Annotated in this window: 36 protein-coding genes (1 of these 36 running past the window's edge); 11 read left to right on the top strand and 25 right to left on the bottom strand. The window is 36.8% G+C overall.

The features are described 5' to 3' along the window. Positions 1-1,507, top strand: the 3' portion of a protein-coding gene (locus LQV47_RS15420; RefSeq protein ID WP_230038376.1) for a hypothetical protein. 230 nt of this gene lie to the left of the window's left edge; the window shows 1,507 of its 1,737 coding nt (coding positions 231-1,737); its start codon lies off the left edge, out of view; its stop codon occupies positions 1,505-1,507. A 117-nt stretch (positions 1,508-1,624) separates the two neighbouring features. On the opposite strand, the gene LQV47_RS15415 is transcribed toward LQV47_RS15420, so the two are convergent. The 3 genes from LQV47_RS15415 to LQV47_RS15405 all read right to left on the bottom strand — a co-directional run bounded on the left by LQV47_RS15415 (position 1,625) and on the right by LQV47_RS15405 (position 2,874). Continuing rightward, on the bottom strand, positions 1,625-2,119 hold the full coding sequence (locus LQV47_RS15415; RefSeq protein WP_230038374.1) for a hypothetical protein: 495 nt from the start codon (positions 2,117-2,119) through the stop codon (positions 1,625-1,627). An 88-nt stretch (positions 2,120-2,207) separates the two neighbouring features. Further along, on the bottom strand, positions 2,208-2,459 hold the full coding sequence (locus tag LQV47_RS15410) for an FUSC family protein (protein ID WP_230038372.1): 252 nt from the start codon (positions 2,457-2,459) through the stop codon (positions 2,208-2,210). Between the two features lie 148 nt (positions 2,460-2,607). After that, positions 2,608-2,874, bottom strand: coding sequence for a LytTR family DNA-binding domain-containing protein (locus tag LQV47_RS15405; protein WP_230038371.1), 267 nt, complete (start codon positions 2,872-2,874; stop codon positions 2,608-2,610). A gap of 192 nt (positions 2,875-3,066) precedes the next feature. Here LQV47_RS15405 and LQV47_RS15400 point away from each other — a divergent pair, with 192 nt between their 5' ends. The 6 genes from LQV47_RS15400 to LQV47_RS15375 all read left to right on the top strand — a co-directional run bounded on the left by LQV47_RS15400 (position 3,067) and on the right by LQV47_RS15375 (position 13,455). Continuing rightward, positions 3,067-4,467: a glycoside hydrolase family 28 protein gene (locus tag LQV47_RS15400; protein WP_230038369.1), complete on the top strand. Its 1,401-nt coding sequence runs from the start codon at positions 3,067-3,069 to the stop codon at positions 4,465-4,467. Positions 4,468-4,471: 4 nt separating this feature from the next. Continuing rightward, on the top strand, positions 4,472-8,074 hold the full coding sequence (locus tag LQV47_RS15395; protein WP_230038368.1) for a DUF4450 domain-containing protein: 3,603 nt from the start codon (positions 4,472-4,474) through the stop codon (positions 8,072-8,074). Between the two features lie 106 nt (positions 8,075-8,180). Beyond that, the gene (locus LQV47_RS15390; RefSeq protein WP_230038366.1) at positions 8,181-10,316 is read left to right on the top strand and encodes a hypothetical protein; all 2,136 of its coding nucleotides are present in this window, start codon (positions 8,181-8,183) and stop codon (positions 10,314-10,316) included. Between the two features lie 178 nt (positions 10,317-10,494). Next, positions 10,495-11,583, top strand: coding sequence for a glycoside hydrolase family protein (locus tag LQV47_RS15385; RefSeq protein WP_230038364.1), 1,089 nt, complete (start codon positions 10,495-10,497; stop codon positions 11,581-11,583). 300 nt (positions 11,584-11,883) lie between these two features. After that, a complete protein-coding gene (locus tag LQV47_RS15380) occupies positions 11,884-12,930 on the top strand; it encodes a GntR family transcriptional regulator (RefSeq protein ID WP_230038362.1) in 1,047 nt (348 codons plus the stop codon). 81 nt (positions 12,931-13,011) lie between these two features. Continuing rightward, positions 13,012-13,455, top strand: coding sequence for a nuclear transport factor 2 family protein (locus LQV47_RS15375; RefSeq protein WP_230038360.1), 444 nt, complete (start codon positions 13,012-13,014; stop codon positions 13,453-13,455). 390 nt (positions 13,456-13,845) lie between these two features. On the opposite strand, the gene LQV47_RS15370 is transcribed toward LQV47_RS15375, so the two are convergent. The 14 genes from LQV47_RS15370 to LQV47_RS15305 all read right to left on the bottom strand — a co-directional run bounded on the left by LQV47_RS15370 (position 13,846) and on the right by LQV47_RS15305 (position 40,460). Beyond that, on the bottom strand, positions 13,846-14,997 hold the full coding sequence (locus tag LQV47_RS15370) for an alpha-hydroxy acid oxidase (RefSeq protein WP_230038358.1): 1,152 nt from the start codon (positions 14,995-14,997) through the stop codon (positions 13,846-13,848). A 3-nt stretch (positions 14,998-15,000) separates the two neighbouring features. Beyond that, a complete protein-coding gene (locus tag LQV47_RS15365; RefSeq protein WP_230038356.1) occupies positions 15,001-16,413 on the bottom strand; it encodes an FGGY family carbohydrate kinase in 1,413 nt (470 codons plus the stop codon). Positions 16,414-16,785: 372 nt separating this feature from the next. Next, positions 16,786-18,066, bottom strand: a complete 1,281-nt coding sequence (locus tag LQV47_RS15360; RefSeq protein ID WP_230038354.1) for a sugar isomerase — start codon at positions 18,064-18,066, stop codon at positions 16,786-16,788. Between the two features lie 211 nt (positions 18,067-18,277). After that, positions 18,278-20,380 carry a bifunctional aldolase/short-chain dehydrogenase gene (locus tag LQV47_RS15355; RefSeq protein WP_230038352.1) on the bottom strand — a complete coding sequence of 701 codons (2,103 nt, stop codon included), beginning with the start codon at positions 20,378-20,380 and terminating at the stop codon, positions 18,278-18,280. Between the two features lie 309 nt (positions 20,381-20,689). Further along, positions 20,690-22,768, bottom strand: a complete 2,079-nt coding sequence (locus LQV47_RS15350) for a RagB/SusD family nutrient uptake outer membrane protein (protein WP_230038351.1) — start codon at positions 22,766-22,768, stop codon at positions 20,690-20,692. Positions 22,769-22,781: 13 nt separating this feature from the next. Next, on the bottom strand, positions 22,782-25,820 hold the full coding sequence (locus LQV47_RS15345) for a TonB-dependent receptor (RefSeq protein WP_230038349.1): 3,039 nt from the start codon (positions 25,818-25,820) through the stop codon (positions 22,782-22,784). A 339-nt stretch (positions 25,821-26,159) separates the two neighbouring features. Continuing rightward, complete coding sequence (rhaT, locus tag LQV47_RS15340; protein WP_230038347.1) at positions 26,160-27,248, bottom strand: L-rhamnose/proton symporter RhaT; 1,089 nt, start codon at positions 27,246-27,248, stop codon at positions 26,160-26,162. Positions 27,249-27,681: 433 nt separating this feature from the next. Then, positions 27,682-28,845, bottom strand: a complete 1,164-nt coding sequence (locus LQV47_RS15335) for a glycoside hydrolase family 88 protein (RefSeq protein WP_230038345.1) — start codon at positions 28,843-28,845, stop codon at positions 27,682-27,684. Positions 28,846-29,063: 218 nt separating this feature from the next. Next, complete coding sequence (locus tag LQV47_RS15330; protein WP_230038343.1) at positions 29,064-30,938, bottom strand: rhamnogalacturonan lyase; 1,875 nt, start codon at positions 30,936-30,938, stop codon at positions 29,064-29,066. Between the two features lie 256 nt (positions 30,939-31,194). Beyond that, positions 31,195-31,998, bottom strand: a complete 804-nt coding sequence (locus tag LQV47_RS15325) for a hypothetical protein (RefSeq protein ID WP_230038341.1) — start codon at positions 31,996-31,998, stop codon at positions 31,195-31,197. A gap of 11 nt (positions 31,999-32,009) precedes the next feature. Further along, positions 32,010-34,793, bottom strand: coding sequence for a glycosyl hydrolase (locus tag LQV47_RS15320; RefSeq protein ID WP_230038339.1), 2,784 nt, complete (start codon positions 34,791-34,793; stop codon positions 32,010-32,012). Between the two features lie 110 nt (positions 34,794-34,903). Beyond that, complete coding sequence (locus LQV47_RS15315; RefSeq protein ID WP_230038337.1) at positions 34,904-36,226, bottom strand: rhamnogalacturonan acetylesterase; 1,323 nt, start codon at positions 36,224-36,226, stop codon at positions 34,904-34,906. Positions 36,227-36,228: 2 nt separating this feature from the next. Continuing rightward, on the bottom strand, positions 36,229-39,084 hold the full coding sequence (locus tag LQV47_RS15310) for a glycoside hydrolase family 2 TIM barrel-domain containing protein (protein ID WP_230038335.1): 2,856 nt from the start codon (positions 39,082-39,084) through the stop codon (positions 36,229-36,231). After that, a complete protein-coding gene (locus LQV47_RS15305) occupies positions 39,081-40,460 on the bottom strand; it encodes a glycosyl hydrolase family 28 protein (protein WP_230038333.1) in 1,380 nt (459 codons plus the stop codon). The genes LQV47_RS15310 and LQV47_RS15305 overlap by 4 nt, the downstream gene beginning before the upstream one ends. A 504-nt stretch (positions 40,461-40,964) precedes the next feature. Here LQV47_RS15305 and LQV47_RS15300 point away from each other — a divergent pair. The 4 genes from LQV47_RS15300 to LQV47_RS15285 all read left to right on the top strand — a co-directional run bounded on the left by LQV47_RS15300 (position 40,965) and on the right by LQV47_RS15285 (position 46,808). After that, positions 40,965-42,452, top strand: a complete 1,488-nt coding sequence (locus tag LQV47_RS15300) for an FGGY family carbohydrate kinase (protein ID WP_230038331.1) — start codon at positions 40,965-40,967, stop codon at positions 42,450-42,452. A 66-nt stretch (positions 42,453-42,518) separates the two neighbouring features. After that, the gene (gene xylA, locus LQV47_RS15295; protein ID WP_230038330.1) at positions 42,519-43,847 is read left to right on the top strand and encodes a xylose isomerase; all 1,329 of its coding nucleotides are present in this window, start codon (positions 42,519-42,521) and stop codon (positions 43,845-43,847) included. A gap of 188 nt (positions 43,848-44,035) precedes the next feature. Then, entirely contained in the window at positions 44,036-45,457 is a 1,422-nt protein-coding gene (xylE, locus tag LQV47_RS15290; RefSeq protein ID WP_230038328.1) for a D-xylose transporter XylE, read from the top strand. Between the two features lie 322 nt (positions 45,458-45,779). Continuing rightward, positions 45,780-46,808: a LacI family DNA-binding transcriptional regulator gene (locus tag LQV47_RS15285; RefSeq protein WP_230038326.1), complete on the top strand. Its 1,029-nt coding sequence runs from the start codon at positions 45,780-45,782 to the stop codon at positions 46,806-46,808. 318 nt (positions 46,809-47,126) lie between these two features. Here LQV47_RS15285 and LQV47_RS15280 read toward each other — a convergent pair whose 3' ends face one another. The 8 genes from LQV47_RS15280 to kduI form a co-directional block, all read right to left on the bottom strand. After that, positions 47,127-48,740 carry an altronate dehydratase family protein gene (locus LQV47_RS15280; protein WP_230038578.1) on the bottom strand — a complete coding sequence of 538 codons (1,614 nt, stop codon included), beginning with the start codon at positions 48,738-48,740 and terminating at the stop codon, positions 47,127-47,129. Between the two features lie 5 nt (positions 48,741-48,745). Continuing rightward, positions 48,746-50,209 carry a tagaturonate reductase gene (locus tag LQV47_RS15275; protein ID WP_230038324.1) on the bottom strand — a complete coding sequence of 488 codons (1,464 nt, stop codon included), beginning with the start codon at positions 50,207-50,209 and terminating at the stop codon, positions 48,746-48,748. Between the two features lie 227 nt (positions 50,210-50,436). Then, a complete protein-coding gene (locus LQV47_RS15270) occupies positions 50,437-51,966 on the bottom strand; it encodes an MFS transporter (RefSeq protein WP_230038322.1) in 1,530 nt (509 codons plus the stop codon). A gap of 161 nt (positions 51,967-52,127) precedes the next feature. Then, positions 52,128-52,820, bottom strand: a complete 693-nt coding sequence (locus tag LQV47_RS15265; protein WP_230038320.1) for a bifunctional 4-hydroxy-2-oxoglutarate aldolase/2-dehydro-3-deoxy-phosphogluconate aldolase — start codon at positions 52,818-52,820, stop codon at positions 52,128-52,130. A 274-nt stretch (positions 52,821-53,094) separates the two neighbouring features. Continuing rightward, complete coding sequence (locus tag LQV47_RS15260) at positions 53,095-54,102, bottom strand: sugar kinase (RefSeq protein ID WP_230038318.1); 1,008 nt, start codon at positions 54,100-54,102, stop codon at positions 53,095-53,097. A 179-nt stretch (positions 54,103-54,281) separates the two neighbouring features. Next, positions 54,282-55,679, bottom strand: a complete 1,398-nt coding sequence (gene uxaC / locus LQV47_RS15255; protein ID WP_230038316.1) for a glucuronate isomerase — start codon at positions 55,677-55,679, stop codon at positions 54,282-54,284. An 18-nt stretch (positions 55,680-55,697) separates the two neighbouring features. Next, positions 55,698-56,480, bottom strand: coding sequence for a gluconate 5-dehydrogenase (locus LQV47_RS15250; RefSeq protein ID WP_230038314.1), 783 nt, complete (start codon positions 56,478-56,480; stop codon positions 55,698-55,700). Between the two features lie 8 nt (positions 56,481-56,488). Further along, positions 56,489-57,325, bottom strand: coding sequence for a 5-dehydro-4-deoxy-D-glucuronate isomerase (gene kduI, locus LQV47_RS15245; RefSeq protein ID WP_230038312.1), 837 nt, complete (start codon positions 57,323-57,325; stop codon positions 56,489-56,491). Positions 57,326-57,671 lie beyond the last annotated feature (346 nt).

Here is a 57,671-nt window from a genome sequence, read left to right as displayed (position 1 = left end):
TAAAATATTTGATCAGAATACCTATGTAAAAACATCATTTACAGTCAACAACACTATATTTTTAGACGAAATGGATGATGTATATGACAGTTTTAATGAAAAAGATGATGCTGCAAAGTTTGAAAAAGCTATAGATACTCTTAAAACACTCAAAGGAGGAACCCTCAGGTTTTCAAAACCTTTATCATTTAATAAAAAAGTTGAAGTTTCCGATTTAATAGGGATTACCATTGAGGGAGTTCAATCTCCATATTCTTTACAGGGTGTTAATTTTAATTGTGGATACATAGAGTTTACAAAGCCCGATGATATTGGTCTTGTTATTAATGGCTTTAGAGATTTAACCCTAAAAAACATCAATTTTGTATGCAGAGAAGCTACAGGTTCAACAGATTATTTATTGGAAATATTTAAAGGATATGATTTTGAAATAAACAATCTGAAATTTAGAAATAAAGTTTTAGGGGGAAATTGTTTGAAATTGGGGCGGGATACAGGAATATTATGTGCTTTTCAGGGAGATATATCAAGAGTAACCACTGTACAAAATGGCGGAACAGGAATATATACAGGGCAAACCAATACTTCTCTTAATTTCAGAAGCTGCTATGTAGGAGGAGGAAGATGGCACATCAAAGGGACGGTATATTCTGCTTTTATCTCCTGTGCCTGTGATGGGTCAAATGATAATGGCTATGTCATTGAAGGTGGCGATCAGTCAAGAGCCCATACTTTAACGTTTATATCATGTGGAGCAGAAGCTGCCAATAGAAGTGGTTTCTGGGTAGGATCGTATGTTTATAATATTACTTTTATTGCCCCTCATTCAGGAGAGAATAACCAAGGGCTTCATCCGGGTATCGGAGAGTTATTAATGCTTGAGAATAATGGAATCGGCGAACAAGAAGCAATAAGAGTAAGCAATCCGGCATCTTTGAATAAATCTGGAAATGCTGACATCTATGGCACCAGTTCAAGGTGTGCTTTTTTAATATTAGATTCAGTTTATAAAGCATCGTTAGGTAAAGGAATTGATGGAGACAGTGACTGGCGGTATAATAAAGTACTCCAGATAACGGATGAGTCTTTATTTCCAAAAATCGCATCCAATACCATTAATCAGTATGGCAGAATTTCATCCTATACCAGAAAATCAGCAAATATAACAGGAAACCTTAGCGGAACTGAAACCTGGTTTTATTTACAATCAGAAGGAGCATATATTGGAAAAGACACAAAATTGCTTGGCCTTACCATCCAGGTCAATAAAACAATTACTTCTTCTACAGGATCATCTGGAATATTAACTTTTGGTGACGGAATGAATACAAACAGTGATGTTATTTCTAATATAGGATTAGCAGCCGGAAGCAAAATTTTCCACACCTTTAAAAACAATGAATTTGTAGACTTTAATCATCTTGGTATAAGATTTCATATGAATGATAATTCCGTAATAAATGATGGAAACATTAGCCTTGAACTGTTCTATGAAAAGTTATATTAACAGGAACAGCACCACTGAATTTAATAGTGAGAAACAAAAGAACCTTCAGAATTAATCTGAAGGTTTTGCTTTTATCTACCTGGAAAACCGAGTATTATTTTGAAACAGGAATACCTGTTAACCGGCAGCCGGATCAACAAGTTCTGTGGTAAGACCTATAAATTTCAGAAGATTCTTATCGTCAAAAAACAATGTTGTATAGTATTTCCCTTTTTTGAAAATCAGTTTTGAGCCGCCCGAGAATGAGCTGTCTTCTCCAAGCTTTTGAACCTTAGCATCATATTTACTGAATTTGATTTTGCTTTCCTGTAATGTCGTTTTGTTCATAGCAAGACCAAAAGGCAGGCCTTCTACAATGATCACTTTATCATCCGGAATATCAAAAAACATTTCGTTGATTACATCATTTTGTCCGAGGCTGCAATATAGTTCCAATCCTGATTGAGTAAGCCACTTAGCATATTTTTCATCATTGGCATCTCCATAGAAAACCGTTTCTGCGTGAAGTGCTTTAGAAACTTTGTCGGTGGTTTGCGGGAAAATAAATTCAGAATTTTTATCCAATAAAGAATGTAAGCCTTCAGCTTTCTGTGAAAATGCAGTTAAGCTCATGAATTGAAAAAGTAGAGTTAAAATGAGGGTGAATGGTTTTATATGCATAGGATTATTTTTTAATGGTAATGTTTGGATATTAAAATTATTACTTGGTCAGATTTCTTGATTTAAATTCTTCTTCTAATGCTTTCTTATCTTTCCTCCATTTGTTGGCTGCAAAAACAGCAAAAAGTAAAGGAAGAAAAGTAAAAAGTACTAAACCATGCTTTACAGTGCTATAGGCGGCAATACCAATCAGAAATCCCAGGATGACCGCATTAGTAATATCGTTAGACTTTTTCTTTTTTATTTTTTCTAATAGTTCCTGATCGGTTAACTCTGATATTTCTTTTTCCATGGTTTGATACAATCTTTGGGTTATTTTTTAGTTTTTTTTATCCTGAAAAACATCTTATACTCATTCATTGATCAGTGAAAATCATCCGTTTCCCGGGCGTCTGCTAAAATACAAAAAAGTACAAATAAACCACTTACTCTATCAAAAATCAGATCATCTTATTCTTGAGTTCTTTATACTTGGAGCGGCCTACAGGCAATACTTCACCCGTTTTAAGCAGTACACTGTAACGGGTACCTATATTGACAAGCACCTTATCCACCTGCAGGAAGTTAACTAAATAGGATTTATGGATTCGTTCAAACTGATCAGGAAGAAGCTGGTGCAATAGCTCAAGGGATTTGTCGTGGTTATTATCTTTTGTCATCACTACAACACTATTCCCGTCTTTAAGGCTTCTCTCATAATGGCACACAAAAACCTTTCAAACTCTTTTTTCAATTAGAAATATGATGTCACCTTCTATTATAAAATATTCCCGGAAGCAATTAAAAAATTTAACACCGACAGTGCAGGATAATTTTTAACCATAATTATTTTAGATTGCGATAAAGAAAGAGATTCTTACTATTGATGCGCTTTCTTAAATTAATATTTCTCTAACATTATGAAAAAATATGCTTTAATACTTTTCGCATTCATTATATCAATTCCCGCTTCGGCGCAATACAAACCGTGGACTTCCTCAGAACAGCCTTTAAAGGAAATTGAGGCACTTAAAAAACAAATGGTAAAGCCAAATTTCAGAAATAAGGATTATCTTATTACAGATTTTGGAGCCATTGGTGATGGAAAAACAAAAAATACGGAAGCATTTAGAAAAGCCATTGAAAAGTGTAATGCAGAAGGCGGCGGAAGAGTTGTCGTTCCAAACGGAATATTTTTAACCGGTGCTATTTATTTAAAAAGCAATGTTAATCTTCATTTAAGCGACGGATCTACTATTTTATTCAGCCAGGACAGCAATGACTACCCTATCGTTTTCACAAGATGGGAAGGCATGGAGTGTATGAATTATTCATCTTTAATCTACGCTTACGAAGAAGAAAATATTGCCGTAACAGGAAAAGGAACATTAGATGGGAATTCTGATAACGACCATTGGTGGTTTTGGTGCGGTGCAACAAAATATGGATATAACGAATCCCGTCCGGGAAGACAAAATCCTGCCCGCGCAAAACTTCACGAGTATATGGCTCAGAGAAAACCTGCCCGAGAAAGAATTTTTGGAGACGGATATTATTTAAGACCCAATTTTGTTCAGCCTTATAAAAGTAAAAATTTCTATATGGCGGATGTTTTGGTTAAAAATTCTCCCATGTGGAATTTGAATCCTGTGCTGTGTGAAAATGTTTTGATTGAAAGAGTAAAAGTAATCAGCCACGGTCCTAATAATGATGGTTTCGATCCCGAAGCATGTAAAAATGTGTGGATCAAAGATTCATATTTTGATACGGGAGATGATTGTATCGCCATTAAATCCGGAAGAGATGAAGACGGCAGAGATATCGGAAGACCGGCAGAGAACCACATCATCGAAAACTGTGAAATGAAAGACGGACACGGCGGTGTGGTAATCGGAAGTGAAATCGCAGGCGGAGCAAAAAATATTTATGCCATAGGAAATGTGATGGACAGTAAAAACCTTGACAGAGCCTTAAGGATTAAAACAAGCTCAAGTCGCGGCGGAATCATTGAAAATGTATTCTTCTACAACACAAAAGTCGGCGCTTATAAAGAAGCTGCGGTACGCTTCAATATGCATTATGAAAAACCTGGAAATTATATTCCGATCATCAGAAATATCTGGGTAGAAAATTTAACCGTAGAAAAAGGCGGGAAATATGCCGTTCTTTCTGATGCTTACGAAACTTCTCCGGTAACGGATTTCACGATGATTAACACAAAAATGAATGGAGTTGAAATTCCTTATAAAGTAGATTTCTTAAAAAATGTGACATTGAAAAACGTAACCGTAAACGGAAAACCTTTAACTGAACTTAAATAATAAAATGCGAAGAAGAATCATATTCGCCGGACTGATTGTTTTATCATCCTATTCTTTTTCCCAGTCTAAACATTGGCAGGAAAACGAAAGAGAACTGCATTATAAAGAAGACAAAGGCGATTTTTTGTTGGTCAACGGAAAATACAGATTCAACCGTGCTTTGTATGGAGACAATCGTGCTTCGCGGGTGGAAGCAGGAGATTTACCGGAATTTGCGTTATATCTTCCCGGAATGGGAGGAAATCTTCAGTTCGTTATTCAGAAAGGAAATTACATTAAAAAATTAATTCAGGCTAATACAATTGAAACGCGCTATCGTCCCGGATCGATGCTTTATACTATTGAAGATCCGATTCTTGGAAATGGAAGCTTAAAATTAACCGTTTTAGCTCAATCAAAAGAAGAAGGTTTGGTTTTAAAAATGGAAATGGAAAATGTTGATCCTTCATCAAAAATTTATGCCGTTTATGGCGGTGCAAGCGGAACGACATTCAGCAGAAATGGAGACATCGGTGCCGATCCGGAATCAGGATTTTATCTGCTTCCGGAATATTGTGAAGGCAACGAGTTTCAAATCAATAAAAACCAGTTTGAGCTTACTTATTTAAACAAGAAAAAAGAAAATCAGCTTATCAACGGAAGTTTTTCAAATGCTAATTCATTACAATTGACAGATGCGAAAACGTTGGAAAATCTCGCTAAGTTTACTCAAAATAAAAACGAAGAATCTCCGATTATTTACGCAGCTTATTCTGCACAGAAAAATCCTGTTTATATTCAAATTAAAAAAGGAAAATCAGAGAAAAACTTTTCAGACGAGCAACTTGCAACAATTTTTAAAGAAGCCGAGCAATCCCGATTAAATTTAATCAATAGAATTCAGCTAAAAACTCCCGATGCAGATTTAAATAATTTCGGAGAAACATTAGCCGTTGCCGCAGACGGAATCTGGGAAAGCCCGACCTTTATGCACGGCGCTGTTGCCTGGAGGATGAGATTAAATGCGTGGCGTGGAGCTTATGCAGCTGATGTTCTCAGTTGGCACGACCGCGCAAAAGAACATTTTGAAAGCTATGCAAATTCTCAGGTTTTGAAGCCGGATTCTGCGCCCGTTGAAATGGATACACTGTTGCATTTGGCAAGACACAAAGAGAAAATGGGAACTTCGGTGTTTTCCAGCGGATATATTTCAAGAAATCCGAATGATAATTCAAAACCGCATCATTATAATATGAATCTGGTGTTTTTTGACCAGATGTTTTCGCATTTCAATTACACCGGAGATAAAGAATTTCTGAAGAAAATGTGGCCAACAATGGTTCGTCACATGAATTGGGAAAAAAGAAATTTCAAACGTGGAGATTTGTACGATGCATATGCTGCAATTTGGGCAAGTGATGCGCTTCAATATTCAGGTGGAAAAGTGACACATACTTCGGCTTATAATTACAGAGCCAATCGTGAAATGGCAAAACTGGCGAAATTGATTGGCGAAGATTCTACTCCTTACGAAAAAGAAGCTGAATCTATTTTAAATGCCATGAAAAGTCAGCTTTGGATTAAAAAGAACGGTTATTTTGCGGAATTTAAAGATGCTTTGGGCAATCAAATTCTTCATGACAAGCCAGGAATCTGGTCAATTTATCATGTTTCGGACGCTTATATTTTGAACGAATTTGAAGATTATCAAAACACGCAGTACATCAGCAATCATATTCCGAAGATTCCCATAACGGTAAAAGGTGAAAAAAATAAAAATTATTATACCCTTTCCACCACCAACTGGCAGCCTTATGATTGGTCGATCAACAATGTAGCTTTGGCAGAAAACCTACAGACGGCTTTAGCCTATTGGCAATCAGGGAGAAGCGAAGATGCCTACCTGCTTTGGAAAGGGAATCTTGCCGAAAGTATGTATTATGGAATCAGTCCGGGAAATTTCGAACAGTTATCGCATTATGATGCTTTTCGTGGCGAATTGTACCGGGATTTTGCTGATCCAATTGGAGTCGCTGCAAGAACTTTAACGGAAGGACTTTTTGGAGTTTACCCAAAATTATTAGAAAATAAAATTAACATAAAACCGGGATTTCCCAGAGACTGGAATTTTGCAGAACTGAAACTTCCGGATTGGGAATTTAAATTTAAAAGAAATTCTAAAAAAACGAATTATTGGTTTAAATCAAACTTTATAAATCCTGTTTCACTTGATTTGTTAATTCCGATAAATTATACTCAGATAAAATCCGTAAAAGTAAATGGTAAAAAAATAAATTGGACAATTCAACCGAATTCTATTTTGCAACCTTTTGTAAAACTGGAAACAGAAAAAGGGAAAGAATTTACCATTGAAATTATCTATTCCGGGGAAGAATTAACCACTGAAAAGACAGATTATCTAAGTTACATTTCTGAAAATATTCAATGGAATTTAGATCCAAAAAAGAAAATCACTCAAATCTACGATCCACAAGAACTGATCAAAAATTCCCCTCCTCTGGAGGGGTGGATTCGACCGAAGGGAGAAGACGGGGTGGTTAACCACAAGTTTGAATTAAATCAACAGGAAAGAAAGGGAACTTTTTTCGTTCAGTTGGAACAAAACGGAACGAAATGGTGGCAGCCTGTAAATGTTGATATTCAATATCCTTTACAAATTAAATGGGTGAATAAAAAGTTACAAATTCAATCCAAATCATTAAATAACATCAATGGAAAATTGAGTATTAATGGTTTAAATAAAACTTTTACAACTCAGAAAAATCAATCTACATCAATTGAAATTCCGACAAATGTTTTAAGCAAAGGAACTAATTCTGTTGAACTTGAATATAATGGAATCAAGCAAAATGTAGAAATAACAGACTGGGAAATTGAAACTCAAGGTGAATTTAATCCTGTTTCGTTACAGTCAAAATATAACGAAAAAGTAACCCAAATTTTTAATCAAAAATATCTTTCACCAAGGCTCAGCGTCCCTACTCTACAGCTTCCATGGCAGGGAATCGGGAATTGGTGTTATCCATTAATCACTGCTCAGATTGACGACAGTGGATTGATGAATAATAGAAAAAACGGTAAAGTTGATTTTCTCGGAATTCCTTTTTTAATTGATAATGCAGATAAAAATATTGTCTTTACCAGCCAGTGGGATAATTTCCCGAAATCGGTTGAAATTCCATTGACAGGAAAAGGAAAAAAAATCTACTTCCTGATGGCAGGTTCTACCAATCCGATGCAGTCGCAGATTATAAATGGGACAATTACGGTTCAATATTCTGATGGTACCCACACAGAATTAGAACTGAAAAACCCTATAAACTGGTGGCCGATTGAACAGGATTTATTTGATGATAATTTTGCTTTTGAAATTCCTGATGATAAAATTCCATACCGGGTAAAATTGAAAACCGGAGAATTATACAAAGGAGGAAGCTTAACCAAATATTCAGGCATCAAAGGATTTACAGACCGTGCTGTAGAAGGTGGTGCTGCAACTGTTCTTGATTTGCCGATTGATCCGAATAAAGAATTAAAATCAATACAATTAACAGCAGTAAGCAACGATGTCGTCATCGGATTGATGAGTGCCACTGTCCTTAAATAAATATAAAATATCAATAGAGACGTTATACATAACAAAAATATCAAGGCTTTAGCCGAAACTTATTTCAAGTTCGACAACGCCTGATTCAATAAAATAAATTAAAAAAATGAAGAAATTAGTCATATATCTAAGTCTTTTTTGCATTGGATTTTCTTCTCTCAATGCTCAAAAAATTGACCGTAAAAAAGTCGTTCAGCGTCATAATATCGTCAACACAAAAGCTGATACTTTATCTTCTTTAACGGTTGGTAACGGAAAATTTGCGTATACGGTCGACATTACCGGAATGCAGTCGTTTCCTGAATATTACAAGAAAGGTGTTTCTCTCGGAACTCAGTCTGAATGGGGTTGGAACAGCTTTCCAAATACTAAAGATTATAAATTTGAGGAAACATTAAAAGCGTACGATTTCAACAATGAAAGACGTAAAGCATTGTACAGTGTTCAATTAAAAGAACCTGAACGAAATAAAGGCGCTGTAGAATATTTTCGTGTGAACCAACACCGTCTGCAACTGGGAAATATTGGTCTGGAATTACTTAAAAAAGACGGCCAGAAAGCAAAAATATCAGATCTTACCAACATTAATCAAAAAATTGATCTTTGGACAGGAATTATCACAAGTGAATTTTCACTAGACGGAATACCTGTAAAAGTCTGGACTGCCTCTTTTCAAAATTCCGATAAAATTGGAGTTAAAATTGAGTCGGATTTGATTTCTCAAAACAGATTAAAGGTTTTTGCACGCTACCCTTCTCCAACAGGACAGTTTCTGGATGATGCTGCTTTTTACGGAAATGAAAATGATCATACAACGAAAATTATTTCATCAAATCAAACTCAGGGATTGATTGAACACCAATTGCAGAGTTCTGATTATTATACTCAATTTTATTTCACAGACGGAAAGCTGCGGGAAGCCGGAAAACATTATTTCCTGTACGAACCTTCTTCTAAAAACAAAACAATTGAATTAAGTGTAGAATTCTCCGATAAAAATACAAAAAGCAGTAAAACATTATTTGCTGATGCCGAAAAAGAAAGCAATGCGGGATGGGAATCTTTCTGGAAAAGTGGTGCTGCTGTAGATTTTGAAGGCAGTACGGATCCAAGAGCAAATGAACTGGAACGCAGAGTTGTGCTGTCAGAATATTTAACAAAAGTTCAGTGTGGAGGAAGCAATCCGCCACAGGAAACAGGTTTAACTTTCAACAGCTGGTACGGAAAACCGCACACAGAAATGCATTGGTGGCATGGCGTTCATTACGCTTTATGGGGAAGACCTGAAATTTTGGAAAAACAACTAGATTATTATTTCAGATCGTTTGACAAAGCAAAAAAACTAGCCGAAAGACAAGGTTACAAAGGCGTTAGATGGATTAAAATGTCTGATAATGATGGAAATGAAAGCCCTTCTTCTGTCGCTGCATTTTTGATCTGGGAACAACCGCATCTTATTTATATGACCGAACTTTTGTACCGTGACAAGCAGGATAAGAAAGTTTTGGAAAAATATAAGGACCTGATTTTTGCAACAGCAGATTTTATGGCAGATTTTGCTACTTATGACAAAGAAAAAAACCGTTATAATCTAGGTAAAGGAGTAATTCCTGCACAGGAAGTTTTCCCTGCAAAAGATACGTATAACCCGACTTATGAAGTGGCCTATTGGGATTGGGCACTGAAAACAGCGCAACAATGGAAAGAAAGATTGGGACAGCCGAGAGATAAGAAATGGGATGACGTGATTTCAAAACTGGCTCCGCTCCCGGTTCAGGATGGTGTTTATCTGTCTACCGAATCGGCAAAAGACTCTTTTACATTTCCAAAATGGATGACCGATCACCCTGCAGTTTTAGGAGCATTAGGAATGGTTCCTGAATCTCCGAAACTGGATAAAAAAATTATGAAAAACACGTTGGACATCGTTTGGGAAAGATGGAATTGGGAGCATACCTGGGGTTGGGATTTTCCGATGACAGCAATGAACGCTGCAAGACTTGGACTTCCAAATAAAGCTCTGGATGCGCTTTTTATGAACATTCAGACGAATACATATCTGAAAAACGGGCATAATTTTCAGGATGGTCGCTTGAGAATTTACCTTCCGGGAAATGGCGGCGTTTTAACAACCGTTGCCATGATGCTCAAAGGTTGGGACAATTCTAAAGGTGAATTTCCGGGTTTCCCTAAAGACGGTTCATGGAAAATAAAAGCGGAAGGTTTCAAGAAAATGCCTTAAAAAATTTCACATTCATATAGTTGAAGTCTGCTGAAAGGCAGACTTTTTTATGCCCTGACTTTAAATTTTTCAAAATCAAACCAAATAAAGACAGATACGTTCAGGTTTAAACAATCACCGAAAGTACAGGACAGTCTACTTATATGTTTATGCTAAATTAGCAGTAAATCGAGATAAAATGGACAAGCCAAGACACTTTACACGCAGAGATTTTTTACAGACTTCAGCCTTTGGGATCACAGCTGCGGTTCTGGGATTGTCATTTGCAGGTTCATCTTCCGACAAACCTTATTTCAGCTTAAAACCAATCGGACGGACCTTTTCATTGGAAAATTATTACATCTGGTGTAATTCTCCAATTTGGGGCGAAGATGGTAAGGTTCATCTTTTCTATTCCAGATGGAAAAAAGAAAAAGGGATGGGCGGCTGGCTCAATGGTTCTGAAATATGCCATGCAGAAGCCGAGTCCCCTTATGGAGAATTCAAGCATAAACAAGTTATTCTCGCTCCCAGAGGTGGCGAATTTTGGGATGCCACCACTTGTCATAATCCTTTAATTACCAAAGTAGAAGACGAATATTATCTTTTTTATATGGGCAACCAAAACGGAAAAACAAATACCAAAAGGATAGGCCTTGCCACTTCAAAAAGTCTTGACGGAGATTGGCAAAGGCCTGAAGTACCTCTGCTTCTTCCCGGGGAAAAAGGCTCATGGGACGACCATTGTACTACCAACCCTGCTTTTATAAAAGGAAATGATGGTAAATTCTGGCTTTTTTATAAATCCTGGAACACTGAAGAATATGAAAATCAAAAAGGTCCGGTGAGAGGAAACCGAAAATATGGACTGGCAAAGGCTGATCACCCTGCAGGTCCTTATGAGAAAATAAAGGAAAATCCTGTCATTGATTTTTCATTGCAGCCGAACAATGCCCAGCTGGAAGATGCCTTTATCTGGAAACAAAACGGAAAATTCCATATAGTGGCCCGTGATATGGGATTTTTTAATCATGAATACGGTTTACATCTAACTTCCAGGAACGGTCTTCAATGGTCCCAACCGAAAATCGCTTATCTTAATATGAAGACTTATATTAAGGAGCCTGTACCACCTAATCATTTAAAACGATTCGGGAGATTAGAACGCCCCATGATTTTAATGGACAAAGACGGTAAGACCCCTAAATTTCTATTCGGAGCCACGCAGGGAGGAAAGTTCGAAACGTCTACCTCTTTTGTCTTTGAAATTATAAACACTAAAATTTAATTCCAAAATCCATTTTTGTGTTTTTTTGCTTTACAGGAAATAAACTTCAGATTAAGTATAATCAAACGGCTTTATTATAGTAAGCTATACTTAAGTTTTTACACCTTTATATACTAAAATTGTATTTTCCCGTTATAATATATACCGGGATAGTCACAATTATAATAAATATGTAAACATTTACAATCATTAAAAGCATATTAAAAAAAGTTATTATAAAATTTTTGTAACTTGCCTTACACCGTTCGTAACCTTTGAATTATTTTTTAAACTGAAATAAATATCTCCTATCTTAATATCATGTCAGAAACATTTGAAATAATAATCAATGAGCATTCCCGAGTTCCTAAATACAAACAGATTGTAGATTCTATCCTTAATGGAATTGACAGTGGGGAGATCAAAATTGGGGAAAAGATTCCTTCTATAAATGAACTCAGCGAATCCTGCTTTCTTTCAAGAGATACTGTAGAAAAAGCTTATAAAGAGCTCCGAAAAAGGCAAATTATAGAATCTGTAAAGGGAAAAGGTTATTATATCTCCCGTATTAATAAAAATGATGTTATCAATATTTTCTTTCTAATCAATAAACCGAGCACTTATAAAATGATGATCTATAATTATTTCGTCAATGCAATCGGTACCAAAGGCAATGTTGAGATGTATATTTATCATTGTGACGAAACACTTTTCATCAATTCCTTAAAAAAGAACCTGGGCGGATTCGATTATTATGTGATCATGCCCCATTTTAGGGATGAACAATCTAAACACACCAGCTCCACACAGCAGGTGTTGGATATGATTGAACAAATCCCAAAAAATAAATTGCTATTGCTGGATAATACCAAGCCTAATATTTCCGGGGAATACGGCTCTATTTTTCAGGATTTCGAACATGATATCTACAACGCTTTAAAAGAAGGTTTAGATAAAATAAAGAAATACGAAAAGATAATTTTAGTGTATCCCGATAAATCCATTCACCCCTATCCTTTCCGTATTGTGCGTGGTTTTGAGAAGTTTTGTAAGGATTTTAAGCTTGATTATGAAATTCTTGACGAAATTTATCCCGACATGGAACTGCAGGATAAGGATATTTTCATCACCATTCGGGAACGTGATCTGGTGAATTTAGTTAAACAAATCAGGCAGAAAAATCTGAAATTGGGTGAAGACATCGGCATTATTTCCTACAACGAAACTCCGCTTAAAGAATTGCTTGGAATTACTGTGATTACTACAGATTTTAAAGCCATGGGAGAATCCGCAGCCTATATGATTTTAAAAAATAAAAAGGAATCTGTAAATAATGTTTTTAAATTTATTCAAAGGGATTCTTTGTAGATTTTTTTTTAAAATTAAAAGCGCAATCGATTGCATTTTAATACCTACAATATAAGCTTACTACTTAAATATTGCTTAATTATGATTAAAAAATTAATTTTTGCCACGGCTTTTTTAATGGCACTTTCTGTATTCGGACAGAAAAAGAATGATAAAGATGCGGTTTCTGATGCTGCTGAAAAATTAAGATCAGCAATGATAAGTGGCGAAAAATCAGCCTTAGAATCTTTGATTTTACCGGAATTAACGTATGGACATTCAGGAGGTCACATAGATGACGCAGCAGAATTTGTCGATAAATTAGTCAGTAAAAAATCAGATTTTGTAACCATTGATATTACCAATCAAACGATCAATATTGTTGACAATACAGCGATTGTTCGCCACCATTTTTATGCAACGACTGCTGATTCTGGAAAAGCTCCAGGTGATGTAACATTAGATGTATTGTTGGTTTGGGCAAAAGTGAAAAACGACTGGAAATTGTTGGCAAGACAGGCTGTAAAATCTGAGAAGAAGAAATAAACTTCTACATTGTAATAAACAAAATTCGCAAGGTTGTCTTTGCGAATTTTTATTTTGCCCTGCTTAGTTTTTTAACGCAAAGTTTTATTTAAGATCCTGAATATTTTAAGTTAGCAAAGAATGGAATCAATAAATTGATTCTTACGAAGCTAGCTTCATCAGCAACTTTGTCGCCTTACTTTGCCTCTTAAAATAATTAATTTTTAAATTAAATCTTTGCATTTAAATATTTGAAACCAGCAACAGAATGATAAGTTTTGGCTAAAGCCAATCAGAATTTTTTACAATGAAAAACGGGCTAAAGCACATTTCTATTGATAAATTTATTCTATAAACTTTAAACTTCGACTTCCATCTTCCATCTTCCATCTTCCATCTTCATATCAAAAATTACTTCACTCTGAAGTTTTGTAAATCCTCCGGTTTTTCGCAGCAAACCTGTTCCATCACCTGTCTGAACTGCATTTTAAGCATTTCAATAATATGATCACCTCCTTTATCGCCTAAGGCACCAACTGCATACATAAATGTTCTTCCCATAAAGGTAAATTCGGCACCGCAGCTCAAAGCGCGGGCAACATCCGGACCAGTTCTTACCCCGCTGTCCATCATTATTTTGATCTGGTTTTTATATTTTTCGCTGATGTCTTTTACTACGGCAATAGTAGATTCGCCGACATCAAGCTGTCTTCCGCCGTGGTTTGAAATAATCATTCCATCAAATCCTAAACGAACTGCTTCTGCAGCATCTTCATCTGATGCAACGCCTTTAATGACTAATTTCCCTTTCCATTTATCACGGATAGCTTTTATCCTGTCTGAATTTAATCTACCGGAAAAAGTGGAATTCATGAACTGTCCCAATTGCTTCACCCCCATATTTTTATCCATGTATTTTTCCATGGTCTTAAAACTTGGAACTCCATGTTTCAGTATTTCCAGACACCATTCCGGTTTTGCCAACGCCTGGGAAACGTTTCTGAAATTCAATTGAGGTGGCATTGCCAAACCATTTCTGATTTCCTTTGCTCTGTATCCGAAAGTCGGAACATCAGATAGCACGCACAACACGTCATATCCTGAAGCTTCGCAACGGTCGAGAATATCATCACGCAGCCATTCTTCTCTCGGATGGTACAATTGATACCAGGCTTTTCCTTCCGTTAATTCAGAAATCCGCTCAAGACTGCTTGTCGTAACTGTACTTAATATAAAAGGAATATTATGTTTGAAGGCTGCTTTTGCTAAAATTTCGGGTGCATTGGGCCACATCAAACCTTGCAAACCAACCGGAGAAATTCCAAAAGGTGCGGAATATTTAACTCCAAACAATTCGGTTTCCATATTGGCTTCCGCATAATTATTATTCAGGTATCGCGGACGAAGCAAAACTTCCCGTAATTCGCTTGTATTCCTGTCCCGGTTGATGTTTTCATTACAACCTCCGTCCAGATATTCAAATGCAAAACGGGGCATTCTTTTTTTTGCCTTTTCAATCAACAATTCAAGCGAAGCATAACGGGTATCAAATGGAAATGACATGATTTATAAATTAAAGATTAACGGTTGAAGCACTTTCATCTGATAATGCTGCTGTAAAAAAGTTTCGTCTATTTTCTTGTTCGAAATCACCATGGAAGCTCCCAATGCAGAACCCAGCGGAGAATGTGTAGACATCACATTATAATGCTGAAAATGGTGAGACATCAGTTTCATAAATACGTCATTATCGGTGAATCCCCCATCGATGTAAATATTTGTAATTTCTGAATTTCCAATGGCATTTGTGATCGTATGAATCTGCAGATCCATCAGTTCGATCATCAATTGATGATAGGCTTCCTCAAAAGTAGCGAAAGATTTTAAATCTGTTTCACTGATCATTTTCCGTTTTAAAATAATTCCTTCAAAGCGAAAATAGATATTTTTATTTTTCATTAAACGCAGATACAAATCCTGATCAAACTGCACTTCCCTGTGGAAACCATATTCTTTTCCGTAATAAGCACATAATTTTTCAACCTGAATTTTATATTCATTTCCCATGAAAAAACGGGATGCTTTTACGCGTTTTCCATCGATGCGCATATAATTCAGGCAATTGTTTTCTATATCTTCATCGGTAAGACTTTCATCATTAAATGGATTTAACGAAATACTCCAGGTTCCTGTTGAAACTAATAAAAAAGGTTCTTTTTTGCTTAAAATATAAGGTAATAACGCTGAAGAACTGTCGTGAATTCCAACACCGATTTTAATTTTTTTATTTCGGTAAGAAGTATTGATGCTCGCAGAAGTCGGTACAATTGGCGGCAATAAAGCATCTATTTCTTCCTCATACACCCAGTCGTGGTAATCTGCTTTGTCGTAATCCCACAAATTCGTGTGGCAGCCTATTGAAGTAAATTCTGACACACAAATCCCGGTAAACAAATATGATAAATACTGAGGTAAATGAAGACTGTAACGGATTTTTCTGAATATTTCCGGATGCTTATATTTCAACCAGAATAATTGCAGACCAGAGTTCAGCATTCCTGCTTGAGGTGATGCTGTTTCGCGGGCAATTTTCAGTTTGCTTCCATGCTTTTCATAAAATAGATCAAGAATTTCATCATCCATCGGCTTGGTGTAGTTGTACAAAGGTGTCAGAACATTTCCTTTCTGATCCAGATGCACAAAACTGGCTCCGTAAGTGGAAAAATTGATGGCTTTTACTTCGTATTTTTCATTGTCAAGAATGGCATTAAAATTATCTTTTATCCAGTTTTGCATGGCTGCAAGATCTTCTGTAGGATAACCATCTTCATCAGTTGTAAGGGGCAATTCTGTATATTCACGAACAACTTCTTTATAATTTTTATCAAATAAAAAGAACTTTTTATTGGTTTTTCCAATATCAAATACTATGGTTACTTTTTTTTTGGACATTCTTGTGATGAATTTATTTTTTGTCATTGCGAACAGACTGAAGGTCTGCGAACGTAGTTCATAAGCGACGAAGCCATCTCTTTATTTTTTAAACGCAAAGTACGCAAAGATTTTTTTGACTACCATACTTTTCAAGTTCGCAAAAGCGTTTAACTCAGCAAAGTAATACAACTATAATTTATAATTAAACTTTCATTTAAATATTATTTTTCAACCATTAAGGAGTGTTCAGATTGTAAGATGCAACAAGAAAAAATCCACTTATTTCTTAAAGCAGCAATGCCTAAAATCCTACTCATCTAAACACTTTCAACCTTAATGATAAAAATATAAGGATACATATAATAAAAACTTTCGATTGCACTCAAAAGTTGAAATTATCAATTTTAAAACAGGGTTTTATAATCCGGTTGCTTTGGTTTCCAGGCCTCTTTCGGTAATTAAATTTTCTCTTACCTTTAAGCTTCTGTAAGCTGCGATTGGATCTAAAGCCGCTCCTGTCTGCAATCTTGCTGCTCTTAGTAACGGACGAACATCTGTTCTGTAGGCATTCTGCAAAATATCCTGCGCTGCAACGACATCGTTGTTTAATTGCGCCATTTTTAATGCTTTTTGGTCAACCAAAAGTGCCTGAGCATAAGCAATTAAAATAGCTTCCAGAGACTGTAATAGGTCTTCCAGCGGATCTTTGATGTTGTGGCTTGCATCGATCATCCAGGCTGGATAAGGATTGTTTGGATTGTTTTCCATCCCGTACACCAACTCATTAAAAATCAAGAATAAAGCATAAGGTTTAATAGAACCCACCGTTAAATCATCATCTCCATATTTGCTGTCGTTGAAGTGGAATCCACCCAATTTTCCTTTGTACATTAAGGTGGCAACAATTTGCTCAATATTGGTATTTGGTAAATGATGACCTAAATCTACCAACGTGTAAGCTCTTTCTCCACAAGCATTGGCCAGCATAAACGATGTTCCCCAATCCTGGATGGTTGTTGAATAGAAATTGGGTTCATAAGGTTTATATTCAATGAAAAGCTTCCAGTCTTCAGGCATTCCTGCGTAGATTTCTTGTAAGCTTTTTTCAGTATTTGACAACGCGGTCTGGAAATTCAATTGCCCTGGAAAACTTGCTCCGTCCGCCAACCAAACGGTTAAGCTTTTTGAGCCTAATTCTTTTCCGATTCTGATCACTTCTTTGTTGTGTTCTACGGCATAAGCTCTTGAATCTTCATTAACAGCGTTCAAAGAACCGAATTTGTACGAATGTTTTGCTCCGGCCTGATCCTGGAATGTGTTTGAATTCATGGCATCAAAAACTAATCCGTGAGACGCAGCTTTTTCTTTAATCGCTTTTACATCACCCGGAATATCCCAAGGAATATGTAAAGAAACAGCTCCCGCAGAATGTGTTAGTGCATGAATTAAGCCTACATCTTCTAATTTTTGTTCCAAAGAAGAAGGTTCGCCGCCGTAAGAAAATCTTCCGAAACGGGTTCCTCCCGCTCCTAAAGCCCAGCTCGGAATGGCTACCTGGAAATCAGCAATTTTGTTGACAATTTCAGCAACATTGGCTCCTGATTTTGTTAGTTTATTTTGTAGAAAATCGAAATCTGTTGTAAAGTTTTCAATTTCGCTTTTATTGTATTGTTCAATGATATCTTTTCCTATAATCATGATTTGATTTTTAAATATTAAATTGAATTTTTATTTTAAACCATTAAGATTTATTAAGCTTTTAAGGATGATTAAGAGAAATAAATTTCTTAAGAGTCAGACTTAAATTTGCTTGCAAATTCTTAATCTTCTTAATTCCTAAATTATTCTTAATGGTTTAATAATTCATTCGGATTAAATCAGCAATTTAATAATTATCTATTTTAAAATTTTATCTTGGAAATGCGTTGGCCATTCCTCCGTCTACATTGATGATGTTTCCTGTTGTTTTATCTAAAATTGCTACACAGGCGAAAACGCCGTTCGCAATGTCTTCAGGAAGGATAATTTCATTTAATAAATTTCTTTTTGCGTAAAATGCTGGGAGTTCTTCAACAGAAATTCCGTTTGCTTTTGCACGGCCTTCTGCCCAGGCTCCTTCCCAGATTTTGCTTCCAACGATCACTCCGTCAGGATTTACTACATTAACACGGATTTTATCAGATGCCAATTCAGCGGCCAATAATCTTGTCATGTGCTGTTGAGCTGCTTTTGCAGTTCCATAAGCAACATTGTTTGGTCCGGCAACCAAGCCGTTTTTACTGGCTATATTTACGATATCTCCGCCTAAATTTTGCTTTTTCATGATCTCCACTCCATTTTTCGCGATCAAAAACTGACCTTTTACCAAAACATCCTCTAATAAATCCCAGTCTTTTGTTGTGGTGTCTTCCAATGATTTAGAAATTGCCAAACCCGCAGAATGAACCAGAATATCTACTCCACCAAACGCTAAAACAGTTTCTTTAAAAGCATTCGCAATGGCGTCTTCATTGGTCACGTCACAAGTAACGGCTACCGCCTGATCTTTGCTGTATTTTTTTGTAACAGTATCTAAAGCTTCCTGATTTAAATCTGTAAAAACAACAACTGCCCCTTCCTGAACCATTTTGTCAGCAATGGCCTGTCCGATTCCACCTCCTGCGCCGGTTACGATCGCAATTTTCCTTGAAAGCGGTTTTTCTTTCGGCATTCTCTGCAGCTTTGCTTCTTCAAGCAGCCAATATTCGATATCAAATGCTTCCTGTCTTGGCAAAGATGTATATTCCGAAATGGCTTCTGCTCCACGCATTACGTTGATTGCATTGACATAAAATTCACTTGCAACACGCGTTGTCTGCTTATCTTTTGAAAAACTGAACATTCCCACTCCCGGATAAATGATGATCACAGGATTCGGATCACGCATTGCTGGGCTGTTTGAATGTTTACAAGTTTCGTAATATTCTTTGTATTCTTGTCTGTATTGTTCGAAAAGAGGATTTAATTTATCTAAAATAGCTTTAGAATCGCTTAAATCTTCATTTTTATCTAAAGTTAAAACCAAAGGTTGAATCTTAGTTCTTAAAAAGTGATCCGGACAAGAAGTTCCTAATGGCGCTAAACGCTCCAGATCATTGCTGTTGATGTATTCCATCACAACATCGCTATCGGTAAAATGACCGACCATTCTGCTTTCAGAAGATGCTAACCCTCTCAACAAAGGCATCAATTGAGCCGCTTTGTTTTTACGTTCTTCAGCAGGAAGAGATTCTACTTTTTGTCCTCCGAAAACCTGTCCGTTTTCTTCGATTTTTTTTGCGATATATTCAGAGGCTGTTTCGATAACTTCCAAACTGTTGATGTAACATTCGTAAGAAGTATCTCCCCAGGTGAATAGTCCGTGGCTTCCTAAAACAATTCCTCTGATTCCAGGATTATCGTTTAAACATTTTTCCAATTGTAATCCTAAATCAAAGCCCGGACGCTGCCAGGGAACCCAACCCATTGTGTCGCCCCAGATTTCTTTGGTAATTTTTTCACTGTCTTTTGCCGCAGCTACCGCAATTAAGGCATCGGGATGAAGATGATCGATATGTTTGAATGGAAGTAAACCATGTAGAGGCGTATCAATAGAAGGCGCTTTGCTGTCCAGATCAAAAATACAGTGATTGAATAAGCCTACCATTCTGTCTTCATCTGCTAAGCCTTGGTACACATTTTTCAGGTTTCTTAATCTTTGTGTGTATAATCCGGCAATTCCTTTTCTTGTCAGAGTTCCGATGTCGCCACCTGAACCTTTTACCCACATCACCTCAACTTCTTCGTTGGTTAGCGGATCTTTTTCGATGGTTTTGCAACTTGTATTACCTCCTCCATAATTGGTAATTCTTAAATCTGCCCCTAATATATTTGAGCGGTATAGAAATAAGGCCACCTGGTCATTTCCTAAAGATGCCGCTTTGTTTTCGTCCCATAAATAGTCTACGTATTTGAATGTTTTAACTTTTTCCATTTGTTTACTTATATTTCTGAATTTCTATCCAAAATTAGACTGTAATATCTTTTACAGCATCCCGTACTATACTGGTAAATACTGTATTTAAAGATAAATTAACGTTTAAGTATAATTATCTTATATCAATCTGATTCAGATTATTTTGATTAATAATTTTGTGCTAATAGTTGTTTTTATTTTAAACATTAAGAAATTTAAAAGGTTCAGATTTATTAAGGAACATCCAAGATGTTTTTGAAGCATACTATTTTAGCTTAACCTTTAAATCATATCTATTAAATTTCTTAATGGTAAATTTTATTTGAATTAATATCCGGGTAATTGACTCAGATTTGGGTTATCTACTAACGGATGACCTGCAGACTGCGCAGCAAAAGGCAACAATTCTGTTTTATTCGGTACGAATCCATAGAAAAGACCGTCTCCTCCCCCTTCTATCCAATTCGGATATGTTCCTCCGTTTTCTGCTGAACCTGTTGGCTTGGTATAGATGATACTGCCGATCTGAAGCTGGCCTGCAGCACCTCCTAAAAATCCGGCTGTCTTTTTCGCATTGCTGTTAAATGTACTGTTGTAAGCCTGGAACATATTCGTAGGATACCATTTATCATCTATTGCTGTGGCTTGCCCGTGTGCTGCTACAATAGCTCTTAATGCAATCTGATAATTGTCGAAATCTGCAGAACCCGTTGGAACATTAGTAATGACTGCAATTTCTGCGGGGCTCGTTATATCAATATATTTTAATGCCAAAAACGGATCACCATAGATCTGTGCATTTTTTTCGAGTTTATAGAGTCGGTAAACAGGTGTATTTGCATAGGCTCCCGTTTTGTTTGACAAGTTTTTCATCGCCTGTTTTGTTGCCTCAATTTCGCTTGCCAAACGATTCATTCTGATCAAATCTGTACGAAGGTTAAACTCTCCCGCAAATTCCCATTTACGCTCCTGAACAATAGCGGCTTCAAATGCCTGCTGGCCGGAAGGAACCGGTACACTTCCGATTCCGGCACGGTTTCTTACCTGCATAAAAGCAGAAGTTCCCGCAGCAGTAGGGCCTCCGTTTAAGTAATTTTGAGTTTCTGCATACATTAATAAAACATCTGCATATCTTAAAACAGGAATATTTAAATTTCGTGCATCTGCCGCCTGAGGCGCAATACACCATCCCATCCTGAATTTACCTGACAGGATGCAGGAATAGGTAGTTCCGGCATTCACCCAGGTATCACCTGCATTACCATTATTTAAGAAATAGACACTGTAAGAAGTACAAGAAACGTCTCTACGGCTATCTCCCTGATTAAAAGATAAATAATAACTTGGAAGAATGAATTGTAATGTCTTTCTTGATCCATATGCTCCTCCACGGGAACCTTCATTGGCGTACACTCCAAAAGCTGAGTTTGTATTTGCTCCGTATTCAGCAACCTGCCAAAGGATTTCTGAGTTTGTCACTGAAAATTTTCTCTGGCAGAAATTGAACCATAACGCTTCGAAACCACTTTTGCCGCCCTGAGCCTGTACCAAAGAGTTTGTTCCTCCGTTAATAATAGCAGCACACGCATTATCCGCAATCTGGTATAACTGCTGAATCCTGCTGTTATCACTGCGACGCGACATCATCGCCCCACTTCCGGTATTCAGGTCCCAACGAAGGGAATACCCTGCGGCATAGAGAGCGATTCTCGCCAATAAGGCATTAGCTCCCTGCTTTGTTAAACGCTCTGTTGTTGCATAGCCACTTTGACCAAAATTTGGAATGTTACCTACAGATTCCTGAAGATCAGCGATGATGCGATCGTAAATTTCGTCTCTTGAAGTACGTTTTGGATATAATGTATTCGGATCATTAGGATCCATCTCATCCAGAGGTTTAAAAACGGAAGGAACATCTCCGTACACCCGAATTAAATTATAATAACAAAATGCACGAATAGCCTTAACCTCAGCCAGTAAAGCATCACGTTTTGTGCTGGCTTCCATTTTGCTTAACCCGCTCACGGCAATATTTGTTCTTTCAATAACGGCATACATCGCAGCGTAAATTCCTGTTACCGTATTCGGAGTATAGGCATCATACTTGTAGTTGGCAATATTATACTTGGAATTATTGGTAGAGCCATCTTCTGAAGAGTGGGTTACGGTGTCTCCCGCTCCCAGCTGATAATACATTTCAGTTGGAACTATACCTCTGTAACAACCCAGAACAAACATCTCTGCAGTATCTATATTCTTAAATACAGATTCTGTATCCAATGAATTGTAGGCCGGCTGATCCAGAAAATCGTCACTGCATGAATTCATCGCTAAAACGGCGACGAAAATTGAGGGAAGAATGACCAGTTTTCTTAGCAATACGGGAGTTTTATGTATATTTTTCATGATTTAAATAGTATTAGAAAGTTAAGTTAAGACCAAGAACATAGCTTCGTGAACGAGGATATGTAGAGCTGTCATATCCAGGTGTCACAGTCACCCCGCTTGCCGCCGAAACTTCAGGATCATACCCTGAGTACCCTGTAATTGTCGCCAGATTATTAACGGTAAAATAGATACGGGCATTGGTTAGCATCACTTTATTTAAAAATTCTCTAGGAAAAGAGTATCCTAATGTTACCTGAGCAATTCTCAGGTAGGAGCCGTCTTCTACATAATACGATGATGGGTAGGCAATATTTGCAGTATTTGTATTGCTTAAGCTCCACAGTCTTGAACCTTCATCAGGATTCAGCTCTTTAAGCCTAACCAAATTTGTTGTTGCCTGTCCCGTATTAGGATCAATCAAATGATAATAATTGTTTCCGAATTCTGAAGGAGCATTCTGGAACATGGCGTATGGACTTAAACTTTGCTTGGTTGCGTTATAAATATCATTACCAACGCTAAATTTCATAAACACAGCCAGGTCAAAGCCTTTGTAGGAGAAGTTATTGCTGATTCCCCCGATAAAATCCGGAGTACCGTTTCCTATCTTCTGCATTTTTCTTGTAAACTGATCACCTGCTTCATTATCAGCAGCAAATTTCATATCTCCCGGTTTAGGAGTTCCGGTGGCAGGTTTTACAACGCCCGGGTTTAAGGTTAATGATCCATCTGGATTTTGAGTAAAATCATCAGTCGTGTAAACTCCCTGATAAACATATCCGTACATATCACCCAATTCTTCTCCTAGAGTTGCATAGTAGGTTACCATTCCCGTTCTGCTTCCTCCGACACTGAACGTTTTATTCAGTTGTCCGTTTTCAAGAGAAAGAACTTTAGATTTATTGAAAGAAATATTAAGGTCTGTTGTCCATCTGAAATTTTCTGATTTTAAATTGATGGTATTTAATGTGAATTCCATCCCTCTGTTTCTCATAGAACCAATATTCTGATATTGTCTTGAATAGCCTGAGGAAACGGGAAGTACACTTTCAAAAAGCATTTTGCTGACGTTATTATTATACCATTCGGAGGTTAATTTAATTCTGCTATTGAAAAAAGCTAAATCTACCCCAATATTGGTTGTTCTCAGTTCTTCCCACTGAAGATATGGATTTCCCCAGTTTGTGCTTGTAACATAGGCAGGATATCCCTGGGTATTGTTCATCGGGTAATCTGTAAGCAGAACATTGGTTCTCCATAAATGATTAGCAACCCCGTTATTACCAGTGGCCCCGTATTCAATTCTTAATTTAAAATCATTAACAAAATTATTGATCTTATGCTCTTTCCAGAAGTTTTCCTGAGAAACGCGCCAAGCACCTGCTATTGATGGAAAATATCCCCAACGAATATCCTTCGCAAATTTTGAAGAACCGTCCGCACGTATTGTCCCTGTAATTAAGTAACGATTATCATAATTGTAATTCGCACGGGCAAAATAGGAAAGTAAGCTCATACTTGATCGGTCTGTATTTTTATCAGCTACCGTTGCGTTGGCAATATCATCCAACCCGAAATTAGGATACGGGAATTTTGTAAGTTTCATGCTGCTTCCTTCGGATTCTTCATACCAGATTTCGTTCCCGATTAAAGCATTTACTTTATGTTTTTCACCAAAAGTTTTATTATAATTTAAAGTATTGGTAATCTGATAACGGAATGTTTCCGCATTGGCGATATTTCCGTTAATCCCTGTGTTGACAGGATCTGTAAGAAAGGCACGGGAATTCTGATCTGAAAAAGATGTTGATTTACTGTTTGTCCAGCTATATTGTCCGGCAGTTCTCCATGTAAAGTTTTTCAGGAAATCAAATTCGACCCCTGCATTGGCTACGAATGTTCTTGTACGTTTGTTGGAAGTAGATGCCTGATTTTCTATGAATGGATTTTCTGTATCGAAACCGGAATCTAACGCTGAAAAATCCGGAAAAGTCTGATTGTTGAACAGCTGATCCTGAGTAAACAATGTACCTCCGGTGATAGGCTGAAGAAGAATTTTTTTCATCCCGGAATAGGCTCCTCCCCCATTTACAGAATTGTTCGTAAACATGGTATTGAAATCTACTCTTACTCCTTTATACAATTCCGAAGTGATATTGGCACGTAATGAATTTCTTGTTTCGTTAAAATTTTGAAGCAGACCCTCCTGCTTATTGTAATTATAACTAATGAATGCCTGTGTTTTATCATTTCCTGCAGAAATATTTATGTTGTGGTTCTGAGTTACCCCCGTTCCGCCCAACATTTTCTCCTGCCAGTCTAATGCGGAAGCAGACCCATAGCGATTGCCAATCCTCTGATAGGCTCCGGAATAAAACCCTGGTGAATCTGTCCCCAAATTATTATCAAAAACATTACTCCACGCTGATGGCTTAGACTGAAGCATTCCCAATTCGTACTGATACTTTACATATTGTTCCGGATTTGAGAGCATATCCAGTTTCTTTGAAAGCATATCAAATGACATGAACGTATTATAGTTGATAACCGTTCTTCCTTTTTTACCACCTTTAGTTTTAATAACAATAATACCGTTGGAACCACGGGCTCCGTAAATGGCAATCGCAGAAGCTCCTTTTAGTACGTCGATACTTTCAATATCATTAGGATTAATCACATTCAAAGCGTTATCCATTTGGAAACCGTCTACAATATAAAGTGGATCAGAACTTTGGGTAATGGAAGAACCTCCCCTGATCGTAACATTGGCGCTGGCTCCCGGGGCACCGCCTGCAGTCACAATATTCAGACCTGCAGCTCTTCCCTGCAGTGCCTGTAAAGCGTTCATTGCCGGTGTAGCTGCTAAATCTTTTGCAGAAACTGAAGAAACAGATCCTGTTAAGTCTGACTTCTTAACTTTACCATAACCGATAACAACCACTTCCTCAATATCTTTTGTGTTTTTCACAGTATCGTTTACCGCCTTTTGCCCCCAGACAAAACTTGTTGAAAGCATAAATGCCGGAAAGACTATTCGCTTTATATTTTTGTGTTTAACTATCAAAGACATATGTTAATTTTTATGTTACCAAAATACACCGTTACAAAAATCCAGGCATCCTGCAATATCCTGTATTGCAATATTCATAATTTACCACAATTAACTGCAAATATTTAAGTTATATTTTAAAATACTCAACAAATCACGTGTAAATTATCAATCATTCAATAAAATACTTAACTAAACCGTGAATTATAAATTCCTATTTCAAACAGATCCCCTTTTTTTAGAGTTAATTGCTTTTAAATAAAAAAGACACTGAAACAATCAGTGCCTTATTGAGTTATTTTTTAACTCTGAAACTATATGAATAGATATTGTGAAACCGTCAATGAAACAGGGGGAAGGCTATCTTAAGGAATTGCCATACCCTACCATCAAAATAGAAATAAACATGACGATCATTCCAACAGCAATGGTAGTAATGGTTCTTTTGGAAACTCCTTTCCATTCTTTAATAATGATTCCCCACAAATTAGCAATGAAGATAATAAATGCCATGTGTAAAATCCACGAGCTCGCCCCATTTCCCATTTTACTTTCACCCATACCATAAAAGAAAAACTGTAAAAACCACATGGTTCCGGCAAGCGCACAGAAGATGATATTTTTTGCAACAGGTACATTTCTCTTAGTATAGTCGGTGTAAGATTTATTTTTAAAAGCCAAATACAGACAGCCGATCAGATTGACTGCCATCCCGCCCCAAAGGACAACCACATAGGTTACATTATTTTGAAAAAGAAATTCTCCCTGTCCCGGATTTGCTAGTTTCCAGGCTTCATTGGCTACAATGGCCATTGGCTTTCCTGCCTCCAGTCCGAAATTGAAACATGCACTTAAAACACCGGAAATGATGGAAACTATTATTCCCAACCCGAATTTATATTCCGTTTTTCCTTCTACACCATGAGGATCTATTGAACCGGTTTGCAGCTCTTTTTCCTTCATCATCCCTGCTTTTCCGCTGATGACGATTCCAATAACACAAACCAGAAGTCCCAATAACACAAACTGTCCCCAATTGCTGGAAAACAGTAAACCGATATTGTCTTTTCCTGTTTGCGGAGAAAATTCATAATAAATAGAAGGAACCAATGATCCGAATATCATACAAAGTCCCAAAATAATGCTGCTCCCAAGCGCAACACCCAAATATCTGACTCCTAAACCATAAGTAAAACCGCCAATTCCCCACAAAGCACCAAACAAAAACGTCAGTCCCAATATGGAAGAACTTTCACTCTGAATGATTTCCCAAAAATCAGGAATGGTCATAAAGGCAGCCAATGGCGGAACGATGACCCAGGAAAAAACGCCTCCTATCAGCCAATACGTTTCCCAGGACCAGCCTTTTACTTTTTTATAGGGCAGGTAAAAACTCCCTGAAGAAAAGCCTCCTAAGAAATGAAAAAAAACTCCTAATAATGCATTCATAATTTTATCTTATGGATTGAATTTGAAAATTAATACTATGAAATCGATTGCGCATCTTGTAGTGTCATGTTTACAATAATAATTCTTTTTTTTTAAATCAATGATTCGATGTAGCCAAACAAAGAATTAAAAGTTCAATACTTGAAATCATCTATTAAAATTAATTCTGTTCTCTAAAATTTCAAAAAACATCAATAGAAATGGGCTAAAGCCCATTTACTAAGGTACATTCTATTGTTGGCTTTAGCAAAACCTATAAAATATGGCTAAAGCCTTAGGTTGGTTCTTATTTATAGTCAGCTAAAGTCCGACTTTATTGATTTTCCCACAGATTTCTCAGATCTACACAAATGTTTATGCTATACTTTATTTAAGTTGTCAAATTAGACGCAATCAGTTGTGCAAATCTGCGAAATTTATGGTAATAAAAACGTTACTTCATTTTATACACTTCACTGGCAGCAAGCAACAGGCAGCCTAAACCATAATCTTCAAAATCAGGTTCTTTGTCAACAGCAAGTGGCTGACCGTCTTTAGGTTCTTTTCCTGTTCCCTGTACCCAGCCCAGAAATCCATTAGGCTGAACGGAATCTTTTGCAATTGCATTCCAGGCCTTCACAACAATGGGTAAATACGTTTTCTTATCAATTAAACCTTTATTGATTCCATACGCCATTCCATATACAAACAGAGCGGTTCCCGTCATTTCCTTGCCTCCAAAATTGTTTGGGTCATGTAAACTTGCATTCCAGAAGCCATCTTCTCTTTGGATGGGCAGCAAAGCTGATAACAAATCTTTATAATCCTGCAAATATTCCTGATAATGTGGGTCGGATTTTGGCGTGTCCTCCAGCGTACGTACCAAAGCAGCAACTACCCAACCGTTTCCGCGGCTCCAGTAGCAATCTTCACCGTTAGGTTCTTTATAAGGCGGAACAAAACTCTTGTCTCGCCACCAAAGTTTATCTTTTGGGTTGTACAAACCATTTCCGCCATGCTTATATTTGGTAAAAGCATACATTTCGTAGTTTTTATCGAAATACTTTTGCTCACCCGTAATTCTGCCCAGTTTTGTAAAAATTGGCATTCCCATCTGAAGTGCATCAATCCACCACCAGTCATCTGATTTTTTGGAGGTGATCATACTGTCCATCGAGGCTTTCACTAATTTTATTCTTTCCGGATTTTTCCTTCCGTCAATTTCGTAAAGATCAAGATACGTTTGTCCGCAAGCCTGATTGTCGGCATTTCGGGTGTAGGTTCCGCGCATCATGTCCCAATTGTGCTTTTGAGACCAGTCGATGGCGTAATCGTAATATTCTTTCTTAGGATCTACTTTATATAATGCTATTAATCCCTCGTAATAAACAGCCCGCGTCCAAAGATTGCTCGGCCATACTTTTTTGCCGACAACTTCCTTTCCCGGATCCGGCCATTTGTTCATGAAATATTGATTTGCTCTTCGTGAAACTTCCAACACTTCTTTTTTATCCGGGAGATTAACGTTCTTTGCCCTTGTTTCTTTCTGAACTGAACAAGAAGATAAAACTCCAATAATCAACGCATAAAAAGCGCCTCTCATTAATACTTTCTTCATAATTATATATATTTTTTATTGTACAATGTATTAGTTTTAAAAACTTCAACATTAAGAAAATTAAAGGATTAAGATTAATTAAGGAAACATCAAGATATTTTTTAAGCATAACACTTATTATTTTGACTTCGTCAAATCTCTTAATCTTTCTTTTAATTATTAATTATCTATTTTTCTAAACTTCTTAATGTTTAAAATAAATTTAAATTCTATAAATATTAAGGTTTAACGGTATAAATATTTGGCGCAGGAACCTTTGAAACAGATTCATCCAAATAATAATCGGTATGGGGAGGCTGATTGTACCCTACATTTTGCCAGACGATGCTCAAACGGTATTGTGGATTATGCATCAACGTGTACAAACGGTGCTTCGTCGGAATTGTCGAACTGAAAATCCGAAGTTCCTTATTATCTGAGGTTCTGTACATCACTTCTTCCCGCCAATCCCCGAATAAATCGGCGACCAAAGAAGGGTTTTTCTTGGTCCCGTTATTGGATTCACACTGAAAATCTTTAGCATCAAAAATCAAATCCGATTTTTCTTTATTCCAATCCCATTTTGATACGGAGGTCCCGTCTAGAATTTCGCTTAAAAAATCTCCATCCCAATAAATCCCCATATTAACTGACGGATTTTTTTCACTGATTTTTTTTCCTTTCGCATCGTAAAGCCCTTTAACTCCAGCTCCTGCAGCCCAACATTCTGAACCTTCATACCTTGGGTCTATATTTAAAGATAATCCTCGTCCCGGTCCCTGAAATTTGCCTTGTTTACTATAAATTAAAGATGGTAATTTCCATAAAACTTTCCCGGTAGCTCCATCTCTGAAATGTGCACCTGCATCATCAAATCTTTCCTGAATATCAAAAATTTCCAATCCGGGATTAGATGGGTCTAAATCTCCAACGTGCAGCGCATCACCATGGCCAAAACCTGTACTGTTCAGCACTTTCCCATTATCATCAACCGTCATGGCACCGAAGATAATTTCATCTTTTCCGTCATTATCAACATCTGCAATACTCAGGTTATGATTTCCCTGTCCGCGGTATTTTTTATTTTCTTCTGAACTTTCGGTATCAAAAAGCCATCGCAAACTGAGTTTTTTATCTTTATAATCCCATGCCGCGATTGCCGTTCTGGTGTAATATCCCCTCGACATAATTACACTTGGAGTTTTACCGTCCAGGTAAGCAACAGCTCCCAAAAACCGGTCTATTCTGTTGCCTTTTGCATCACCCCAGGTTTCGGTCATTTGCTCGTCGGTTGGATTCAGACTCCCTGCAAATCTTGGAACTTCATAATTCACGGTATGAATTTCTTCGCCGGTTTCACCATTAAAAACAGTCAGGAACTCCGGTCCGGAAAGGATCATTCCATTTTCATTGACGTAATTTTTTGTCGGGTCTCCTATAAATTTTCCTTTGCTGTCTTTGCTTCCGTCGGCGGTTTTCATTACAATTTCGGCTTTACCGTCCTGATCGAGATCGTATACCAAAAACTGTGTATAATGCGCTCCTTCTCTGATATTTTTTCCCAGATTGATTTCCCATAAAAATGTACCATTCATTTTGTAAGCCTGGATGATGGGTGGATCAGTAATACCTTTCTGACTGTTGTCTTTTGACCTTCCGGTTTGATGCAGAATGATTTCATATTCACCATCACCATCCAAATCTGCCACAGAAGCATCATTCGGGGTATAACCTTGTGGTGTTTTTAAGGGAATGGAAAAATAAGGTTTTTGATTGGCTACATATTTTGCAGAATCATTGTCAACTGATTTATCCTGAGTATTTGACTTAACGAAATAGGTATAATTCTTCGCTTTATCAGCAGTTTTATCTAAGAAATTAGTTCCGTTTAAAAGGAGTTTTTCATTCAGTTTTATAGTTGAATTATTTTCAGTCCGATACAAATCAAAATGGGTATTTTGCTCCTCTGTTCCTAGCAGACGCCAACTCACGAAAACCCCTGATTCTACAGGAATGGCAACAATTCCTCGTTTGAGGTATTCCATTTGTCTCTGTGCAGAAAATAGCTGCGATAGAAAAATGGCAGATGTGATAAGTATATATTTGATTTTCATAAATCTTTGCTTTGTAAGTTTCGGCTAAAGCCAATCTATATTTTCATTATTCGTAAACGGCTTCAGCCTGTTCCTATTGAATTTTATCCTTGTCAAGGTTTAGAACCTTGACAAGGATGTTACGTTGAATCGCTTGCAGCGAACTGGGGTGGAGTTCTTTTTGCGAGGATAACGACGAACAAAAAAGGGAAGTGAGGGCGGATTAAGCTGTCCAAATAATTTACATTAATAAATTTCAATCGATTGCGCAATATCTTTATTTTTTAGAAGTTTGCCTCAATAACCACTTCACCCACTCCTCAGTTCCCTGATAATTGGTAAAATCTGCGGGTAGTTTTTTGCCGTCAATGTATTCATTATAACACCACGGATCGCCCAATGCAAAGACAGTTCCTTTGCCAATTTTTGCGATGGCGGCGATGTTTTTGCCTTCCGCAGACAGCAATTCTTTCGCCGGACTTTTCACTGAAATCGTCGCCACTTCTTTCATATATAATTTCTGCTCAGAAAAAACTTCATTTCCTGCCGGAACCATCACTTTTCCCTGCTCGAATTCTCTTTTCTGAACACGGTTGTAACTGTCATCGTTGAAATGAATTCCAAATTCTCCCGCCAGTTTGTTGAAATGTTCAAATTCAGAATTACCACTGTCGTTGCTCATTAAAACCAAAACACCACCATTGTTCACCCATTCCACCAAATTTTTGATGCTTGCTGCATCAATCAGATTTGCCTTTCCACCGTAAGCTTCTTTGTCAGTATCCGCATCGACAATGATATAAATACCGGCATTTTTCAAATCTTTTTTGGTCGGAGCAGTTGTCAGCATACTGATTTCTGCGCCTTGTTTTGTGAAAATTTCTCCCAACAAAGAAAACCCGCCGTTGCTGGTGTCATTCCATGTATAATGCCAGGATTCCAGGACTTTGGTTTCTTTATTTTCCTTTTTTTCGTTGTTGAAAAAATTGTCTAAAACGACTTTTGGTTTCTGCTGAGCATTAGAAAAGCTGAATGTCAGCAAAGTTCCTAATGCGAATGTTTTTACTATTTTGTTATTCATTTCTTTTAATTTTATTTTGAATAATGTATTGGAATCAATTTAATTTCGCCATCCAGACCGGAAGGCTGCACTTTCCAGTTAGATGCATCAAAAGGCTTATAGTTGATATTCACAAAATTGATTTCGTGGTAATTACGCCACTGAATTTTATTTTGATCCATATAACGGATTCTGTTCGCCATTAAACTACAAACTTCAATCTGAATGGTATTTTTTCCTTTTTTAAGGTATTTTCCAATGTTGATTTCAAAAGGAATGCTCCAGACAATTCCCGCTTCCTGACCGTTGACAATTACTTTTGCACTTTCATACAGTTTATCAAATTTCAACAGATAATCGTCTGCATTTTTTTTCTTCAAGTTTAAAGTTGTTATATAAACACCAGTCCCTGAAAAGCTTTGTGTTGCAGGATCTTCTGAGAAATTGGTCCAGGGTTCCAATTTCTTTAATTTTCTTAATTTTGGAAGTTCGGGACCGCCTTCTTTGAAAGTTAATTGCCAGTTTTGATTTAAATTGATAGGAAAATCTGTCTTTTCAACATATTTCCATTTTGAAATTGAACTGTTTATGTTTTCAGAAGCTTTTATAATTAAAGATTCTCCCGATTTCAGTTGTACTCTAACCGAATTATTTTGAATTTCAGCAAGTCCAAAATCTCCGTTTTCAGGATTCATTAGGACAACTTGTTTTCCGACAAAATTTAAAGGAATATTTTGATTAATTTCCTTTGAAGTGTGATTCACGATGTAATAATATTTTCCGCCGTCAAACTGTCTTCTCACGAATTTCAATCCGGTGTCAGTCAGTTTTTCTCTTTCTATTTTTAAATATTCCAACGCTTTCGCAATATCCGAACTTAAAATGATTTTACCCTTTCCAAAGCTCGCCGTTTTCAAATTTACAGCCTGGTTTTGAAACTGGATTTGGTTCCATAAAGATTTTAATTGCGTTCTTCTTTTCTCCACTTCAAAATTTCCGGGAATATCTTTCGGCTCATTTTGAAAAATTATTGAAGCTCCGTTTTGAGTTAAATCCAAAATATTTTTTAAAGTAGATTCGGGCAGATAAGTTAATTCGGGAATAATCAAAACCTGATACGTAGAACCATCTTCCGACACCTGAATCTTCTGGTTTTCAGGCTTCGATTCGCCAATCATTTTGTCCGAAATCATATCTAAGGAATACCCCATTTTACTGAGTTTATTCAGATTTTCATACATCGGAGTGGGCTGTAACCATTTTTCAACATTATGAACTTTGAATGTCACATCCTTCCCTTTCGGATTGGCCCATTGGTCGTAAATAGGCCAGTACATCAGCAATTCGTTATCCGATTTTCCGCTCTGCAAAACAGATTGCGTACGTTCGATATAAGAATTTAAACCCTTCAAATGGGGCCACAAACTGTTTTCAGGAACAAAATTTACCGAAGCATAAAACAGCCATCCCGGAAACGGAACATCCGCCGGTGTATACGTTGTACCATGGTAAAAAACATGATTAATTCCCGATAAAAACACTTGTTCCACTTCTGGTTTTGTCCGTGACCAGGAGGTTTTGAAATGTTCTGTCAGCCATGTAAAAGTTTCGTTTGAAGTTAACTTTTTCCCTGTCACATTCGCTGCCGAAGAAGCAAATTTCAACATATTAAAATCCGGCATATCTGATTTCTGAATATCCGCAGTATCTCTTTTTAATCCAGGGATTCCAAAAATTGAACTTCCGAAAGTTTCAGATTCAGGAATATCAACTGCTGCATACAAATCCAGCAAATTTCCCGGCGAACCGTGCGCCTGATTAGTATTTTTTGAGTTTTTTGAATGCGCCCAATGGGTGAAATCTTTGGTAAAATTGTTTAAAATCAATTCACTCAGCGTTTCTCTGTAATCTGATTTTACCCGTCCTGCAATTTCATTCTCCTCATTGCTGACCAAATATTTAATGTACGGACTTAGATTGTATCCTCTTCTCTTCTTGAATTCATTTAAAAAATCCGGCGTCCAATCTGCGTTGTAAACCTCATAACTGTCATTGAAAAAAGAACGGATTCCGTAGTTTGAATTTCCAAAAGCTTTATCGAAAGTTTTCAGATAATCTTTGGTTGCCGCCGGTGAAAAATGGTCCAACGTATAGCCTTCTCCACCCGGAGCAGCACGTTTTACTTTTTGCAAAGTTTTACTAGCGAAAACTGCGTAGATTATCCATTTTCCTGACGTTGGTTTCCAATTTAAAGCCCCATCAGCATTAACTTTATCTGTTAAAACCACCGGTTCATTTTTTTCATTGTAAGCCGTTACAATATCCAGTTTTATAGTTTTTAAATTCTTCTTTTTTTCATCTTTCAAAATGATTTTTTCTGCAAATTTTTCACCCGATGAAATCATGTACTTCTGAACAATCATTTTTGTGGCCGCATCCTGTTCGTTAACTTGCGGTCCGCCAATTGGCCAACCTGTTCCGACCGACATATCGACGCCCATGTTCAGGCTTTTTGCTTTGTTTGTAGTGAACTGAAGCATTTTCATCCACTCCGGAGAAAGATAATTGATATACTGATTTTCAAAGCCTTTTGCTCCATAAATCGGGACGATTTCTACCCCTCCAAAACCCGCTTGATTAAGTGTTGTCAGTTGTTTATCTAATCCTTTTTCATCAACTGCATTTCCCATCCACCACCAGCGTGTCCATGGTTTTACAGTCTCCGTGGGTTTTGGCCACGGATTTTGTGCGGAAAGATTTCCGAACACAAAACAGATGAGACTAAGACTGACTATATTTTTAATTTTAATTTTCATTTTTAACTTTTAAATTTAGTCACAAAAGATTTTAAACACTTTAGTTACTTTAAGTATGTGATTCTGCTTTTGAGAAGAACACATTAGTTTTAAAAATCATAGATTTTTAATTAATTCCCATCCGGTTTTAAAGCTTCCATAAAGATACTTTCCGTCCAATGGAATTTTCCAACAGGATCAGGTTTATTTAAATCAAAACCTTTATAATTTTTTGAAATAAATTGACTCAAAGGCAGCTTTTGATCAACAATACTTTTAACGACACATTTCGCCAATTCATAAGCACCATACGTATTAAAATGAGTGTCATCTGCCAAAGCATCCGGTTGATTGGGATAAGAATTTGCAGGATAATAGACAAATGCCTTTTTAGAATTTCCCGGTCCCATGGCTTCAAACAGGGCTTTACTCATCACATTTAAATCAATTAAGAAGATATTTTCTTCTTTTGCAATCTCCCGCATCGCATCAGGAAAATCATCCAATGTGTTGACGATTTTATTGTTCTCATCAAAAACACGACGATTCATGGAAGTAATTAAAACAGGAGTTGCTTCCAGTTCTTTGGCTTTTAAAATCCATTCTTTCAACCTTTTCCTGTAACCGGATTTGATGCTGTTCCCTGACTTCTGGTCATTATGTCCAAATTGGATAAACAGATAATCTCCAGGTCTGATTTTATTCCATATTTTATCGATTCTATGGCGGTCTTCAAAGGCTTTCAGCGTTTCCCCGCTTTCGGCGTAATTGGCAATTACAACTTCGTTCGGAACAAAAAAATACGGCAACATTTGTCCCCACGATGCCCAAGGTTCATACTGCGCATCTACTACCGTAGAATCTCCGGTCAGGTAGATTGTTTTGGCGCTTTTATTCGGCTGAATGATTATTGAAGAAACTCCGGGAGCTTTACCATTAAATTCAATCGTCAGCAAGTTGTCCCAATGCAGGTATTTTCTTTCTCTTGGTTTTAATTTTACAATCCCGATTTGAGTTCCGTCCTGATTTCTGATGATGCTGTCTTTTACGTGTACCGTGATGCGTTTCTCAACGATTTCGTCTTGTTTTGTTTTGATTTCATTCAGCATCAGACGGCGGTTTTCGACACGAACTGTTGTTTCAGAAGTTCCTTTAGAATCGCCTAGACTTAACTTAATATCATAATTTCCTTCCGGAATTGCCACAGAAAAATAGAAAGGTTTATCGCTGGTGATATAATCTCCCGTCAAAGCATTTCCTCTTCTGTCAATAGATTTTAAGTTGGAAATATCCATAAATCCGTACCCTGTTTTCTTGTCAAACTTTGAAGTTGAAGTAACAGGAATAAAACCATTCTCGGTTCTGCTTCCTCCAAAATCAAATTTGAAAGAGATTTGTTGCGCAAACAAAAACGAACCTAAAAAAAGCGTTAAAATTTTTATCCAGTTTTTCATCTTTAATCCGTTAAAATGTTTTCTTTCGGCATTGTAAATTGTTTATTTTCATCACCCAAATTCGGTAAGCCGAAATAGAAATACAATGTCCTTTTAAAAGTTCCATGGAGATGATTCAATTCACTTTCCGGTCCTAAAGTTTCGGTTTTATCATTAATATTAAACGCCAAAACAGTTCCCAACGGCGGAATTGCATCCAAAAATGAAATGTTTCCTGTTGGCAATTTCGGATAACCTTCTGCTCCGTAAATTCCATAAAAATCAAAAAGTCTGACAAACATTTTTTCTTCTTTTGTTCCGATAGTGATTTTTCCTTCCGCAGTATCTAACTGCAGCCACGAAATATCGTCAAAATACCCTTTAAATTCAGGATAAATCCACGGTAAAAAACCAGTTCGCGTTGAGTTCTTCAAATTCTGCCAAACATTATGAGTCTGTCCCTGAGTCCTGTTTTTCCAAACGTGATATGGACCTTTACCCAGCCATTTTGCGCTGATGACATAATTTTCAGGGTAATCAAAACTTACCCCTGAAAAAGCATATTCTCCTGAAAGAGAATATTCATAATTTAGTTCTAAAATTCCATTCGGATTAAGTTTCCAAACCGCTTTTTTTCCGTCTCTGTACAAAACTTCAACAATTTGATTTTTCCCTTCTACAAAAGATTTTATCGAAGATAATTCTGATTTTTCACTCACGAAAACCGGTCCGTTTCGGAAGGTCATTTTTTTGCCTTTTTTATCTAAAATGACTGACTTTAATAATCCATCTTTTTTACCGATTGAAAATTCTTTTTCGTCCGATTTTAAAATAAATAAAGAATCATTTTCTACAACTGAAACCGGAAATTCTTTGATTAAAGATTCCGAGAAATGTTTTGAAATTTCATCATTAGACGAAATTTTCCAAGTCCATGTATAAATTTCTTTTCCGAAAGTGTCTGTTGCAGTCAGCAATAAACCTTCATTTTCTTTCCAGTTATTTGGAAGATTTAAAATAATATTTCCTTTTTCAGTTGGTTTAATATTCGGGGGCTCTGCATTTCTTTTTTGAATCACATCAAAACCAGATTCTGAAGAAAATGGAGTTTTAAATTTAACCAATTTCCATTCAAAATGACATTCATTTAAATTGGTGAAATGATATCGGTTTTCTACAGGAATAATTCCGTTAAAATCATTTGAAATCGTTTTAAGATTAATTTTTACCGGACTATAAATTTCCCGAATCGCATAAAAACTTCCTTCTTTTTCACGATGCGGACCCACAACTCCATCCGGAGCATTAATGGCATTCACATCAATCTGATTATTGAAATCGGTTCTCACCAAACCTTCATCTGCAAATGCCCAAAGAAAACCTCCTGCGCCTTTTTTGGAATTCCAGTGAAGTTCCCAGTAATCGGCCAAAGAAGTTCCGCCACCGCCATCATTTTGGGCGTGTAGAAATTCGGTCGGCATATAAATATTTTCGCCTTCAAGTATTTTTTTGGTGCTGTAATAATCTTCATAATGATTGCAGTCTATACCGTTGAAAGCATTTCCTGGCTTGTGATGTGCGTGAATTACGGAACGGTTTGACAAATCGTATTTTGCATATTCTTCATCCAAATTAAAATTATGTCCGCCCTCATTTCCGTTGCTCCAGAAAATAATGGAAGGACGATTGGCATCTCTTGTAACCATCTCTCTGACGATCTTTTTACCTACTTCGGTGCTGTATTTTTTTTGCCAGCCCGCCAGTTCATCCAAAACATATAAACCCAACGAATCACAAATCTGAAGGAACGATTTATTGGGTGGATAATGAGCACAGCGAACAGCATTCATATTCATTTCTTTGATGAGCTGAACGTCCATCAAATCAATGTTTTTGTTAACAGAACGACCCGTTTCCGGCCACCAGACGTGACGGTTGATCCCTTTCATTTTGATTTTGGTACCGTTGATGTAAATTCCATCGCCTTTTCGGATTTCAATCGTTCGGAAGCCGAATTTTTCTTCGCTTTGGAAGATGTTTTTTCTGTTTTTATTTAAACTGAATTTAGCTTTGTATAAATTGGGCGTTTCAGCTGTCCAGAGTTTTGGATTTTTAACCGAAAATTGAATCTGTTTTAAAGTATCTCCTTTTCGAATGACAATTTGAGATTCCCCAACGAGAATATTTTTAACATCAAAAATTTTTACATTTAAATTGTTGACCGATTGGATTCCTTTTAAATAAATATTTGAACGAAAACTGCCGTCTGCTTTGGCATCAATGGCTGTCCATGAAATATTTTCTTTTGAATTGGCCTCGAGGTAAACAGGCCTGAAAATTCCTCCCAAAACCCAGTAATCGGCAAGACGTTCTGCACTGTTTACAGATTTATCTGCAGACATTTTAGAAACTTTGACTTCAAGAATATTTTCTTTTCCAAAGATTAATTTGTCTGAAATATCATATTTAAATTCGTAAAAAGCACCCTGATGAATTTTTCCGGCTAATTTTCCGTTGATTTTCACTTCGGTATCAGTCATTGAACCTTCAAAAACAATATTGACCGATTTTCCTTTCCAGGAATGTAGAACTGAAAATTTGTGTTTGTAAAGTCCTACTTCATCATTAAATTTAAAATTCTTTCCGTAGGTAACGTAATCTCGTCCGTAGTTGTAGGAACCAAACCCCTGCTGTTCCCATTGTGACGGAACCTGAATTTTATCCCAGCTTCCTGATTTCCTTCCACCGGTTATCCAAAAGTCCCATTCTTTCGTATGCTCAGAATCTGTCCCGCTCAGGAATTGGATCTCCTTAGATTGAGAATGCAGAAACTGTGAGCAAAAGCATAAAATAACGAATATTTTAGAAAGAAAACTCATTTTGCAGCAATGTCGGAATCGTCTTTTTTGTCGTAAGATTGCATGATAGAAGCAACTTGCGTAACATTTATATTTTTTTGCTTTAAATTCTGAATGTTCTTCAGGTTTTCCATTTCTGGTTTCAAAGCTTTTATTTTCAAATTTTCAAATGTGAAATCATTCAAACTGTATAAATCTGATTTTTCAATAGAAAAAGCAGTTTCGCAACTGATATTAATGTCTTTTAATGTGATGTTGTTGGCCAATCCTTTTCTCGGTCTTTCTTCACCTTTTAAATCGAAAAACTGATTCCAGCCTTTTACATAGAGGAAGGTTTTTACATTTCCGGTAATATTTTCAACCGTAAGATATTCGTAATGCTGAGGTGTATCGGGACGCATTTTTAAATGTAATAATCTTGAAGCATTTTTCACTTTTGAGTTACGCAAAATCACATTGTAATTGTGAATCGATTCACTGCCGCAGGTCAACACGCTGTGACAAAAACCAAAGCTGTTATCTTCAATAATGATGTTTCTGTTTTCACCATTCTCAGGGGTTTTATCTGCTTTCGGCCCTTTTCCGCCTTTCAAAGCAATTGCATCGTCATTAACTGACATATAGCAGTTTTTAATCAGGAAATTCGTACAAGCATCAATATCAACTGCATCTGTACTTGGTGCTTTTACAGGCTCTTTCGGAGCAAGGATGGTCAGATTTAATAATTTTACAAAATCACATTTATAATAATGCGTGCTCCAGAATGGGGAGTTTTTTATGGTAATCCCTTCAACCTGTACATTTTTAGAATTGGAAACATAGATAATTCTAGGTCTCATTTCATCCATATTAGTACATTTAGGATTCCATTCTCTTCTTTTCCAGAAGGATTTCCAGAAACGAAGTCCGTTTCCGTCAAGCGTTCCCTTTCCTGAAACGGTGAAACCGTTTAATCCGTCAGCGTTAATTAAAGCAGGAAAATATTTTACGGTTTGACCTTCCATTCTTGTGGTAACTACCGGAAAATCATTGATATCATCACTTCCTTTTAATTTTGCACCGCTCTCCAAATGCAAATGTGTTCCCTGCTTAAAGAAAATAGAACTGATAAGGAATGTTCCTTTTGGTACAATGATGACACCGCCACCATTTTTAGCTGCCTGATCAATAACTGCCTGAACCTGTTTTGTCTGCAGAACTGTACTGTCGTTTTTAACGCCGAAATCCGTAAGGATATATTTTTTCCCTAATTTATTAATATCTGTAGGTCTATTTTCTTTAAACCATTTGGGAATTTTGGTTCCGTCAGGAAACTTATCCTGGCTTTTTACTCCTGATGAAAACAAGAAAAGTACAAACAGAGATAATAATAAGTTTAATGTATTTTGAGATTTCATAATTTATTTTTTACTGTATATCCTGATTTCATTAATAAAAATTCGCACTCAAAAGGAAAACAAAATAAAGGAATATCATTTAAATAAAATTATTCCGTTTTTTTCTAGAAAAAATCAGCAACTATTTTTCAACTGTTTAGCGAAAATTACCTTTTTATTTCATTTTCATAAAAATATACATTTTAGGAGCTGGCGGTATCCTGCTCTTTCATGTTGAATAATTTATTATGCCTTATCCCTACCCTTCAATAGTTAAGTAAATTATCATTTTGCGCAATCGATTGCTCAATATTAGATTATTAAAGCTCATTTTAGTTAAAATTAATTTCTCATTTTGTTTAATTTAATTAGAACTAAAACCTATAAAAACTAATAAATAAGAAATAAACAACTGAATAACAATTATTTAACTTTTAAATATAATTAAAATTTACATATTAACAAAAATCTCTTTTATTATACATAAAATTATTACATTTAAAGCGTTACAATTATTAATAATTAATGAAGTTTATAGGTTATGATGTAGGAAGCTCATCGATAAAGGCTTCCATTGTAGATGATCAGGGTAAATTAATTGCCCATTCCAAATATCCGGAACATGAGATGCCAATAGATTCTCCAAAAGCAGGCTGGGCAGAACAAAATCCTGATGAATGGTGGCAAAATCTCAGGATTCTCACTCAAAAAATAATTGCTGAGAGCAAAACCGACAAAAATGAGATTAAAGGAATCGGAATATCCTATCAGATGCACGGATTAGTATTGATCGGAAAAGACAAACAGGTCCTTTGTCCGTCAATCATATGGTGTGACAGCCGGGCTGTTGAAATTGGCAACCGGACTTTTAATGAGATCGGAGAAGAAAAATGTATGAAAGAACTCCTTAATTCTCCGGGAAATTTCACTGCGTCCAAGCTGAAATGGGTACAGGAAAACGTCCCCGAAATCTATGAAAAGATCTGGAAATTTATGCTTCCGGGAGATTTCATTGCATTTAAGCTAAGTGGAGAGGCAACAACTTCTGTTACAGGACTTTCAGAAGGTGTGCTTTGGGATTTCGAAAAAAATGAAGTTTCAAAAACGATGCTTCAACATCTGAGAATTGATGAATCCCTTGTTTCTGACATTGTGGAAAATTTCACTGAACAATGCTATGTTTCAAAACAGGGAGCAGAGGAATGTGGTCTTCCCGAGGGAATTCCTATTTATTACCGGGCTGGAGATCAGCCTAATAATGCATTATCCCTTAACGTAATGAATCCGGGGGAAATTGCAGCAACAGGCGGAACTTCCGGAGTTGTTTATGGGGTAACCGATGTTATTAAGTCTAAAGAATCTGTAAGGATTAACAATTTTGCACACATCAACCACACAAAAGAACAACCGAGAATCGGTAAGATGCTTTGCCTGAATGGTGCCGGAATTCAATACAGCTGGCTTCGGCATCAGGTTGACCAAAAAAGACACAGCTATCACGAGATTAATGATTTAGCTTCCAGGATACCGATAGGTTCTGATGGGGTTATTGTGCTGCCTTTCGGAAATGGTGCAGAAAGAGTCTTACATAATAAAGATATCGGCTCTTCAATTTTTAATTTGAATTTTAACCGACATAAAAGTGAGCATCTTTTCCGGGCAGGATTAGAAGGCATCGCCCATTCTTTTGTTTATGGAACTGATATTCTAATGTCCGACGGTCTTCAGAAAGGTGTTATAAAAGCAGGTGGTGATAATTTATTCCGTTCTCCTTTATTTACGCAGACCATCACTACTCTATTGGATACCGAAATAAGAATTATAGATTCTACAGGTTCTACAGGTGCTGCAAGAGCCGCAGCCATGGGAGCCGGAGCGTTTGCATCACAAAATGAAATCCTGACTGATAAAGACATTTTAAAAAGCTATTATCCGGATACTGAAAATTATGCACAGTACAAGGAAAGCTATGAAAAATGGAAATTAAAATTACTGCAAAATCTAAACAATTAAGAAATTTTTCAATGTACAATGCAATCGATTGCATATAAATTAATCTAAATTAAAACTAAAAATATAATGGCAATTACAATGGGTAACAAAGAGTATTTTAAAGGAATTGGAAAAATTCGATTTGAAGGAAAAGAATCTGATAATCCTCTGGCTTTTAAATTTTATGACGAGAATAAAATCGTTCGCGGAAAAACAATGAAAGAATATTTCAGGTTTGCGACCGCTTACTGGCATACATTCTGTGCGACGGGAGGAGATCCTTTCGGGGTGGGAACGCAGCATTTTGAATGGTTAACTGCAACAGACGTTAAGCAAAGAGCAACAGAAAAAATGGATGCTGCTTTTGAATTCTTCACAAAATTAGGTGTTCCTTACTACTGTTTCCACGATTATGATTTAATTGATGAAGCGGATAATTTTAAAGATTCAACAAAAAGAATAGAATTTATAACCGATTATGCCAAAGAAAAACAGGCGGCTTCCGGAATAAAATTACTTTGGGGAACATCAAACTGCTTTTCCAATCCGAGATTCATGAATGGTGCGGCCACGAATCCTTCATTTGATGTGCTGGCTTACGCGGGAGGACAGGTTAAAAATGCTTTAGATGCAACCATTAAGTTAAGCGGAGAAAATTATGTTTTCTGGGGCGGCCGTGAGGGATATATGTCATTGCTGAACACTAATATGAAACGTGAACTTGAACATATGGCGAAGTTTTTACACATGGCAAAAGATTATGCACGTTCACAAGGCTTCAAAGGGACTTTCTTTATTGAGCCAAAACCTATGGAACCTACAAAACATCAGTATGATTTTGATGCGGCAACCTGCTTAAACTTTCTTCGTCAATATGATTTACTGGATGATTTTAAGCTTAACCTTGAGGTTAACCACGCAACTTTGGCCCAACATACTTTCGAGCATGAATTGCAGGTTGCAGCTGATAACAATGTGTTGGGAAGTATTGATGCCAATCGCGGAGATTACCAGAACGGTTGGGATACAGACCAGTTTCCGGTTGACTTGTATGAAATGACCCAGGCAATGTTAGTGATTATTCAGGCAGGCGGTTTTCAAGGCGGAGGTGTAAATTTTGATGCTAAAATCAGGAGAAATTCTACAGATCTGGAAGATATTTTTATCGCTCATATCAGCGGAATGGACAATTTTGCAAGAGCTTTCATGGCTGCAGATGCTATTTTAGAAAAATCAAAATATTCTGAAATCAGAGCGAACAGATATTCTTCTTTTGATGAAGGGAAAGGTAAAGATTTTGAAGACGGAAAACTATCTCTTATCGACCTGGCTGTTCATACGGAAGGTCTTGGAGAAGTGGGCAGAGAGAGTGGTAAACAGGAATATCTGGAAAGCTTGATTAATCAGTATTTATAAATTTTTGAATATTTTGTTGGTTAACTACAAAGACGCAAGAAAATCAAAGGTTTTCAGCAGCTCTTGCATTCTAAAATTTATCAAAGATAAAATCCTGACGCCTTAAGCTGATTAATTAAAATAAATTGCGCCTTTGCGTTCAGCCAACAAAATAATCCAGCTCATAACAATTAAAATTATAATAAACTATGCAAATAATAGATTCGGGTCCGGAATATTCCTCAGAAACAAAGGCGGAAATAAACATGGTATATGTCACCGTCCTTACATTGGTTGCCACTCTGGGCGGGCTTTTGTTCGGATATGATACCGCTGTAATTTCAGGAGCAGAAAAATCTATCCAGGAATATTTAATTATTCCGCTGGGATTGGGTTCCCTGGCTCATGGAGCAACTATTTCCAGTGCGCTGATCGGGTGCATTATCGGAGGTGCGGTGTCCGGGTATTTTTCAACCAGGTTAGGAAGGAAAAAATCATTAATGCTGGCTGCATTTTTATTTTTCATCAGTGCTTTGGGAGCTGCTTATCCGGAATTTTTGTTTTTTAAGCAAGGGGAACATTCAATGGGAGTTTTATGGGCTTTCAATATTTACAGAATTATAGGGGGCATCGGAGTTGGGCTTGCCTCTGCGGTTTGCCCGATGTATATTGGAGAAATAGCACCAGCCGAAGTTCGCGGAAAATTGGTTTCTCTGAATCAGTTTGCCATCATTTTTGGAATGCTGGTTGTATATTTTGTCAATTGGGGAATTGCCGACGGAAAATCTGTAGAATGGATTAACGATATCGGTTGGCGTTATATGTTTTTATCACTGACGATTCCAGCTGCTTTATTCGGGATTTTGCTATTTTTTGTTCCAGAAACTCCACGATACTTAACCCTTATTAAAAAAGATGATGAAGCGCTTAAAATTTTAACCAAAATTAATGGACACCTTCGGGGACATGAGATTTTTCATGAAATTAAAGGTAGTGTTACCCAGCATAAAAGCGAGATTTTTGCATTCGGTAAAACAGTTATCATCATTGGAATTTTACTTTCCGTTTTTCAGCAGTTTGTGGGAATTAATGTAGCTTTATATTACGCTCCGAGGATTTTTGAGAGTATGGGTGTTCATAAAGATGCTTCCATGCTGCAGACGGTGGTTATGGGATTGGTTAACGTAATTTTTACTGTGGTTGCTATTTTCACGGTTGATAAATGGGGCAGAAAACCTTTATTGATAGTTGGCTCCATAGGAATGGCAATTGGAATGTTTGCTATTGCTATTTTCTCTTATTTACATATTATCGGAATTGCAACCTTAGTTTTTATTATTATTTATACGGCATCTTTTATGATGTCCTGGGGACCGATCTGCTGGGTTTTAATCTCTGAGCTTTTCCCCAATAAAATCAGGGGTTCAGCAATTGCTGTCGCCGTTGCCGCACAATGGACCGCCAATTACCTGATCTCTTCCACCTATCCTTTTATGATGGAATTCAGTGGAGCTTTTACCTACGGCTTTTATGGAGTAATGAGTGTTTTATCACTGTTTTTCGTCTGGAGAATGGTTCCTGAAACGAAAGGTAAATCTTTGGAAGAAATTGAAAAGCTTTGGAAAAAATAGTTTAGTTTTTACATCAAAACTAGTAATGAAGACATCGGTTTTTGATGTCTTTTTGCTTTACTTAAAGAATTGTTTATTATATAATCAGATTTTCATTGTTCATAAGCTCAATTTCCAATGAGTCCGGCTTTTATTAACCAAAATTAAACCTTACACCCAAATGAATTAAGTAATTCAATATATTATAAGTTTAATCTGATTTAATCACTCCATAATCTTGTATAAAATCACAATATTTCCTTTTTGATAGCCATAATTTGATTAAATTTACGTCAATAATGTATATCATTTTAATATACAGAAAACTTCAGAAAAAGCATGTATGAATAAAAAAAATGCCACAATATATGACATCTCGAAAAAGCTTAACGTAAGTGTGGCAACTGTTTCCAGAGCATTGAACGACCATCCGAGAATCAGCCAGGCAACGAAAGATTTGGTGAAGAAAACCGCCAAAGAAATGAACTACAAGCAAAATAACCTTGCCAAAGCTCTGAAAAGCGGGGAAACAAAAAACGTAGGAATTATTGTGCCTTACATTAATACCAATTTCTTTTCATCGGTGATCCGGGGAATTGAAGAAGAGCTTTCTCCGCACGGTTATCATGTGATTATCTGCCAGAGCCATGAGGATGTAAATATTGAGAAAAGGCATTTAAACACCCTGCTTAACGCCCAGGTTGACGGAATTTTCATGTCAGTTTCCAAAACGACAATTGATATCGAACATATCCAGAATATTTTGAATACCACCAACACTCCTATTATATTTTTTGACCGTAAAAAAGATATTTCAGGGATCAGTACGGTGACTATCGATGACTACCGGGGTGGTTATATGGCCACTGAACACCTGATTAATGAAGGCTACAGGAATATTTGCCATTTTTCCGGGGACTTAAACCTTGAAATTTACAGAAACCGTCTGAATGGATATAAGCAGGCTTTAATTGATCATAATTTAAGTATAAAAGAGGAAAACATTATCACAACCGGGAGTTCGATTGATGAAGGAATTGATGCGGTTAAGAAACTTTGGGATAAAAAATCCGTTCCGGATGCCATCTTTTCATCCAGTGATTTTGCTGCATTGGGTGCTTGTCAGGAATTGAAAAAACGTAAGATTAAAATTCCACAGGAAGTGGCAATTATAGGCTTTTCCAACGAACCTTTCACCCAATTTATGGAGCTTCCGATGAGTTCTGTGGATCAAACTCCCGTTATCATGGGGAAAATGGCGGGGCAGGTTTTTATTGATAGTGTGAAGGAAAATGGTTCTGGGGTTTCTATTGAGAAGAAGGTGGTTTTGGCACCGCAGCTTTATATTAGGAAATCTTCGAAAAAGAAGTAATTTTTAACAAAAATAGAACTCGTGCGAATTGTTCGCATTTAAACAGTGGGATTTTCTTAACGTTCACAAAAATATCTTAACACTTCATTTTCCTATGTCGTTATAAAACCACAGCTTTCGGCTTTGTCATCATCTAAACACTTAAGTTTTGGCTAAAGCCAATCTGACTGTATATTATAAAGCGGACTAAAGTCCGCTCCTATTGATCCTGTTTCGTGTTTATTCGTGAAAAATATTGTGCCATTTGTGATTAAATTATCCAAAAGAAAATGCTTTCTACATTGTGGAAAGCATTTTCAACCTAATATATTTAAACAACTATAAAGATACTCCCCGTCTCCAGGGAATAAAATCGTTTTGATTTAAAATTGCGGCTTTTGTTTTTACTTCTCCGCTTGCGACTTCGATGATAAATTCTAAAAGCTCTTCTGCTTTTTCGTCGATTGTTTTTTCGCCTGTAATCACGTCTCCTGTATTGAAATCAATGATATCGGGCATTCTTTCTGATAAAGAAGTGTTTGACGAAATTTTCACCACAGGAACAACAGGATTTCCAGTCGGAGTTCCCAAACCTGTCGTAAATAAAACCACATTTGAGCCGGAACCGACCAAAGCGGTTGTACATTCCACGTCATTTCCAGGGGTACACAATAAATTTAAACCAGGTTTTTTGATGTATTCTGTAAAATCGAGAACGTCATTTATCGGTGACGAACCACCTTTTTTAGCGGCTCCTGCGGATTTCATGGCATCGGTTATCAGTCCGTCTTTAATATTCCCCGGTGACGGATTCATATCAAAGCCTGAACCTGCAGCAATGACTGATTCTTCAAAATCTTTCATTAACTGTAAAAATCTTTCAGCGTCTTTTTCATTCACACAACGATTTACCAGCTCCTGCTCTACTCCGCATAATTCCGGGAATTCTGAAAGGATGGTTGATCCACCGATTCCTGCCATTAAATCTGACAATTGCCCTAAAACCGGATTGGCGGAAATTCCTGAAAACCCGTCTGAACCGCCGCATTCCAATCCTAAAACTAACTTAGAAATTGGTGCAGGCTTTCTTTCTATTTCATTGGCTTTTTTGATGGCTTCATAAGAATCTTTGATGATTCCGTTCAGCATTTCATCAACTGTTCCTGATTTTTGCTGTTCGTAAACGATGATCGGTTTTTTATTATCAGGACTGATTTTTTCCAACGCATCTTTAAAAATCTGAACCTGTAAATTCTGACAACCCAAGCTCAAAACCGTTGCTCCGGCTACGTTTGGATTATTCACATAACCAGCCAATAACCTTCCCAATGCTTCCGCATCCTGACGAATACCGCCACAACCGCCTTGATGAGTGATGAATTTGACTTCAATATTTTTAAAAACCCGGGAATCCTGTTCTTCTTCAACAACCGTTTCAGTTTCAGAATTATTAATTAATGATCTTAATAAAAGCTGATGTTTTGTTGCTTTTTCAAACAGCAATTCTTTTTCAAAAACATCTTTTAAAATCTCAACATTCCTGTTTTCACAAAAAACCAACGGAAAAAATAACCAGACATTTTCTGTTCCGACCTGCCCGTCTTCACGGTGATAACCCATGAAAGTTTTATCTTTCCATTTATCAACATTCGGGGCTGTCCAAGCCGTCGTTTCTGTTTTACCTTCTACTTTTGCGCTTTGATGCTTAACGTTCTCAGTCGTGATAACCTCTCCTTTCTGGACCGGCTGACTCGCTTTCCCGACTAAAACACCATACATAATAATCTCGTCTCCAATAGCAAGATCTTCGGTCACGAATTTATGTTTCGCTTTTGTGTCTCTTAGAATGTCATACGTAAGATCGCCCAAAGTTACAGTTTCCCCCCGCGTAAGATCAACCAGTGCTACTGCTACATTATCTTTGGGATTTACTTTCAGTACTTTCTTTTGCATCATTTTTAAGAATAAAATTGTATAAAGTTGTGATATGCAGTTGCGATATCATTATGGTCAATTTCCCACAATGCTTTTGCTACCGCGGATTTCAAGCCGTTAACCATGGTAAGGTCTGTGTCCCAGAAAGTCGTTTCGCTTAAAGCCAATTCTGCAACTTTTTCATAATCATTATTTGTCCAGATTTCTTTGAATCTGTTTACTATTGCTTCTTCGTCATTTAAAGGCAAAGCTTTTCCACCAAAGTTTCCCTGATAAAATCTGATTAAACTTGCCAGTGAAAAGGTTAAGTTAAGCGGTAATTTTTGATTAATTTCAACATATTTTAACAGGCTCGGAAGAATTCTGACCTTAAATTTAGAGACAAAATATAACGCGATACTTGCCTGATAATGCTTAATAAAAGGATTCCTGAATCGGTCGAAAATCTCTTCGGCAAAATCTTTTAATTCATTTTCATCTAAACCTAAAGTCGGGTTCACTTCATTGAATATCGTTTCACTTAAAAATTTACCTAAAAACGGATCGTCAATAGATTCTTTTACCGTTTCTTTTCCTGATAAAATAGCCGGAGCCAACATCAATGTATGACCGCCATTCAAAATTCTCACTTTTCTCAAACGATACGGCTGAATATCATCAACAACCAAAATCTGCTCGTCAATTTTATCGAAAGGAATTCTTTCTTTTAGATTTGCCAGATCCTCAATCACAAAAAGCAAAAAGACTTCCGAAACCACCATCATTTGATCTTCATAATCTAACTGATCTTCATAGGTTTCTGCATCATCTTTCGGATAACCCGGAACAATTCTGTCTACCAATGTATTGTGAAAGTAATTGCTATGTTCAATCCATTGCACAAAGTTAGAATCTAAATGCCAAAGTTGGACATATTTTAAGATTATTTCTTTTAAAGCAAATGCATTATCTTCAATTAATTCACAAGGAATAATTCTCAATCCTTTATCTTCTGCTCCATTGAAATGTTTGAATCGTTCGTGTAATAAGACCGCTACTTTTGCAGGAAAGTTCTTATGCGGACCAGCGTAATTATTCTCAGACTCGTCGTAAGCAATTCCTGTTTCTGTTGTATTGGAAAAGATAAATTCCAATTCTTCTTCTTTTGCCAACGCCAGGAATTCATCGTAATGTGTATAAGGATTAATTGATTTTTGAATCGCCGAAATCACCTGTTTTGTGTCAATGATCTCTCCTTTTTTAATTCCTCTTGAGAAAAGCGTGTATACATTATCCTGCTCTTCCAATTTGTGAACCGAACCGCCCGGAGTCGGCTGTACGTTTACGATTCCTGCATTAAATCCTGCTTCTTTATTTAATTTATCAATCACATAATCTGTGAATCCTCTCATGAAATTTCCGCCTCCAAACTGTACAATTTTAATGGGAAGTTTTTCCTGAGAATCAATTAATTCACGATTTAATTTCTGTTTTGTCCGATTTTCCATCTTTTTAACTCGATGATTTTATTTTTATAGCGCAAAGGGTGCAAAGATTTTTTGCAATTATTGCTGTTGATTTTTAAGTTCAGTTTTAATTTTTCCTATTTTTAAACCATTAAGATTTATTAAGTGATTAAGATTGGTTAAGAGAAATAAATTTCTTGAGCTGTCTTGTTAATTTGCTTGTAAATCTTAAGCATTCTTAATCACTTAACCTTCCTTAATGGTTCAAATTATTTACTGATCACTTTATATTTTGGAACCAATGCTTTCATTACGGTCCATGCAATTAAATAGGCCACTGCACAGATTGAAAAAATGATCATATAACCTTTATCAATTCCGTCTGAAATTACGGCTCCTGATTTTTCTAATTGTTCAAAAAAGCCTTCCGGCAAACGTTCGTTGATATATTGCGGATATTTTTCCAATAAAGGAATTCCGTCAACGGTCGTCCATGCTTTATGAGCATGATCAAACAATACACCAGAAGATTTATTGATTAAAAATGATCCGATTCCACCTGCCATTCCGCCAATTCCTGTGATGGTTGCAATCGCTTTTTTAGGAAACATATCGCCAACCGTCGAGAAAATATTTGCCGACCAGGCCTGGTGCGCTGCTCCTGCAATTCCGATGATCAATACCGGAATCCAATAGGTAACCGATCCTAAAGGCTGGGCTAAAAGTGCCAGTAAAGGGAAAAATGCAAAAATCAACATGGCTTTCATTCTTCCTGTATAGGCGTTCATTCCTCTTTTTTCAACGAAATATTTTGGAAGCCAGCCTCCGATAATCGACAATAAAGTAATCATATAAAGGACGAATAATGGTAATGCACTTTGCGTGGAATCCATTTTGTAAACTGAGCTTAAATAAGCCGGTGTCCAGAATAAAAAGAACCACCAAATCCCGTCTGTCATAAATTTTCCGAACGCAAAAGCCCAGGTTTGTCTGTAGCTGAAACATTCTCTGAAAGTAAATTTCTTCTCCGGAATACTTGCATCTTCATTGGGCAGATCATCCTGATCCTGTTGAATATACGTTAATTCATGTTCGTTAACTTTATGATGCTCATGAGGTTTTTTATAGTAGAAAACCCAAAGTCCCATCCATACAAATCCCAATGCTCCGATGATAATAAATGCCCATTCCCAGCCCATTGATTTTGCAATAAAAGGAATGGTAATCGGTGCTGCCAAAGCTCCAACCGTGGCTCCTGCATTAAAAATACTTGTTGCTAAAGCCCGGTCTTTTTTGGGGAAATATTCTGCCGTCGTTTTAATCGCTGCGGGGAAATTTCCTGCTTCACCAACCGCCAATACAAAACGGGCGAAAATAAATAATGTGACACTTGTACTGATAATTGCGCCAACATTATCAACCCGACTGATGATTTCTTTAGATTCTACAAAACCTATCAGCCAGTTTCCCGTTAAAACACCTGCAGTTGCAATTCCGCAAAAAGCATGTAATACCGCACCAACAGACCAAATGGCGATCGCCCAAAGAAAACCTTTTTTAGTATCCATCCAATCCACAAATTTCCCTGCGAAAAGCATACTTACCGCATAGAAAATAGAAAATAATGCCGTGATATTTCCGTAATCGTTATTGTTCCAGTGAAATTCGGGTGCGATGAAATCTTTCCACGTCAATGACAGCACCTGACGATCCATATAATTGATGGTCGTGGCAATGAACAGCAAAAAGCATATCGTCCATCTGAATGTACTCGGTTTAAGAGGCTTAACTGAGCTCATATTAATTTTTTAGAATTAGTTATTTTTTGTTGAATATTTTAAATAATGATGCTTGTTTTTAACGCAAAGTCCGCAAAGATCTTTTGCAAATAATGCCGTTGATTTTAAGTTCGCAAAGGCTGAACTACGTTCGTAAACCTTCAGTTTATACTCAGCTAAGATCACAAAGTGTTTCCAGCTTTTTTATCATTATTATTATTTAAAGTCTGAACAATTTCCAGCACTTTTTTAGTTTCATTTTCTATCGTTGTATAGTCTTTAGCAAGCATTAATTCTTTACTCACCAATTTACTTCCCATTCCTACGGCTGAAACACCGGCTTTGAACCAGCTTTCAATACTTTCTTTGGTCGTATCAACACCGCCGGTCGGCATAAATTTCAGGTTCGGAAAAACATCTTTGATCGCGCTCATAAATCCGGTTCCTAAAACGTTCCCGGGAAATAATTTAATGAAAGTTACTCCTGCGCTTTCGGCTTCGATAATTTCTGTCGGAGTCATACAACCCGGACTGTACAACAAATCTTTTGGAATTAAAAACTCTGCAACTTCCGCCACAAAACCCGGACTGATAAAGAAATCTGCACCTGCTTTATTATATTCTTCAGCTTGCTGTACATTCTTTATTGTTCCGATTCCCAAGAGCATTTCCGGCATTTCTGCGTTACGGATTTCTACCATTTTTGTGAAATTACTCAACGCTGCTTCGCCTCGGCTTGTGTATTCTACAGCGCGGATTCCGGCTTTGTAAAGTGATCTCAGTATTTCTAAAGTTACCGTTTCATCAGCATTATAGTACAGAGGTAAAACTCCCTGATTGATGATGGTATTTGTAACTAATTGAATTTTTGTCATTTTAGTTAATTATTTGTTTAAAAATAACCTTTGATGGAATTAAATCCATCCTTTAGTATGCTGTACCTTCAAGACTTTTATCTTCATTTTTAACGCAAAGGTTTTCTTTTTAAAGCTTACTGCATATTTTAAGTTCGCAAAACGAAATTTCGCCGATTCCAATAAATCAATTATAAAATTGAGGCAAAGACGTTTGACTACGCCGAATCTTCGATTTCATTCAGCCAAGTCCACAATGTTCTAGTTTAGCTATAAGCAAGTTGCTAAAAGCCATTTACCTTTTTATTCTTCCTCCTGAATTTCCGTTCATTACTTCCAGAATATCTTCTGCACTGCAGTAATTGATGTCACCTACAATGGTATGTTTTATGGCGCAAGCTGCGTTGGCAAATTTCAGTGCTTTTTCGTCATCAAAATTAATTAAGCCGTAAATCAGACCTGCTGCAAAAGCATCACCTGTTCCTATTCTATCGACCACAGGATTCACTTCCAAAAGTTCTGTTTCAAAATAATTTTCGTTAATCAAAGCTCTTCCCTGCGTTTGCTGGGAACTTGCGGTAACTCCGATTCTGATTTTGTCGAAAACCTTATGAATAGAAGGAATTTGTTTTTTTAATTCATTACAGGCTTCGATGAAACCCTCTTTATCTGATGAAAACTGAGTTCCGAGAATTTCATTAATCTCATTCACGCCACCGATGAAAATTGTTGAATATGAAACCAGTTCCTTTAAAACTTCGTTCCCGTTTTTACCGTATTTCCAGAGGTTTGAGCGGTAAGCAGGATCGGTTGTAATTTCGATTCCCATTTCACGGGCTGTTTGTAATCCTTCTTTTAAACTTTTATAAGCCAGTTCTGAAATTCCCGGACTGATTCCTGTCCAGTGGAAATATTTGCAGCCTTCAAGAGCTTTCTTCCAGTCGATTTGTTCAGGTTTAATGTTTGCAAAAGAACCGTTTAATCTGTTGTAAGCAATTCTGCTTGCGCGAACGGACGAACCAACTTCTAAAAAATACAAACCTAAAGGATGCTCATTTTTGTTGATGAAAGTTGTGTCAATTCCGAAACTTTTGATGAAAGAAACCGCCGATTCACCCACAAAATCATCAGAAACGCTGCTGATATGCCTTACATCACAATTCATTGTTGCCAATGAAGATGCTACATTAAGCTCTGTTCCGCCGAAAAAGAATTCCATTTCGTGGCTCTGCTTCATCGTTCTGTTTCCTGGTGGCGACAATCGCATGATGACTTCTCCGAATGTGACTATTTTGTTACTCATATTTTAATAACCCTCTTTTTTTTCACCACAAAAGACACAAAAGTTTTTTGACACTTTAGTTATTTTGAAGTTTAATACATTGAAAATAAAAGATCACATAAGTTAAAAATCTTCGATTTTTATTCTTAATAATTCTTAACTTCTAAATTGATCTTAATGGTTTAAAAATTTAATTTTATTTAAAAATCAAAATAATTTTTAGCATTATGGTAACAAATATTTGAAATTGTATCCCCAATCAGCTCAATATCATCTGGTAATTCACCGTTTTTCATCTCTTCACCGAAAAGATTACACAATACTCTTCTGAAATATTCATGTCTCGGGTAAGAAAGAAAACTTCTGGAATCCGTTAACATTCCAACGAAACAGCTGATTAATCCCATGTTTGAAAGAGCATTCATCTGCTTGATCATTCCGTCTTTTTGATCAAGGAACCACCATCCTGAACCGAACTGCACTTTTCCTTTGATGCTGCCATCATTGAAATTCCCTATCATTGTCGCGAAAATTTCGTTGTCAGCAGGATTTAAGTTATATAAAATGGTTTTCGTTAACTTATCTTTTCCGTCCAGTGTATTTAAGAATTTAGACAACGTTTCAGCCTGAACGAAGTCACCGATAGAATCCCAACCCGTGTCCGGACCAAGAATTCTGTGCATTCTTTCGTTATTATTTCTCAACGCTCCCAAATGGAACTGCTGAACCCATCCGAACTTGTGATAAGCCTCGCCTAAGAATAATAAAACGGCTGTTTTGAATTGATTTACCTGCTTTTCAGCGATCACTTTTCCTGAAATTTTATCATTGAAAATCGTACTTACTTCCGCTTCTGTAGCTTCTTCGAAAGAAATATTGTTCAATCCGTGGTCGCACAATCTGCATCCGTTTTCGTGGAAATATTCAATTCTTTTCAATAAAGCATCACACAAAGTCTGGTAAGAATTAATTTCAATTCCGGCCGATTCGCCTAATTTTGAAATATAATCTGCAAAGTTGTGATTTTCAATTAAAATTGCTTTATCAGGACGGAAAGCGGTGCTTACTTTAATGCTGAAATCGCTTTTCGCCAAATCCTGGTGATAATTTAAAAGATCTGTAGGATCTTCTGTTGTGCACAGAGATTCTACATTCATCATTTTTAATAAACCTCTTGCCGATTTTTCAGGCGTCTGAAGCTGAGCGGTGATGTTTTCGTAAATTTCTGATGCATTGTTTTCGTTTAACAATTCATCGATCCCGAAATATCTTTTTAATTCTAAATGCGTCCAGTGATACAAAGGATTTCTCAATGTATAAGGGACGGTTTTTGCCCAAGCTTCAAATTTTTCTTTGTCTGAAGAATCTCCGGTGATGAATTTTTCGTTCACCCCCATTGTACGCATGGCTCTCCATTTATAATGATCGCCTGCAATCCAAACCTTTGAGATATTTTCGAAAACGGTGTCTTCTGCAATATCTTTGGGAATCAAATGATTATGATAATCAATGATGGGTTGTTTTTCCGCGTATCTGAAGTATAATTCTTCAGCGTATTTATTTTGTAGTAAAAAATTATCTGTAATAAAAGGTTTCATTCTAATCTAATTCTGTTGTTATTCATTAGCAGGTTTTCCGATAGTCGCTAAAATTCCCCCGTCAACGTAAATAATCTGTCCGTTGATAAATCTGCTTGCATCCGAAGCCAGGAAAATAGCTGTTCCGGCAAGATCTTCGGGATTTCCCCATCTTCCTTCCGGAGTTCTGCTGATGATAAAATCGTTGAAAGGATGTCCATCCACTCGAATCGGTTCTGTTTGAGAAGTTGCAAAATATCCTGGACCGATTCCGTTCACCTGAATATTATGTTTTGCCCATTCTGTTGCCAGATTTTTGGTAAGCATTTTCAGACCGCCTTTTGCAGAAGCATACGCTACTACATTGTCACGCCCCAGCTCACTCATCATTGAGCAGATATTGATGATCTTTCCAGATCTTCTTTTGATCATATGTTTGCCGATTAATTTTGACATGATAAAAGGTCCTGTAAGATCTACATCGATTACTTTTCTAAAGTCTTCAACTTCCATTTCAATCGCCGGAACACGTTTGATGATTCCTGCGTTGTTGACAAGGATGTCTATTTTTCCATGAGTGGCTTCCATTAAAGCTACTTTCTGAGCGGCTTCCAGTTCGTCCGTCACGTCAAAAAGATAACCGGTTGCTTTGTATCCTTTTCCGTGATAATAGTTTAAAGCCTCTTCTAATTTTGACGGTGTCGTGCTTGTGATAGCCAGTTCAGCACCTGCAGCGGCAAGACCTTCTGCCATTGCCATTCCTAATCCGTGAGTACCGCCTGTAACAACGGCTACTTTACCGGATAAATCAAATAAATTCATTAGAAAAATTACTTTAGTTCGTTAGTTTTGATTCCGTCCATATCTCCGTAATCCATATTTTCTCCGGCCATACCCCAGATAAAAGTATAATTAGAAGTCCCTACTCCTGAGTGGATTGACCATTCCGGAGACAGCACAGCTTCACGGTTTTGCATAAAAATATGACGCGTTTCCTGAGGCTGTCCCAAGAAATGACTGATGGTCTGCCCTTCTTCCAGATCAAAATAGAAATACGCTTCCATTCTTCTGGTGTGGGTATGCGAAGGCATGGTATTCCAAACACTTCCGGGATGAAGTTCCGTCATTCCCATTTGAAGCTGACACGTTTCAAGCACAGAATTGACAATCAGTTTGTTGATCGTACGCTTGTTGGCATATTTTTCTTCTCCTAATTCTACGATTTCGGCTTCATTTTTTGTAATCTTTTTTGTCGGATACGTATGATGTGCCGGAGCTGAATTGATGTAAAAATAAGGTTGTGCATCACCCGATTTTTCAAAAATTACTTCTTTTGCCCCTTTACCGATATATAAAGCTTCTTTATTGGCAAGCTCATATACTTCGCCGTCTACCGTTACTTTTCCGGCACCGCCAACGTTGATGATCCCCAATTCTCTCCTGTCAAGGAAATTCTCGGCTTTCAAATCGTCTGTAGGCTCCAGTTTTAAAGCTCTTGCTGAAGGCATAATACCTCCTACAATAAGCCTGTCATACATAGAATAGACTAGTTTTATCTTATCTTCATTAAATAAATCATTGATTAGAAACTCCCTCCTAAGATCTTCAGTGGTATACTTTTTTGCATCTTCAGGATGATGGGCGTAACGAAATTCTGACTGTGTCATACTGCTTGATTTTTATACTTTTTCTTTTGCGGTTTTATCAAAACCTGTTAAACATTGCGTAATCGATTGCATAAAATTACACTAAAATTTGTAGAAATACTTGTCGTTAAATATATAATTATTCTTTAATTAGTTAACAAAAAATTAATTTAAATTAATAAACAACTGATTTACAGACAAATATTTTTTAAAATAATGTATAAAAGATGAAATTATTTAAAGGAATATGAAGATAGCTTTAACCAAAATCAATGCTCAAATCACTGTTGAATATAAAATCATGCCAAATAAAATCAAAAAAATAAATATACTGATTTGATAATAATATATTAAAACTGCTATATAT

The organism is Chryseobacterium sp. Bi04, assembly GCF_918698085.1.
Taxonomy (GTDB): domain Bacteria; phylum Bacteroidota; class Bacteroidia; order Flavobacteriales; family Weeksellaceae; genus Chryseobacterium.
This window is presented reverse-complemented; position numbering and strand designations above follow the sequence as displayed.

Excerpts from the sequence above, each read along its gene's own strand:
- LQV47_RS15415 (WP_230038374.1), bottom strand. The coding sequence starts at position 2,119 with ATGAGCTTAACTGCATTTTCACAGAAAGCTGAAGGCTTACATTCTTTA.
- LQV47_RS15410 (WP_230038372.1), bottom strand. The coding sequence starts at position 2,459 with ATGGAAAAAGAAATATCAGAGTTAACCGATCAGGAACTATTAGAAAAA.
- LQV47_RS15400 (WP_230038369.1), top strand. The coding sequence starts at position 3,067 with ATGAAAAAATATGCTTTAATACTTTTCGCATTCATTATATCAATTCCC.
- LQV47_RS15395 (WP_230038368.1), top strand. The coding sequence starts at position 4,472 with ATGCGAAGAAGAATCATATTCGCCGGACTGATTGTTTTATCATCCTAT.
- LQV47_RS15390 (WP_230038366.1), top strand. The coding sequence starts at position 8,181 with ATGAAGAAATTAGTCATATATCTAAGTCTTTTTTGCATTGGATTTTCT.
- LQV47_RS15385 (WP_230038364.1), top strand. The coding sequence starts at position 10,495 with ATGGACAAGCCAAGACACTTTACACGCAGAGATTTTTTACAGACTTCA.
- LQV47_RS15380 (WP_230038362.1), top strand. The coding sequence starts at position 11,884 with ATGTCAGAAACATTTGAAATAATAATCAATGAGCATTCCCGAGTTCCT.
- LQV47_RS15375 (WP_230038360.1), top strand. The coding sequence starts at position 13,012 with ATGATTAAAAAATTAATTTTTGCCACGGCTTTTTTAATGGCACTTTCT.
- LQV47_RS15370 (WP_230038358.1), bottom strand. The coding sequence starts at position 14,997 with ATGTCATTTCCATTTGATACCCGTTATGCTTCGCTTGAATTGTTGATT.
- LQV47_RS15365 (WP_230038356.1), bottom strand. The coding sequence starts at position 16,413 with ATGACAAAAAATAAATTCATCACAAGAATGTCCAAAAAAAAAGTAACC.
- LQV47_RS15360 (WP_230038354.1), bottom strand. The coding sequence starts at position 18,066 with ATGATTATAGGAAAAGATATCATTGAACAATACAATAAAAGCGAAATT.
- LQV47_RS15355 (WP_230038352.1), bottom strand. The coding sequence starts at position 20,380 with ATGGAAAAAGTTAAAACATTCAAATACGTAGACTATTTATGGGACGAA.
- LQV47_RS15350 (WP_230038351.1), bottom strand. The coding sequence starts at position 22,768 with ATGAAAAATATACATAAAACTCCCGTATTGCTAAGAAAACTGGTCATT.
- LQV47_RS15345 (WP_230038349.1), bottom strand. The coding sequence starts at position 25,820 with ATGTCTTTGATAGTTAAACACAAAAATATAAAGCGAATAGTCTTTCCG.
- rhaT (WP_230038347.1), bottom strand. The coding sequence starts at position 27,248 with ATGAATGCATTATTAGGAGTTTTTTTTCATTTCTTAGGAGGCTTTTCT.
- LQV47_RS15335 (WP_230038345.1), bottom strand. The coding sequence starts at position 28,845 with ATGAAGAAAGTATTAATGAGAGGCGCTTTTTATGCGTTGATTATTGGA.
- LQV47_RS15330 (WP_230038343.1), bottom strand. The coding sequence starts at position 30,938 with ATGAAAATCAAATATATACTTATCACATCTGCCATTTTTCTATCGCAG.
- LQV47_RS15325 (WP_230038341.1), bottom strand. The coding sequence starts at position 31,998 with ATGAATAACAAAATAGTAAAAACATTCGCATTAGGAACTTTGCTGACA.
- LQV47_RS15320 (WP_230038339.1), bottom strand. The coding sequence starts at position 34,793 with ATGAAAATTAAAATTAAAAATATAGTCAGTCTTAGTCTCATCTGTTTT.
- LQV47_RS15315 (WP_230038337.1), bottom strand. The coding sequence starts at position 36,226 with ATGAAAAACTGGATAAAAATTTTAACGCTTTTTTTAGGTTCGTTTTTG.
- LQV47_RS15310 (WP_230038335.1), bottom strand. The coding sequence starts at position 39,084 with ATGAGTTTTCTTTCTAAAATATTCGTTATTTTATGCTTTTGCTCACAG.
- LQV47_RS15305 (WP_230038333.1), bottom strand. The coding sequence starts at position 40,460 with ATGAAATCTCAAAATACATTAAACTTATTATTATCTCTGTTTGTACTT.
- LQV47_RS15300 (WP_230038331.1), top strand. The coding sequence starts at position 40,965 with ATGAAGTTTATAGGTTATGATGTAGGAAGCTCATCGATAAAGGCTTCC.
- xylA (WP_230038330.1), top strand. The coding sequence starts at position 42,519 with ATGGCAATTACAATGGGTAACAAAGAGTATTTTAAAGGAATTGGAAAA.
- xylE (WP_230038328.1), top strand. The coding sequence starts at position 44,036 with ATGCAAATAATAGATTCGGGTCCGGAATATTCCTCAGAAACAAAGGCG.
- LQV47_RS15285 (WP_230038326.1), top strand. The coding sequence starts at position 45,780 with ATGAATAAAAAAAATGCCACAATATATGACATCTCGAAAAAGCTTAAC.
- LQV47_RS15280 (WP_230038578.1), bottom strand. The coding sequence starts at position 48,740 with ATGCAAAAGAAAGTACTGAAAGTAAATCCCAAAGATAATGTAGCAGTA.
- LQV47_RS15275 (WP_230038324.1), bottom strand. The coding sequence starts at position 50,209 with ATGGAAAATCGGACAAAACAGAAATTAAATCGTGAATTAATTGATTCT.
- LQV47_RS15270 (WP_230038322.1), bottom strand. The coding sequence starts at position 51,966 with ATGAGCTCAGTTAAGCCTCTTAAACCGAGTACATTCAGATGGACGATA.
- LQV47_RS15265 (WP_230038320.1), bottom strand. The coding sequence starts at position 52,820 with ATGACAAAAATTCAATTAGTTACAAATACCATCATCAATCAGGGAGTT.
- LQV47_RS15260 (WP_230038318.1), bottom strand. The coding sequence starts at position 54,102 with ATGAGTAACAAAATAGTCACATTCGGAGAAGTCATCATGCGATTGTCG.
- uxaC (WP_230038316.1), bottom strand. The coding sequence starts at position 55,679 with ATGAAACCTTTTATTACAGATAATTTTTTACTACAAAATAAATACGCT.
- LQV47_RS15250 (WP_230038314.1), bottom strand. The coding sequence starts at position 56,480 with ATGAATTTATTTGATTTATCCGGTAAAGTAGCCGTTGTTACAGGCGGT.
- kduI (WP_230038312.1), bottom strand. The coding sequence starts at position 57,325 with ATGACACAGTCAGAATTTCGTTACGCCCATCATCCTGAAGATGCAAAA.